Raw genomic sequence first — 55,157 nt, forward strand, 5'->3', positions numbered from 1 at the left:
GTCGCCATGCAGCACGTTCAGTTCACCGCCGCATTCGTAGTTCAGTGCAAAGGTGACAGCGATCTTCGCACCTCCGGGCCAGCGCGGATCGGGCAGTGTCCGACCGTAGCCGCTCAGATCGCGCGGATAGTCTTCGCCCCATGTACGGGTCATTGTGCTCCCTTTCCCGACAAACGCGCGCCGCAGACTGGTCTGGATTACAGGTGCCGCTATGATCCGCTGTCAAGCACCCGGACAGGTGCCAAGGGGGAGATACCAACATGAAGCCGGACACACTGGCAGGCATCCGCGTCATCGAGATGAGTCACATGATCATGGGCCCGTCCTGCGGCATGTTCCTGGCCATGCTGGGGGCCGACGTCATCAAGATCGAACCGCCCGAGGGCGACCGGACCCGCCATCTCACAGGCATGGGCAGCGGCTTCTTTCCGATCTTCAATCGCGGCAAGCGTTCGGTGGTGCTGGACCTGAACAGCGAGGCCGGGATCGAGGCCCTGCACGGCCTTCTGCAGGACGCCGATGTCTTCATCGAGAACTTTAAGGAAGGATCGCTGGACAAGCGCGGCCTCGACAGCGCGACCCTGCGCACCCGCTATCCACGGCTGATCGCCCTGCCCCACAAGGGTTTCCTGAACGGCCCCTATCGCAACCGCACCGCACTGGACGAGGTCGTGCAGATGATGACCGGCCTGGCCTATATGACCGGCCCGACCGGCAGGCCCCTGCGTGTCGGCTCCTCTGCCAACGACATCATGGCCGGGCTGTTCGGCGCGATGAGCGTCATGGCCGCCCTGATGGACCGGGAGAAGTCCGGAGACGGCCGCGAGGTCCGTGTGGGGCTGTTCGAGAACTGCCTGCTGCTGGTTGCCCAGCACATGGTCCAGTACGAGCTTGAAGGCACCATCGCCCCGCCGATGCCGGAACGGGACTTCTCATGGCCGGTCTATGACATCTTCGAGACCGCCGATGCCAAGCAGGTCTTTGTCGGTGCCGTCACACTGGGGCACTGGGACGCGCTGTGCGGGCTGCTGGGTCTGACCGAACTGGTCGGGCGCGACGATCTGAAGACCAAGATGCAGCAGATCGACGCCCGCGCCTGGACCCTGCCCCTGATCGCCGCCGCCATTCGCGAACGGGAGCTTTCGGACCTTGAGGCGGCGTTTCTGCCGCTGGGCATTCCCTATGCTCCGATCGCGAAACCCGCCGAAATGTACGACGATCCCCATGTGAACCGGCCCGGCGGGCTGCTGCCGTCGCGCTATGGCGACAGGCAGTTCCGGGCACCGGGGCTGCCCTTCGACATTGACGGATCGCCGGCGGAGTTCGATGCGGACGTCCCCGATATCGGCGAGCATACGAACGAGGTTCTGGGCACCATCGGCCTGGACCGTTCGACAATCGACCGGGCATCAGGCAAGAATGCCGGCTGAACACATCCTTGAGGGAGGAAACGATGAAGAAGCTTCTGATCACCGCCGCGGCACTTACCGCCTTTTCCGGAGCCGCCCAGGCCGCCGATGCCATGCGCTGCAGCCACCAGTTGCCGCCGCAGCACCACATTGCCCAGGTGATCGACCGCTGGGCCAGCGAAGTGGAGGCGCAGTCCGACGGCGACCTGCGCGTCGAGATTTTCGGGGCCAACGCGCTGGCCGGCGCGAAGGAAAACATTCCCTCGGTCGCCAAGGGCAGCTTCGAATGCGCCTTCTCGGTAAACTTCCAGTGGGGCAAGACCCTGCCGATCATGAACGTCACCCTGAAACCCTATGCGGTGACCAGCCTGGACGTGGTTCAGGGCTGGCCGAAGTCCGAGGCCGCCGCGTTCCTGGACGAAGCCCTTCTGGGCAAGGGCGTGCGCAATGTGGTCTGGCTGTTCACCACCCGGATGAGCGCCTACACCTCGAACGGCAAGGCATTGCTGAAACCCGCCGACTTCGAAGGCGTGAAGATCCGCGGTCTGAACCCCATCGTTGATGCGGGCCTGTCCGCGCTGGGCGCAGCCCCCTCGGCCATGTCGGGCTCGAAGGTCTATCAGGCGCTTTCAACCGGTGTGATCGACGCCGGTCTGACCGACATCGCCGCCACCTGGTCGCGCAAGTACTACGAGGTTCAGGATCATGTCGTGGCCTCGCCGCTGTTCAGCGTGTTCTTCCACGGCTACGTCAATCCTTCCTGGTACGACGGTCTGAGCGACAAGTCGAAGGCGGCCATCGCCACCGCCGGTGAGAAGGCCGCCCGCTGGGCTGTCGAGGAAACCGAGAAGGCGGCCGGCTCCGCGCCCTATCAGCTCGCGACCAAGAACGTGAAGGTCCACATCCACACGGCCGATGAAGTCGCGGTGATGAAGGCCGCCATGGGCCCGGCGTTCGACAAGGCGTTCGCCGAGGAAACCGGCGCGGACGGCGAGAAGCTGCTGGAGCTCGTCAACAAGATCGGCAAGTGAGCCACGGGCATTTCGGAGGCGGCACCGACACGCCGCCTCCACCCGACTCCCCTGTCGAAAGGCTCGTCGCGCCGGTCGCGAAGGCCGGTGCGGCTGTTGCCGCGCTCGGTGTCCTGCTGGTTCTGGCGATCACGGGATACAGCGTGTTCAACCGCTATGTCCTGGGTACGCCGGTCACCTGGACGGATGAACTGTCGGGATTCCTGGTCGTCGCCATCGTCATGTTCGGTGCCGCCGAGACCCTGCGTCGGGGCGAACATATCAGCGTCGACCTGATTTCGGCCCGTGCAGGTCCGTTGCTGTCACGTATCCTCGGCCTGTGGGGCATGGTCGCCGTGATCCTGCTGATGGCGGCATTGCTGATCAGCGCGATCATCGCGGTCCGCTTCTCCTGGGATTTCGACATGTATTCCGAAGGTTATCTGGCCGTGCAGATGTGGGTGCCCCAGACAGCCCTGATCGTCGGTTCGGTGACAGTCATTCTTGTGGCGCTGGCGCGACTGATCTCGCTGCTGCAACGGCGCTGACCCCCACACCATGACTCTCGTCCTCATCCTCGGCCTTCTGCTGATCCTGCTGCTGACCGGCGCGCCGATCTTTGCGGCGCTCGGGCTGGCCTCGCTGGTGGTGACGCTGCTGACCGAAGGGCATGTCAACGCCGTCGCCGACACGGTGTTCGCCAAGCTGAACAACAACCTGCTGTCCGCGATCCCGATGTTCGCCTTCATGGCCTTCATCATGATCCGCTCGAAGGTCGTCGATCACCTGTATGAAGCCGCCAACGCCATGGTCCGACACCTGCCGGGCGGTCTGGGCATTGCCACCGTACTGTCGTGCACGGTCTTCGCCGCGATCTCGGGCTCGTCGGTGGCGACGGCCCTGACCATCGGCAGCGCGGCCATCCCGCAGATGCGCCGCTTCGGCTATCCACCCCACAGTGCCTACGGCGTCATCGCGGCGGGCGGCACGCTGGGTATCCTGATCCCGCCTTCCGGTCCGCTGATCCTCTATGCCATCGTCACGGAAGTCTCCATCGGCGCGCTGTTTCTGGCGGGGATCGTCCCCGGCCTGCTGATGGCGCTGCTGTTCGCGGTCTATTGCGCGATCAGCGCCATGCGGCGCAGCGACATCGAGAACCCCGGCTGGGTCGGATTCAGGGAATGCGCCCGCGCCGTCGGCAAGGCCTTCTGGGCCCTGCTGATGCCGCCGGTCGTGCTGGGCGGAATCTATCTCGGCATCTTCACCGCCTCCGAAGCCGCAGCCATCGGCTGCTTCTACGCGCTGTTCGTCGGCGTCGTCGTCTACCGCAATTTCGGCTGGCGCGATCTCTGGGAAACCGCCGAGGAAACCGTCCGCACCACAGCGATGCTGTTCATGATCCTGGCGGCAGCGGCGATCTTCGGTCATGCGGTGACCATCATCCGGCTGCCGGCCGAACTGGTCGAGACGGTGATCGCCTACGAGCTGACCCCGATGATGTTCGTGCTCGCCGTGATGGCGGTGATCTTCGTGCTGGGCATGTTCCTGGAGACCATCTCGATCATCCTGATCACCACGCCGATCATCTATCCGGTCATGCTGCAACTGGGCATCGATCCGATCTGGTACGGTATCCTGCTGATGATCAATCTGGAGCTCGCCCTGATCACGCCGCCGGTGGGCATGAACCTGTTCGTGATCAAGGGCATCGCCAATGCGCCCATGAGCCAGGTCATCCGTGGCATTTTCCCCTATGTGCTGCTGTTGCTCGGCGGTCTGGCCGCGGTGCTGGCCATCCCTGAACTCGCAACGTGGCTGCCGACGGCCGCAGGCTTCGGCTAGCGTCCGGCCCGCCGACAATTGCCGGGCGCAAATCTGTGCTAGACTGCGCACCGGGGAGGACAAGCGCATGTTGACCAGAGAAGACAATGAACTGCTGACCCGCACCGGGCCGGATACGCCGATGGGGGCACTCTTCCGACGGTTCTGGCAGCCGGTGGCGCTGGCCGAGGAAGTCGCCACGCCCGATGAACCACCCAAACGGGTCCGCTACATGGGCGAGGATTTCCTGCTGTTCCGTCAGACCGACGGCAAGATCGGCCTGGTCGAGCCGCGCTGCGCACACCGCGGCGCGGACCTCTACTTCGGGCGCAACGAAGACTGCGGCCTGCGCTGCGTCTATCACGGCTGGAAGTTCGATGCCGACGGCGGTTGCGTGGACATTCCCAACATGCAGCCGGGACGCGCGCGCGACAACATCATGAAATCCGCCCGCATCCGCTCCCTGCCCGTGCGCGAATGGGGCGGTCAGATCTGGGCCTGGTTCGGAGAACCGGACGCGGCGCCCGAACTGCCGCTGGTGGAATGGGCACTCGTGCCGCCGCAGAACCGCTATGTCTCCAAGAAACTTCAGGAATGCAACTGGGCCCAGTCGCTGGAAGGCGCCGTCGACACGGCCCACTTCAGCTACGTCCATCGCGTGCTGTCCGAGGAAGGCACCGGCAAGCCGGTCTATCTCGACAAGCGCCAGCAGTGGATTCACGACGACGGCGCGCCGACCTTCGTCGTCGAGGAACATGAGGCCGGTCTGGTCATGGGCGGGGCGCGCAAGGCCGATCCGGGCGAGACCTACTGGCGGATCAGCCAGTTTCTGACGCCCAATCACTCGCTGGCGCCCGGCACATTCCCCGGCGAGCCCTACGCCGCGCAAAGCTGGATGCCGGTCGATGACGAGAACTGCTGGATCTTCACCGTCACCTGGTGTCCCGACCGCCCGATCAGCGACGACGAACTGGATCGCTACGAGAACGGGCGCAGCGTGCATGCCATGGTCGATGAGGACTACGTGCCCCTGCGCAACCGGGGGAACGAATATCTGCTGGATCGCGACCTGCAGAAAACCAAGCTGTTCATGGGCATCACCGGCCTGTCGGAGCAGGATGCCGCGATCCAGGACAGCCAGGGGCGGATCGCGCCCCGCGACCGGGAAATCCTGACGCCCTCGGATGAGGGTGTCATCCGCTTCCGCAAGCTGATGATCAAGCGGGCGCGGGACTTGCAGATCGGTATCGAACCGCCGGAAGTCCAGGTGCCGGAAGCCTATGCCACGCACAGCGGCGGGGCGGTTGCGCCCGAAGGCCAGTCGTTCGTCGAGGTTCTGAAAGAGAGATTCGGCGACGACCGCGGTCGCGCCCCCGACCTGTTGCCGGGCGCGGCCGCGGCGGAATAGTCTCTACTTCCCGCCGCCCGCCTGCGGACGCGGATCCTCGATGCCCAGTTCCTCGACGATGGCGACCCAGTCGTCCTCGAAATAGGCCTTGTCGGCGCAGTTCTGATTGTAGAAGTCGATGGACTTGTTCATCCGGGCACGCCGTTCAGCCAGGGTCGGCAGGAACTTCTGATTGTAGCGGTCGATCATCGCGCGATGACGATCCACGCGCGCATTGTAGGCATCGACGGCCTTCGGGTCGGTCCCGTCGATCTGTTTGCGGCGCTTGTCCATGTCGTCGGTCAGGGCCGAGATCTCCTTCTTGAAGTTCTCAAGCGTGATCTCGTACTCGGCCAGCTTCTTCTCCATATCGGCAATATCGCGATCCGTGGTCAGGCAAGTGCGGATATTGTCCGGTGTCAGCGTGTTCTCATCGTAGATCTTGATGACCTCGGGTTCGGGCGCTTCCGAAGCGACCGGTGACTTGTTGACCGTCGCGGTCTGGGCATGCAGCTGCGATCCGGCGAGCACGACAGCCACGGTGACGGCCAGTCCGGCCAGTTGATTTACCGATTTCATGACATCCTCACTCAATTGCTTCTGTCGTCTGATTATCCGTCAAATATGTCCTGTTTCCGGCAATTGTAATACCGGACAATGACCATGCTCCGATCGGGCCGGTCATTCCCGCTCAGCCGCCTGCCGCATCAGCGCGGCGACCGCCGCATCTTCCGCACGGCCTGCCTTCTCCAGATGCGCTGCGAGGCGCAGCGTCTCGGCTTCCGGCTTGTTCTGGCTGAGTTTGGCCTTTCCGATCATCCGATCGATCCGAATGCTGAACCCGACAATGCCTTTCAGCATGCCCGCACGATAGGAATCGGGGAGATCGCCGAACCGCCAGTCGCCCCCGGCCTCGTAGGCCATGCTGAGGTCCGCCATCTGCTGTTCAAGCTCATCTCGGCTTTCGACGACCTGCGCCACGCCGACACAGTGCACCGCCAGATAGTTCCAGGTCGGCACGGCAGGGCCTTCGCTGTACCAGGTGGGCGACACATAGGCATGCGGCCCGCTGAAGATCACGCGCACGGGGGTGTCGCCGAACGTCCGCCACTGCGGGTTGGCGCGCGCCATGTGCGCGTACAGCGTACCCGCCTCCCCTTCGTCAGGCACCAGATGAAACGGCAGGTGACTGGCGGTCGGCACGCCGTCGGCCTCGACGCTGATCACCTGGCCGAAGGGATGATCGGCAATCAGCCGATGGCAGGCCGAAACGTCGGCAATCTGGAAGTGTTTCGGTGTGTACATCAGGCTGCGTCCGTCTGTTGCGGTTCAGCCGGAAAGAACGCCCCAACTGGTCACCAGGTCAACCTTAATCACGATCAGAGGACGCTCTTCCAGCGCCATGTTGCGATACTGGGGATAACGGGCGCGCAACAGCTTGATGCCCACCGTCCTGTTCCGTCCCTCGTCCTCGATCAGGGCGTCGCCGCGAAACATGACCCAGCCGAGCTGCGACCAGTCCTCGACATACCTGTCGACCATCAGGCAGACGCGCCCGTTCTGATCGATGTTCCGCAACCGTTTCAGCCTGCGCGGATCGCCGGCTTTCGGCTTCTCGTCGACCGGGATGTAGATCGTGTCGCCGGCCAGCGCGAAACAGACGGGAACGACATGCGGGGACTGTGCGGAATCGACCGTTCCCAGGCGACCGACCGGCTGACCCATGGCAAAGCTGCGCTCTTCTCTCGATATCATGCTTCTACCCTCGCGGCTCTGACGCTATCGTGCCCGCCAATCAGGAAGCAACGGGGGAGAGCTTCATGGACTACGGTTTCGCCTGGTTCACAAGAGGGCCACTGGCCAGTGCAGACGGGTTGCGCACGCTCGCCGTGACCGGAGAGCGTCTGGGATACGCATACATGGTCGTTCCGGATCATGTGGTCATCCCGACAGAGATCGACAGCACCTATCCCTACAGCGCGGACGGCAGCTTTCCGGGATCGGGCCTGGGCGAATGCATGGATGTCCTGACCGCGATCGCCTACGCCAGCGCGGTCACCGAGAAGCTGCGCATGCTGACGTCGGTCATGGTGGTGCCCCACCGCCCTGCCCTGCTGACCGCCAAGATCATCGCCACCATCGACCAGCTCTCCGGCGGCCGCATCACCGTGGGCTGCGGCGCGGGCTGGATGGCGGAGGAGTTCAAGGCCCTGCAACTGCCGGACTACGCTGAACGCGGCGAGGTCACGAACGAGTACCTTGAGGTGTTCAAGGAAGTCTGGACCAACGAACTGGCCAGCTTCAACGGCAGGTACGTCCGCTTCGAGAACGTCTCCACCCGCCCGCTTCCTGTGCAGAAACCGCATCCGCCGCTCTGGATCGGCGGCGAGAGCGCCCCGGCCCTGAAACGCGTCGTCAGTCATGGCGACGGCTGGTATCCCATCGGCAACAACCCGCGGTTCCCGCTTGATACGGCGGAACGCATCGCCAGGCGACTGGAGCGCCTGAAAGGGTTCGCCGATGACGCGGACCGCGATATGGGGAGCATCGATCTGGCCTACTGGAGCCACTGGAACACCATCGGCGACGAAGTGAAGAACAGCGACGGCGCGCGCATGATCCTGACGGGCTCGGCCAGTGCCGTCGCCGACGATATCGCCATGCTGAAGGAAGCCGGGTTCAATCATCTGATGCTGAACATGACCGGCCGCGATCTTGAGGAAAGCACGGCGCGGATGGCGCAGTTCATGACAGACGTGAGACCCGAAGCCTCATGAGCAGCATCCCTGAAGGTTTCCGCCCGAGCGACATGCCCTCGCCCTTCGTCGTCGAGAACGGGCCGCTGTACTACAAGGTCGAGGACGGTTTTCTGCTGATGGGTTTCCGGGTCGAGACACGCCACACCAATGCAGCGGGCGGGCTGCACGGCGGCATGCTGATGACCCTGATCGACATGCAGCTGAATTCGGCCCTCAACTATCAGCTTGATACAGCCCAGTTCATCCCCACTGTTGCCGTGACAGTCGATTTCATTGCGCCGGCCGTCGTGGGTGACTGGGTTCAGGGCCGCACCGAAGTCCTGAAGCGGGGACGCAGCACCGTCTTCACCGATTGCCGCATCATCAAGCACGACCGGACACTGGTCGCGCGCGGCAGCGGAATCTTCAAGGTCGCAAACCGGCCGGACAACGAGAACGACACACTGGACCCGAGGAAACTGTTTGCATGAACGCGCCTTTACACCCCGATGTACCCGAAGGATTCAAGCCGTTCGGGGCGAGAGACGGGATGTTCGGAGTTGTCGGCCCGATCTACGGCAAGGTCGCTGACGGCGAGGCCTCACTGGGGTTTCGCGTCGAGGAAAAGCATCTGAACCCCGTCGGCACCTGCCACGGGGGCATGCTGGCGACCCTGGTCGACGTCCAGATCGGTTTCGGTGCCGCGGTGCTGATGGGCCGCCGCATCTTCCTGCCAACGATCAACCTGAACTGCGATTTCCTCGCGCCACCACAGCTGGGCCAGTGGGTACACGGGCGAACCGAACTGGTCCGCGCGACACCCCGCATGGCATTCTGCAATGCCTGGCTGTATTGCGAGGACGAGATCGTGCTCCGCGCCAACGGGATCATGAAGGTACCGTCGGAGGGCGACAGGCGGTTCGCCTTTCCCGACACGCTGCAAACCGCATCGCCCGCCAGCGCGGACCCGAATACTGGAGCATAACCGGAAATCATGGATGTGAGCGGAAACCGGGCATTGCTGATCATCAATCGCCGCAGCGGTGACGGACTGCGCCCGACGGAACTCGCCACCGCCGCGCTCGAGAAGGCCGGATTCGAGGTGGACGCCCACAGTCCGGAAGACCCGGCAAAAATTCCGGAACTGATCCAGGAACACGCCGGGCAATCCGCACGCATCGTGCTGGGCGGAGGCGACGGCACGTTCAGCCGCGCGGCATCGTCGCTGATCGCGTCGGACAGGCCCGTCGGCTTCCTGCCCATGGGCACAGCGAACGATCTGGCGCGGACGCTGGGCATTCCGGCGGATATCGTGGCAGCAGCGAAAATTGCGGCGGGCGACCGGCGGCGTCTGATCGACCTGGGCACGATCAACGATCGCCCGTTCTTCAATGTGGCCAGCATGGGTTTCAGCGCCCGCGTCGCACAGTACCATGAAGGCGAACGCAAAAGTCGCTTCAAGCTGCTCAGCTACCCGATCAGCTGGCTGGATGCACAGCGCGATATGGAGCCGTTCGAGGTGACCATGAGATATGGCAAGCGGAAACGGAAGTTCCGCTCTACCATGGTCGCCGTCGGCAACGGCGTGCACTATGGCGGTGGCCTGAGGATCGCCGACGATGCGGCGATCGACGATGGCTGGCTTGATGTCTTCTATGTAAAGCCCCTAGGTCCCTGGGGCATGCTGAAGCTGCTGCCCTTCCTGAAGTTCGGCGCCCTGAAACGGCGTCAGGATGTGCGCACCGTCCGGGCAAAGGCGCTGACGATCGAGATCGATCCCGTCCAGGACATCAATGTCGATGGCGAGATCGTGGAGAAAACCCCGGCACGCTTCGGTATGCTGCGACAGGCCTTGGAGGTCTTCGTTCCAGTTCCCAGATAAGAGGCAGTGAGACAACGGAGAATGACAGTGGAATTGCTGCGAGACGAAGAAGTTGTCGCGATCAACGACGTGATCACCAGCATGAAGGCGCTGGAACGGGTCCTGCGCGCCGGGGCGGAAGAGGCTGCGGAGTCCGAGGATGCCGAGAACAGCTTCGCTGACCGGTTGAAGGGCGAGGCCGACGATCTGGAAAGCAAGGCAAACCGTCTTTCGAAGATCGTGCGCGAACTGGGCGATGCACCCGGCGGTCCTTCCGACGAGCGCATCATATTCGAACAGGCGTCACTGAAACTGCGTGCATCGATCAGCCGGGACACCGAGGCGGCGCTGACGACCAGTATCGCGAACTCCAGGCAGAACCTGGCCACGACGGCCAGGGAAAGCCTGCCGGACATCAAGCATGAGACAGCCCGCGAGATCGTGGCGGAACTGGCCGACTGAACCGGCTCCATCCGCCACTGAGCTGTTTTCGTCAGATGTTCTGACGCGCGACGTTCAGGAAGGATCCGGCGCGACCCGCACCATGCGCTTGCCGCGGTTGTCGCCGGCCAGCAGGCCTGTCAAGGCCCGGGGCGCGTTCTCCAGACCCTCAACGACATCTTCCACGACCACGATCTTGCCTTCCTTGACCCAGCCCATCAGGTCGGATTCAGCCTTCGCATCCTGATCGGCGAAATCCATCACGATGAAGCCTTCCATACGCAGGCGCTTCACCACGATCAGACCGGGCAGGTTGCGCGGGCCCGTGGGCGCGTCGGCGTTGTACTGGCTGACGGCACCGCAGCAGACCACGCGGCCCTTCATGTTCATCTGGAACAGCACGGTTTCCAGAACCTCGCCGCCCACATTGTCGAAATAGATGTCGATGCCGTCCGGACAGGCCGCTTTCAATTCGCGGAACAGGTTGCCGCCGCGGTAGTCGACGCAGGCATCGAAACCCAGTTCATTGACCACCCAGTCGCACTTTTCCTGCCCGCCGGCGATCCCCACCGCACGGCAGCCCAGCGCCTTGGCGATCTGCCCGACGAAGATGCCGACCGAGCCCGCGGCCGCCGAGACCACGACCGTCTCGCCCGCCTTCGGGGCGCCGACACCGATCAGCCCGTGATAGGCGGTCTTGCCCGCGATCCCCAGCACCGACAGCATGTGCGTCAGCGGACGGTAATCGGGCAGCTTCTGAGCATGGCGGGCCTTGACCGTCACATAATCCGCCCAGCGGGCCTCGACCGCGACGATATCGCCTTCCGACAGCGACGGGTCCTTCGATTCGACCACCTCTCCAATGGAATAGGTGTGCATCACATCGCCCGCCTTGACGGCCTCTCGATAGGTCGCGCCCTGCATCCATGCCCGGTTTGCCGCATCGATGGACATCAGGATGGTGCGCACCCGGACCTGCCCCTCGTCGACACCGGGCATCTCGCCATCGACCAGTTCGAAGTGATCGTTGGTCAGTTCGCCCTTCGGCAGTTCGCGGATCACAACCTGTCGGTTCTGGCTCATTGGTTCAGTCTCCCTGTCGTCTCAGCCGTCGAGTTGCGCGGCGAGCTCGATGAAATCTCCGGCAACATAATCCCATTCGCCGGTCGGCGGGAACGGTCCGCCATCGTCGCTGTACTCGGTCGGGCGCTCCACATAGGCCGTCATCAGCCCGAAGCCCTGTGCGGCGGCCAGATCCTCGTTGTGGGCGGCCACCATGCAGCATTCGCCGGGATCGAGGTCCAGCGCCGCAGCCGAGCCGAGATAGCATTCCCGCATCGGCTTGTAGGCCTCGGTCACCTCCGCGCCCAGCACCATGTCCCAGGGCAGGCCCATGTTCTTGGCCATGTTCACCATCAGCGCGATGTTGCCGTTGGAGCAGGTCGCAAGGATGTGCCGGCTTTTCATGCGATTCAGGCCGCCGACGACGTCAGGCCAGGGGGCGAGCCGGTGCCAGACACGGTTGAGGTCCTGTTTCTCGGCTTCCGACAGATCCGTGATGTTCAAATCCGAAAGCACCTGATCCAGATTCTCCCGGTGCAGGATGTCCAGCTTCACGAAACCCCTGTTGCCTTCGCGGATGCGCTGCATGGCGGGCTGATACAGCTTGCGCCAGCGCACGGCAAAGTCGTTACCGTCCACGTCCCAGCCCCGTGCGGCTGCCATTCCGTCGATCTCGCGCGCGATCGAGCGGCGCCAGTCGACGACGGTGCCGAACACGTCGAACAGCAGCGCCTTTGGTCGTTTGCTCATGCTTTCCGTCCTCCTGATCCCGACCGGCAATGTGGCCCGTGATGGCGAAGCGGGCAAGCCAAGCCTTCTGCACCCGCGCGGAAAGTGCTACTGTCCGGTAGCTAACTTCATGCGACTGGGGAGGATGTCATGGAATTCGGTGTTTTTTACGAGCTGCAGCTGCCGAAACCCTGGAACGAAGGCGACGAGCACAAGCTTTTTCAGGAAGCCCTGGAGCAGGTCGAACTGGCCGACCGGCTGGGCATCGACTACGCGTGGGCAGTCGAGCACCACTTCCTTGAGGAATACTCCCACTGCGGTTCGCCGGAAGTGTTTCTGGCCGCTGCGGCAGGTCGGACGAAGAACATCAAGGTCGGCCACGGCATCCGTCAGGTGATCCCGAACTACAATCATCCGGCCCGCACCGCCGAGGGCATCGCCGCGCTGGATCTGGTCAGCAGCGGCCGCGCCCAGTTCGGTATCGGAGAGGGCGCGACCCGCCTGGAACTGCACGGGTTCGGCATTCCAGCCAAGGAGAAGCGGGCGATGGCGCTGGAGGCTGCCGAGCAGGTGGCCAACATGATGACCATGACCCCCTACCCCGGTTTCGAGAGCGAGCACTGGTCCTTCCCCTGCCGGAATGTGGTGCCGAAGCCGCTTCAGAAGCCGCATCCGCCCATGTGGATGGCCTGCACCAACCGCGACACGATCAAGGTCGCGGCGAAGAACGGCGTCGGGGCTCTGGCCTTTTCGTTCGTGGATATCGAGGAAGCGAAGACCTGGGCCGATATCTACTATGACATCATCAAGTCCGAGGAGTGCGTGCCCATCGGGCACAGCGTGAACGCCAACATCGCCATGGTCAGCGCCTTCTCGCTGGATCATGACCGTGCAACGGCGATCCGGCAGGGCCAGGAAGGCTTCGAGTTCTTCAGCTTCGCCATGCGCAAGCTGGTGGCAGAGGACACCGTGCCGGGCCGGACGAAGATCTGGGAGGAATTCCAGTCCCTGCGCAAGGTCGGCGACGATGAGATGATCGATGCAGCCATGAAGGGCCGCGATCTGATGCACGCGCCGGGTATCGGCACGCCCGACGACTTCCGCGACCACATCCGCAACTATGAAGACGCGGGCGTGGACCAGATCATCTTCCTGCAGCAGGCCGGGCGGAACACGCACGAACAGATCTGCAATTCGCTGAACCTGTTCGCCGACGAGGTCCTGCCCGAGTTCAAGGCGAAGGAAGCCGATCGGAAAGCGAAGAAGGATGCCGACCTGGCCCCCTACATCGAGGCGGCCCTGGCGCGCAAGAAGCGCATGCCCGAGCTGGCCGACGATGATATCCCGGTCGTGCGGGCTTCGGTCAAGAAGGCCGAGTTCAATCGCTCTGACGCCGCGTGATCCGCGGCTGGCTTCGTATGCTGCCCGCTTACAATAGGTAACCTTCTGAAACGCGGCGGGCAGGTGCGGTGATGTAGTATCGTGATGTCTGATTCTGGAGGCATCCGATGAACAGCCAACAGGCCGCGATCGCGTCGATCCGCTTCGGAATGGGTGCACGCCCCGGTGAACTGGCCCGGCGCCAGTCGGATCCGCGCGGCAGCCTGCTCGCCGAACTGGACAGTCCTGACAATCTGTCGGGCCTGTTCGACACGCAGCCGACCGCCGCATCCATGATGGGTCGCTTCATGCGCGAGCGTCAGCGCGGCGGCGACGGGGCGATCATCCGGCTGTTTCGCAAGGATTTCCGCAAGACCTACATCGAGGAGGCGGCCCTGCGGACGGAAGCCGCCGTCCTCAGCCGGACGCCCTTTCACGAGCGGCTGGTGCATTTCTGGTCCAATCACTTCACGGTTTCCGCCCGCCGTCCGATTCTGGCGGGACTCGCCGGTGCCTACGAACGCGAGGCGATCCGCAGCAATCTGGGCGGCCGGTTCGAGGATCTGCTGATCTCGGTCGTGAAGCATCCGGCCATGATCCTGTATCTGGACAACGCCCTGTCGATCGGCCCGAATTCGGAACTCGGCGAACGTCGCGAGCGGGGCATGAACGAGAACCTCGCGCGGGAAATCCTCGAACTGCATACGCTGGGCGTGAACGGCGGTTATGTACAGGATGATGTCATCGCGCTCGCCAGAATGCTGACGGGATGGAGCATCGCCCGACCGAACAATTCGCCGCGGCCCGGGACGTTCAGGTTCTACGCGCGTGCCCACGAACCGGGGACGCAAATGCTGCTCGGCCGGCGCTATCATGCAGACGGGTTCGCCCAGGCCGAGCAGGCCCTGCGCGATATCGCCGGCCATCCTTCGACCATCCGGCATGTCTCGACCAAACTGGTTCGGCATTTCACTGCTGACGATCCCGCCGAGGCCGACATCCGGTCCATTGTCGATGTCTGGACGCGCACTGCCGGGGATCTGCGCGCCGTTCATGCGGCATTGACCGGGCTGGACAGCGCCTGGCGACCGCTCACAAAACTGAAGACGCCGAACGATCTCCTGATCTCCAGCCTGCGCGCCATTGGCCACGGAAAAGCGCGTCCGTGGGTCGTCGGGGCACTGGACCTGCTCGGACAGGCACCATGGGCGGCACCTTCTCCCAAGGGGTGGAGCGACCGGGCGAGCGGCTGGCTCGGCGCGGCACAGGCCATGCGCCGGATCGAGTTCGCCAGCGCCTGGGCCGAACGCGCGCCCGTCCGTGTCGAGCCCCGCCACGTCGCGGCCAGCGCATTCGGCCCCCTGATGGACACCGACACGCGGATCACCATCGAACGTGCCGAAAGCCGCGAGCAAGGCCTCGCGGTCGCGCTGGCCTCACCCGCATTTCAGAGGAGATGACGATGGCCCGGCTATCAAGACGTTCACTCCTGGCCGCCGTTACCGCGTCCGGTGCCCTCACCCTCGCGCCGCGATCCGCTGCGCTGGCAGGAACGCAGGACCGCCGCTTCCTGCTCATCATCCTGCGCGGCGGGCTGGATGGCCTGTCCGCCCTGCCCCCTGTGGGCGACCCGGCGTTCGCCAGTCACCGGCCCGAAAGTCTGGCGGCCAGGCCGCTGAGCCTCGCCGGCCAGAGTGATTTTGCGCTGCATCACGCGCTGCCCGCGCTGCAACGCATCTGGAACGCAGGCCAGCTGATCGGCCTGCATGCCGTCGGCACGCCCTATCGGGATCGCTCCCATTTCGACGCCCAGAACGTGCTCGAGTCCGGCTATCGTACGCCACGGGGCAGCGCAAATGGATGGCTCAACCGCGCGCTTGTCGCGATGGGTGGGGAGACAGGCCTCGGGATGGCCGTCGGCCCAAGAGCGCCGCTGGTTCTGACCGGGCCGGCACCCGTGGGCTCATGGTCGCCCAACACCCTGCCCGGCACCGAGGACTCCACCCTGGAGCGCATCGCCGCGCTCTGGGCGAATGACCCGCTGCTGGCCACGCACATCGAACAGGCGCTCGACCAGCAGACCATGACGGCGAATCTCGGCAGGAGCGCCGGCGACGTCCGGAAGACCCGCCGTTCGATCGTGCCCCTGCTGAAAGGCGCTGGCGATCTGCTCGCCAACCCGGCGGGGCCGCGCCTGATGGCGCTGGACAATGCGGGCTGGGACACGCATGTGCGCATCGAAGGCAATCTGTCGCGCAAGCTGACCGACCTGAATGAGGGGCTGGAATCCCTGATCAGCCGGTTGCAGCCGGTCTGGCAGCAGACAGCCGTCCTGATGGTCACCGAATTCGGGCGGACGGTCGCGCTGAACGGCAATGCGGGCACCGACCATGGGACCGGCGGCGCAGCCTTTCTGTTCGGCGGCGCGGTCAACGGTGGCCGGATCATCAGCGACTGGCCCGGTCTGTCCCAACGCGACCTGCTGGACGGTCGCGATCTGAGGCCGACCGTGGATCTTCGGCATGTCTTCCGATCGACGCTCCACGATCACATGCAGCTTTCACGCTCAGCGCTGGACGACACCGTCTTTCCGGACGACCTCGGCCATCGGGGGCCGCTGAGAGACCTGTTCCGTAGTTAAAGCGACGATCCGCGGATGACCCGGATGTCCAGTTCCCGGATCTTCTTGCGCAAGGTGTTCCGGTTCAGCCCCAGCAGATCCGCAGCACGCAACTGGTTGCCGCGCGTTGCAGCCAATGACAATGACACCAGCGGTTTCTCGATTTCCTTCAGGACGCGGTCGTAGAGTCCGGCGGGCGGCAGTTCATCGCCATGCGCCTCGAAGTACCGCGAGAGGTGATATTCCACCGCCGCGCCCAGGCTCTCCCCCGCCGGATTGGCCTCCTCCGCCGGGACCGGACTGGGCTCGGCCAGTTCCCGCTCGATGATCTCGACCGAGATCGATTCCTCTGAGTAAAGCGCGGACAGACGCCGCACGAGGTTTTCCAGTTCACGCACGTTGCCCGCCCAGCGATAGGCGACCAGCCGCTCCATCGCCGAGGGCGCGATGGTCTTCGGCGGCAGGCCCTCCTCGATCGCCTTGGTCATGAAGTGGCGGATCAGGTCCGGAATATCCTCGCGGCGTTCCCGCAGCGGAGGCAGCCGGATGGGCACCACGTTCAGGCGATAGAACAGGTCCTCGCGGAACATGCCCTGGCTGATCTGCTGACGCAGATCCCGGTTGGTCGCCGCCACGATCCGGACGTCGGTGCGGATCGAGCGACGCCCGCCGACGGTCGTGTACTCGCCCTGTTGCAGCACGCGCAACAGGCGCGTCTGCGCCTCCAGCGGCATGTCACCGATCTCGTCCAGGAACAGGGTGCCGCCCTCGGCCTGCTCGAACCGTCCGACACTGCGCTGCGCTGCGCCCGTAAAGGCCCCCTTCTCATGCCCGAACAGTTCGCTTTCGATCAGTTCGCGCGGAATGGCGGCCATGTTGACCGGGACGAAAGGTCCGCTGCGCCGTTTTCCATAATCGTGCAGCGCGCGCGCGACCAGTTCCTTGCCCGTGCCGGACTCGCCGGTAATCATCACCGTCAGATCCGTCGTCATCAGACGCGCCATCACGCGATAGATTTCCTGCATCGAGGCCGAGCGGCCGATCAGCGGCAGGGCTTCGTCATCGCCGGTATCCGGTCGCGCATCATTCGCGACCGGCTGGTTCAGCGCACGATCGACGATGGACAGCAGTTCCTTCAGGTCGAAGGGCTTGGGCAGGTATTCATAGGCCCCCCGTTCGGTTGCCTTCACCGCAGTCAACAGGGTGTTCTGGGCGCTCATCACGATCACGGGCAGCTCGGGCCTGCGCTTCTTGATGCGGGGCAGCAGGTCCAGACCATCCTCGTCGGGCATGACCACATCGGTGATCACGACATCGCCGGCACCATCGGAAACCCACCGCCACAGAGTCGCGGCATTGCCGGTCGTACGGACATCGAAGCCCGCCCGCCCGAGCGCCTGTCCCAGCACCGTCCGGATACTGCGGTCATCGTCGGCAATCAGAACAGATCGTGCGGTCATGTCTCTAGTGTCCTTCAGCTGCGTGCGACAGGCAGATAGATACGGAACGTGGCACCCTTGTCCGAGGCGTCGGATTCAATGATGCCGCCATGATCGTTGATGATCTTCGCGACCAGCGCGAGGCCGAGGCCGGTACCGCTGGGTTTGGTGGTCACGAACGGGTCGAACAGATGCGCGCGCAGATCTTCGGGCACGCCCGGCCCGTTGTCTGCAATGGTGACTTCCAGGGGCAGCTGGATCCGCTCGGAGCTGCCGGGCACGGCGAGACGCACCCCGTGGCGATAGGCGGTCGTGATCGAGACCTCGCCCTTCTTCTCGGGCACGGCTTCCGCGGCGTTCTTCACCAGATTCAGGAAGACCTGGATAAGCTGGTCCTGATTGCCGTGCACCATGGGCAGCGAGGGATCGTAGTTCTCGATAAAGCGGACGTGCTTTCCGAAACCGTTCTCGGCGATCTTCTTCACACGCTCCAGCACGCGGTGAATGTTCACCCCGTCCCGGTCGGAGGGACGCGGGTCCGAGAACGCCTCCATCCGATCGACGAGTGCCACGATCCGCTGAACCTCGTCGACGATCAGGCTGGTCAGTTCGCGATCTGATTCCTCCAGGCCCGGTTCCAGCAGCTGTGCGGCGCCGCGAATGCCGGACAAGGGGTTCTTCACCTCGTGCGCCAGCACGGCGGCCATGCCGGTGACAGCGCGCGCGGCACCGCGGTGGGTCAGCGAACGGTCCATCTTCGATGCCATCGTGCGCTCTTCGATCTGCACGACGACCGCCCCCTGCTGCTCGACGATCGGAGAGAGCTGGATGTTCACGGTCTTGACCTCGGATTTGGGCGTACCCAGCAGCACGCCGTATTCGGAGATCGCACCGAGACCTTCGGCAGCCTGACCGAACAGTGTCAGCAGAGGACTGCCGAACGGCACGATGTCCTCGATCTTCTGGCGCAGCAGCATGGACTGCCCGATGCCGAAGAACTCCTCTGCAGCCGGATTGGCACGCAGGATATGTCCATCCTTGTCGGCGACCAGAATCGGGTCGGCGATGGCGTCGAAGACGGCTTGATACGTCGGGGTTGCATTCATGCCGCCACCGACGACCGGTCTGCGCCGAAATGATCGGCGAGCGACGCCAGTACCCGCTCCGGGTCCGTTTCCGTCATCACGGCTTTGCGAAACGCGACGGGATCCTCCAGGTGCTCGCCGTACCAGCCGAGATGCTTGCGGGCGATGCGGACCATATGCGCACGGTCACCCATGGAGATCAGATCGATGTAATGCGCCATCGCGATGCGACCGATGGCCGGCAGGTCCGGCAACGGGTACGCGGTGCCGCGCAGCCCGGCCTGGATCAGGCTCGGCACCCAGGGCCGGCCCTGCGCCCCGCGTCCGATCATGACACCGTCGGCCCCCGACTGCTCAAGGCAGCGGCGCGCGTCGTCGACCGTCAGGATATCGCCGTTCGCGATCACCGGGATGCTGACAGCTTCCTTGACCTGACGGATCTGCCGCCAGTCCGCCCTGCCCTTGTAGAACTGGCAGCGCGTCCGACCGTGCACGGTCACCATACGTATGCCGGAGCGCTCGGCGATCCTGGCCAGATCAGGGGCGTTGAAGGACCGCTCGTCCCAGCCCAGCCGCATCTTCAGGGTGACCGGCAGATCGACTGCCCCGACCACCGCATCAATGATGGCGCGCGCCTTTGTCAGATCGCGCATCAGGGCGGAACCCGCGTAACCGCCGGTCACCTGCTTTGCCGGACACCCCATGTTGATGTCGATGATCTGCGCGCCGCGATCCTGATTGAAGCGGGCGGCGTCCGCCATGATATCGGGATCGCACCCCGCGATCTGAACGGCACGGACACCGATTCCGTCCGGCTCCAGCATACGGGCGGCACGATCCTGACCCGAGAGCACATGACGACCGGCCACCATCTCGGAAAAGGCCAGTCCGACACCGAACCGCTTGACCGCACGGCGAAACGGCGGGTCGGTGATACCCGACATCGGGGCCAGCAGAACCCGGCCCTCGACGTTCAGGTTTCCGATAGAAATGCTCATATTTTGACCAGTCTTCGCGAATGACTAATTCACAGACAGTTATGGGTAAATGGCCGCACAAAAGCAAGGTCGCCTTCTGATTTGTGATGCCGCGGAATGGCTGTGCTATAGCTTCGGCCCATGAGAAATGCAGTTATCATCGTTGCCGCCGGTCGAGGGGCGCGGCTGGGGGCCACGCTGCCGAAGCAGTACCTGCCTCTGGGCGAGGGCACAGTGCTGCGGCGGACGACGAAAGCCTTCCTGAACCACCCCCGAATCGATCGCGTCCAGATCGTCATCTCACCCGGCGATGCATCGCTTTACGAATCCGCGGTCGGCGACCTGGGACTGCCGGAGCCCGTCGCGGGCGGCGCATCGCGTCAGGATTCGGTGTTGAACGGGCTTGAGGCCCTGGCTGGTCACGACGTGACACATGTGCTGATCCACGATGCGGCACGCCCTTTCGTTGACGAGGCGCTGATCGACGAACTGCTGGACATGCTGACCCGTGCGGACGCCGTACTTCCCGTCCTGCCCGTGATCGACAGCCTGAAGCAGGTCGCGGACGGACGTGTCACGGGCGAGGTCGATCGGGACACGGTTGCGCGCGCGCAGACACCGCAGGGATTTCATTTCGCAAGAATTCTTGAGGCGCATCGCGCCGCAGCCGGACTGGCGCTGACCGACGACAGCGCCGTCGCGGACCGCCATGGCATGGCCAGCGTCACGGTTTCCGGCCGCGAGGACAACTTCAAGATCACGACGGCGCGGGACCTGGCGCGCGCCCGGCAGATGGTGGCGGGCGCGGCCGATGATGCGGCGGCGATCCTGGAAGACTACCGTACCGGCAGCGGCTTCGATGTGCATCGGTTTGCGCCCGACCGCCCGCTGATCCTGTGCGGCATCGCTGTCCCGCATGCGCTGGGGCTGGCGGGACATTCGGATGCGGACGTGGGGCTGCACGCCATCACTGACGCCGTTCTGGGGGCACTGGCCGACGGCGACATCGGCGATCACTTTCCGCCCGATGACCCGCAGTGGAAAGGTGCCGAATCCGACCGGTTTCTGGCATTTGCCGCGCGGCGGGTGACGGACAGGGGCGGACGCATCTGCAATATTGACGCGACCCTGATTTGCGAGGCTCCCCGGATCAAACCGCATCGACAGGCCATGCGCGTCCGCGTGGCGGAGATCGTCGGCATTCCCGACAACCGGGTGAGCATCAAGGCAACCACGACCGAGAAGCTGGGATTCACCGGCCGGCGCGAAGGCATTGCCGCACAGGCCCTTGTCACCATAGCCCTGCCGGGAGCCGCAGCATGATCAACCGGGTGGCCACCTTCATCGCGACATTCTGCTGGACCGGCTTCATCCGCCCTGCACCGGGCACATGGGGCACGCTGGCCGGGGTTCCGACCGGCTGGGCGATACTGGAATACGCCGGACAACCCGCACTGGCCGCCGGTGCGGTACTGGCGTTCCTGATCGGCTGGTGGGCGGCGGCGCGGCACATGAACCGGACCGACAACCAGAACGACCCGTCGGAGGTGGTCATCGACGAAGTGGCGGGCCTGTGGGTCGCCTATCTGGCCATACCCGATACGGGCTGGCCGTGGCTGCTGGCCGGTTTCCTGCTGTTTCGCTTCTTCGATGTCTGGAAAGCGGGCCCCGTCGGCTGGGCCGACAGGCGGATCAAGGGCGCGCTTGGCACGATGGTCGATGACATCATCGCCGGCATCTTCGCCGCACTCTGTCTGCTCGCCTTTCAGCTGATATGGAATTCGCTCTGATGTTCGACCGCGCTCTCACACGTGAGGCCGAGCGCCTGCTGGCCCGGCTGAGGCGCGCCGGCATGATGGTGGCCACCGTCGAAAGCTGCACCGGCGGCCTGATTGCCGGGCTTCTGACGGAAGTTGCCGGATCGTCTGACGTCGTCGACCGGGGCTTCGTCACCTATTCGAACGAAGCCAAGAACGAACTGGTCGGCGTGCCCATGACCATGATCGAACGCCACGGTGCCGTATCGGCCGAGGTCGCCATCGCGATGGCGGAAGGCGGGCTGCAGAATGCCAGGGCAGATCGGGTCATCGCCGTGACGGGTGTGGCAGGACCGAGCGGCGGGAGCATCGCGAAGCCCGTCGGGCTGGTTCACCTGGCCTGCGCCACGCGCGGACGGGCGACCATCCAGCAACGGCATCAGTTCGCGGATCGCGGGCGGTCCCACATCCGCCGGGAAACGATCAGACAGGCTTTTCGGATGCTGGAAAACGGCTTGCGGGACAGTGTCGCAAGAGGCTGAACGAGCCGTAGCGTCTCACAGACCGGCTATTCGTCCCCGTCCTGTTCCGCCACCCGGAAGTCGGTCGAGGATTTTTCCCGATCGATTGTTTCTCCGGACATGTCGCAACTCAATCCCATGCGTATCAGTTCCCTGATCGCGGCGGCGCGGGACGGCAGACGATTTTTGAAACGCCAGTCGTCAATCGCCTCGATCTCGATATCGTCGAGCATCAACTGAAGTTTTTCAGTTCGTTTGGGTGCCTTCTCATCGGTCATATCAGTCCCTCGCCGCCTTCCGCCTCACCGACCGGCGTCCGGCCAGCGCCATGGACGATCTGTGTGCGCCTGTCTCTTGCCTGCCGATGGTCTGGCAAGACGAGAAAGCCGGGGACTCAATCCGGATCGACGATCCGGAATTCAGTCGAGGACTTGTCCATGACAGGCTCATCCAGCTGAGGCTTGGTCTCCAGGCCAAGCCGGATAAGCTCGCGAATGGCGGCTGCGCGCGACGGCATTCTGTTGGTAAAACGCCAGTCGTCGATGGCCGCCATCTCCAGATCATCCAGCATCAGCTGAAGTTTTTCCGTTCGTTTGGGAGCAGGAGAACTGCTCATGAGTGTTTCTCCTTCACGCTACACGCGACCCCTGCGGATCGCTGGCTCCTCGCCAGTGCACGGGACAGTAACTGTACAGCACCGTTTCTGATCGAGACCTTCGTTTTTTGCGGGACAGGGCATCGTTCGAAAACCACTTTCCCGGTTCCGGTTTGCGCGACCGCCGGAATACCTGCCGCCAGCCGCATTCAAAATCCAAAGCCAACCCGTTGAAAAACATCATTTTTCCCAATCACATTCGTCAACTTGGAGTAAGTTACTCCAATCCCTCTCTTTCATCAATAGACCTATGTTAACCCTCTTGATGCGCCCACTCTTCTTCCATCACCCATGTAAATACTATCGAATACCCAGCATCATGAAGTACATGAACCGCTTCTGATGATGTAACAGACCACAATCACATCTGTTGTGTCAGTTACCAATTCGGATGATACGAAAGTTCTTGTGAAAGTGTATTGGCTGGATAAATTGGGGTCATGGCAATCACGCCATGAACGAAGAAAAGGATCCATCCATGCCCGTACTTCTCTCGATCATAACGACCGACGACATCATCGACGATGCCGGCCGTTCCGAGGGCCAGGAACGGGATCCCGATGTCAAATCCGCGCTCAAGACGGATGCAAGGGCTTTCGCCGCACGCAAGGCGGCCCGACGCGGACATCAGATGGTTAAGGACCTGTCCGTAAGGAGCGAGCAGAATGAACATTCGTGAGACCATCATCGCAGTAACCACCATCCTGACGTTCGGCGTCGTGCTGAGCGCCTGCGACGACACCATCCGCGGGATCGGTCAGGATACGAAGCAGACCGTGGACGCGGTGAGTGACAGCGTTCAGGGCAAGCCCAAGGAAAACGCCGAAGACTGACAGAAGCCGGACAACAGCTTCACACGAAGGGGAAAAACAATGATCAGCGACCGTTCAGCAGGAAAACTCATCGCCGTAGTGACCATCATGGTCTGCGCCGCCATGGCATCGACGCTGGATGCAACGTCGACATCAAACCAGAACGTCAAGTTTGCGGAATCGGGCGAGAGGGCATCGTCAGAAATGCTCCATATGACCGGTTTGTCGGGAGTAAAGTAGGCGACCAGGCCGTCGCCCGATACCCGTAACGATCTGCTTGCAAAGCAATAACAAGAACAACAACAAGAGCAAAAAACCACAGGAGATCTTCATGGGTATCGAAGTTGGCGGCCTGTTCGGCCTCATCATCCTGATCCTCGACATCTACGCCATTGTCAAAACGCTGCAAAGTGGCGCCTCAACAGGTGCAAAGGTGATCTGGGTTCTGGTGATACTGTTACTTCCGCTTCTGGGACTGCTGCTTTGGCTTCTCTTCGGGCCAAAAGGCAACAAGGCACTGACCTGACGTCTCGGAACGCCTGTCAATGTACCAGGGCGACTGCCAATCGGCAGTCGCCCTTTTCTTTGCGGTCATGCGGCCAGCCCGTTACCCATCCGCCGTACGGGCACTCAGTTTTCCGATGGGGCGGTGCCATAGAGCGAGTCGGCACGTTTTTCGAATGCGGCAACCATCCGGCGCACGGCCTCGTGGAACAGCGGCTGCACTGCCTTCCGCAACAGGATCGAGCGGAATTCGAAGTCCACACTGAAATCCACTTCGCATCCGTCAGGGTGCGGCAGGAAGATCCAGTGGTTCTCCAGATATTTCATGGGACCCTCGACGTAGGTCACATCGATCCTCAGGTCTTCCGGATTGAGGTCAACACGCGAACGGAACCTCTCGCGGAACATCTTGAAGCCGATCAGCAGATCAGCGGTCACCTGCCGTTCAGAGTTCGACAGAATGCGCGCACCGACGCACCAGGGCAGGAATTCCGGATAGGATCCGATATCAGCCACCAGCCGGTAAACCTGCTCGGGCTGATGCGGCAGAACACGTTTTTCACTGTGCTTGGGCATGCTGGACTTACGCGGGCACCTTCACCTGTCGCGCACGTGCGGCACGCATCTTCTCGAAATCATCGCCGGCGTGATAGGACGACCGCGTCAGAGGCGACGCGGAGACCATCAGGAACCCCTTGCCGTAGGCATTTCGCTCATAGCTCTGGAAGGCTTCCGGGGTCACGAACTCGGCGACGGCGTGGTGTTTGCGCGACGGCTGCAGGTACTGGCCGATGGTCAGGAAGTCCACATCCGCCGAACGCAGGTCATCCATCACCTGCAAGACTTCCTCGCGCTGCTCGCCCAGGCCGACCATCATGCCGGACTTGGTGAACATGGACGGATCGATATCCTTCACCTGCGACAGAATCTTCAACGAGTGAAAATAGCGCGCGCCGGGCCGGACCTCGGCATAGAGCCGCGGCACGGTCTCCAGATTGTGATTGAAGACGTCCGGGCGGGCTTCGACGACTTTCTCAAGCGCGCCGGGCTTCTTCTGGAAGTCAGGGACCAGCACCTCGATCGTGGTGCCCGGACTGGCCTCGCGGATACAGGTGATCGTCCGCGCGATGTGCGCCGCCCCGCCATCATCCAGATCGTCGCGATCGACCGATGTGACCACAACATGCGCCAAACCGAGCTTCTTCACCGACTGGGCCACGCTTTCCGGCTCGAAGGTATCCAGCGCACCGGGCTTGCCGGTCTTCACGTTGCAGAAGCTGCAGGACCGCGTGCAGGTGTCGCCCATGATCATCATGGTGGCGTGGCCCTTCGACCAGCACTCGCCGATGTTCGGGCAGGCCGCTTCCTCGCAGACCGTCGCCAGATTGTGCTCCCGCATGATCTGGCGTGTCGCGTGGTATTCCGGCGATGTCGGTGCCTTCACCCGAATCCACGCAGGCTTCTTCTTCCAGACCGGCTGGTCGGGCCGATGTGCCTTTTCAGGGTGACGGTGCTCAGTCATAAAAACTAGCCAACTCCCTTTCCGCTCATTTTTTGTTTGGTGGCTTTCTGCGACGGTCGCAGCCGACCGTTCTGGCTGTCACGCAACAACGTCCGGAAATGGCTGTTTGCAGACTTGTTGACGACGGCGCGAATTCGATCGCCCTCACGCCGTTGGCGTTTCAGGGATTCAAGCAGTTCGTCTTGAGAACTCATAACAAACTCTCCTCATTCAGCCGCTCTCTCAGCCCATTCAGCAAGGAACGGATCAATCACCGAGGTCACTTCCAACGACGCATCAGCGGTCCCGGTACGGTAGGCGATCAGAACCCGGGACACGGGATCAAGTAGCAGATCGGGATAGGCACTCGCCAGTTCAATCAACCCCTGGACCGCCGCGACGCGATTGTACAGATTTTCAGCTTCGAGATCGCCGCAGAATTGTCGATAAAGATCCAGAGCCTTCTGCCGTCGGTCAACAGTGGCCTGCTCGCTGGAAATCTCGGTCTGCTTGTTCAACGCCCTTGTTCGGGACCATGCCAGCCAGAGGCCGAACCCGCCACCGGCAACAATGGCCAGGTTCCGCAGGATCGCGCTCAGATCAACCCACCACTCCATCAGAAGTGGATAGCGCGTCCGTAGGCGTCAAGGACGGATTCGTGCATCATTTCCGACAGGGTCGGATGCGGGAACACGGTGTGCATCAGGTCGGCCTCGGTGGTTTCCAGTGTCTTGGCAACCCCGTACCCCTGGATCAGTTCCGTGACCTCGGCGCCGATCATGTGCGCGCCCAGCAGCTCGCCGGTCTTCTTGTCGAAGACGGTCTTCACCATGCCCTCCGGATCGCCCAGCGCGATGGCCTTGCCGTTGCCCTGGAACGGGAACTTGCCGACATTGACCTCATAGCCCTGTTCTTTCGCCTTCGCCTCGGTCAGGCCCACGCTGGCGACCTGGGGATGACAGTAGGTACAGCCGGGGATGTTCAGCACGTTCAGCGGATGCACGTCCATGCCGGCGATCTTCTCGACGCAGATCACGCCTTCGTGGCTCGCCTTGTGCGCCAGCCAGGGCGGTCCCGTCAGGTCGCCGATGGCGTACACGCCCTTCTCTGCCGTCTGACAGTATTCATCGATCTCGACATGGGTGCGATCGACCTTCACCTTCGTGTTCTCGAGGCCGATATCCTCGACATTGCCGACGATGCCGACGGCGAGAATCACCCGCTCGACGGTGATCTTCTCGGTCTTGCCGGCCTTTGTCTTCACCGTCGCGGTGACCGAAGATTTCGACTTGTCGAGTTTCTCGACCGTCGCGCCGGTCATGATGGTCATGCCCTGCTTCTTGAAGGCTTTCTCCGCCATGGCGGAAATCTCGGCATCCTCGACCGGCAGCACGCGGTCCATCACCTCGACGACCGTCACCTCGCAGCCCAGCGTGCGGTAGAAGCTGGCGAACTCGATCCCGATCGCGCCGGAGCCGACGACCAGCAGGGACTTCGGCAACCCCTCGGGCACCATGGCTTCCTTGTAGGTCCAGATGCGGTCCCCATCCGGCTCCAGACCGGGCAGCGACCGCGCACGGGCACCTGTGGCCAGAATGATGTGCTTCGCCTTCAGGTCCTCGACGGGTTTACCATCCTTCGTGACCTTGACGGTTCCCTTGCCGCCCAGCGCGCCCTGCCCGTCGAACACGGTGACCTTGTTCTTCTTGAGCAGATGCTTCACGCCGCCGGAAAGCTGTCCGGCAACACCGCGCGAGCGTTTCACGACCGCCACCGCATCGATCTCGATCTTGCCGTCGATCTTGAAGCCGAAGTCCTCGGCGTGCTGCATCAGATGATAGACCTCGGCCGAGCGCAGCAGGGCCTTGGTCGGGATACAGCCCCAGTTCAGGCAGATACCGCCGAGGTGCTCGCGTTCAACCAGCGCAACCTTCATCTTCAGCTGCGCCGCGCGGATGGCGGCGACGTAGCCGCCCGGGCCGCCGCCGATCACGACCAGATCGAATTCCTGAGCCATTTCGATGTCCTCCGGTCAGAGCAGCATGGTCATCGGATCTTCAAGAAGACCCTTGAGCGTTTCCAGGAACCGGGCACCCTCCGCACCGCCGTAGACACGATGATCGCACGACAGGGTTGCCGTCATGACGGTCGCAACCGCCAGCGCGCCGTCCTTGACCACAGGCTTCTGTTTGCCGGAACCGACGGCCAGAATCGTCGACTGCGGCGGGTTGATGACGCCGACGAACTGATCGACGCCGAACATGCCCAGATTGGAGATCGTGAAGGTGCCGCCCTGATATTCTTCCGGCGTCAGCTTGCCTTCGCGGGCGCGCCCGGCCAAATCCTTGGTGATTGACGAGATTTCAGCCAACCCCTTGTGATTGGCGTCGCGCACGACCGGTGTGATCAGCCCGCCGTCGATGGCGACTGCAACCGACACATCGACCTTGCGGTGCATCAGGATCGCGGTCTCGGTGAACTGGGCGTTGATCTCGGGGTGTTTCGCCAGTGCCAGCGCCGAAGCCCGCACGATGAAATCATTCACCGATATCTTGTAAGCGTCCGAGCGGCCGTTCAGATCCTTGCGCATGGCCATCAGGCGGTCGAGTTCGATATCGATCGTCAGATAGAAGTGCGGGATCGTCTGTTTGGATTCGGTCAGACGGCGCGCGATGGTCTTGCGCATCGAGTTGAGCTTGATCTCTTCGTAGTCGTCGGTTGCCGGCGGATAGCTGGATGCCGCCATCGGCTGGGGTGCCGGTTTGCCATCCTGTTTCGGCGCATCCGAAGACTTCGCCTCGGACTTCGGTGCCGCACCTTTCTTGCCCGTGCCGGTCTCCAGCGCCGCCTCGATATCCGCCTTGACGATCCGACCCCTGGGACCGGAGCCATCAATCGCCGACAGATCGAGATCGTTCTGCGCCGCCATGCGCTTCGCAAGTGGACTGGCGAAGATCCGTCCGCTCTTGCTGCCGCCATCACCGGACGGCTTCTTCTTCGGCGCATCGCCGCCGGAAGGTTTCTCGGCCTTTTTCGGCTTGTCTTCGGCCTCTTTCGGCTCTTCTTCGGCCTCATCGGATTCGGGTTCAGCTTCCGCTTCGGTGGCGTCTTCCTTCCCGCCTCCCGCACTTTCGGCTTCGTAGCCGTCCAGCGCACTCTCGTCCTCGCCATCTTCCAGCAGCACGGCGATGGGGGCGTTCACCTTCACGCCTTCCGTGCCTGCATCGACCAGCAGCTTTCCGATCGTGCCCTCATCGACAGCCTCGACTTCCATCGTCGCCTTGTCGGTTTCGATCTCGCAGAGAATATCGCCCGACGCGACGGTATCGCCTTCCTTGACGTTCCAGCTGGCCAGTGTGCCTTCTTCCATCGTCGGGGAAAGCGCCGGCATGGTGATTGTGATCGGCATGTCGCTATCCCCCTCAGTCGGCGTAGCAGACCGCTTTCGCAGCCTCTACGATGGTTTCGACCTGTGGCAGGGCCAGTTTCTCAAGGTTGGCCGCATAGGGCATGGGCACATCGACGCCCGTCACCCGTTTCACCGGTGCGTCCAGCCAGTCGAAGGCCTCGTCCATCACCCGCGCCGAGATCTCGGCCCCGATGCCGCAGGCCGGGAAACCTTCCTCCAGCGTGACCAGCCGGTTGGTCTTCTTGACCGATCTGATGACCGTCGGGATGTCCATCGGCCGGATGGAGCGCAGATCGATGATCTCCGCGTCAATGCCTTCCTCAGCCAGCGCTTCCGCGGCCTTCTCCGCCTTCTCGACCATCAGCGCATAGCCGACAAGGGTCACATCCTTGCCCTTGCGCACGACCTTTGCCTTGCCGATCGGCAGGGTCCAGTCGGGATCGGTCGGCACGTCGCCGGAACGTCCGTACAGGATCTCGTTCTCCAGAAAGATCACCGGGTTCGGATCGCGGATCGCCGCCTTCAACAGCCCCTTTGCATCCGCAGCCGAGCAGGGCGCAACCACCTTCAGGCCCGGTATCGACGCATACCAGGGCGCATAGTCCTGACTGTGCTGGGCACCGACGCGCGCGGCGGCACCGTTCGGGCCGCGGAACACGATCGGGCAGCCCATCTGACCGCCGGACATATAGAGCGTCTTGGCCGCCGAGTTGATGATCTGATCGATCGCCTGCATGGCGAAGTTGAAGGTCATGAATTCGACGATGGGCCGCAGGCCACCGAAGGCCGCGCCCACGCCAATACCGGCAAACCCGTGCTCGGTGATGGGCGTATCAATCACCCGTTTGGCCCCGAACCGGTCGAGCAGACCCTGGGAGACCTTGTAGGCGCCCTGGTACTCGGCCACTTCCTCGCCCATCAGCAGGACCATCTCGTCCCGCTCCATCTCCTCGGCCATGGCGTCGCGCAGCGCCTCGCGGACCGTGACTTCCGCCGTTTCCATACCCTCGGGAATCTCGGGCTCGGCTTCCTCGTCATCCTGGTCGCCATCGTCATCTGCGTCGTCGGACGACGCGGCCTTCGGTTCAGCCGCCTTCTTCGGCTTCTCCTTCGCATCGTCCTTGTCATCGTCATCGTCGGATGAAGCGTCATCGCCCGCGTCGTCATCGTCATCCGCATCATCCGCGGCCGGTGCACCGCCGTCGGGTTCGTAACCGTCCAGCGCGCTTTCGTCCTCACCGTCTTCAAGCAGCACGGCGATGGCGGCGTTGACCTTCACACCTTCGGTGCCTTCATCGACAAGCAGCTTTCCGATGGTGCCCTCGTCGACGGCTTCGACTTCCATGGTGGCCTTGTCGGTCTCGATCTCGCACAGCACGTCGCCGGCCGAAACCGTGTCGCCCTCCTTGACGTTCCAGCTGGCCAGTGTGCCTTCCTCCATCGTCGGGGAGAGCGCGGGCATTGTGATTGTAATCGGCATTTCCCGTCCCCCCTCAGATTTCGATCAGTACGTCAGTGTAGAGCTCCGACGGATCGGGCTCCGGACTGTTCTGGGCAAACTCCGCAGCGTCCGACACGACAGCCTTCACATCCTTGTCGATGCTCTTCAGGGCGTCTTCCTCGATCCCGAACTCCTCGATCAGGCGCACCCGGACGCGTTCGATGGGATCCTTCTCGGCCCGCATCTTCTGCACTTCTTCCTTGCTGCGGTACTTGGCCGGGTCGGACATGGAATGACCACGATAGCGATAGGTCTTCATTTCCAGGATGATCGGGCCGTTGCCCTCGCGCACATGGGCAACCGCCTCCTCCGCCGCAGCCTTGACGGTCAGCACATCCATGCCGTCGACCTGCCTGCCGGGAATGCCGAAGCTCTCGCCGCGTTTCGCCAGCTCCGGCTGCGCGGACGAGCGGGCGACCGACGTCCCCATCGCGTACTGATTGTTCTCGATCACGTAGATCACCGGCAGCTTCCACAGCGCGGCCATGTTGAAGGCCTCGTAGACCTGCCCCTGATTGGCGGAACCATCGCCGAAATAGGTGACGCTCAGGGCATCAGTCCCCTTGTATTTCTCGGCCATGGCAAGCCCCGTGCCCAGCGGCACCTGGGCACCCACGATGCCGTGCCCGCCGAAGAAGTTCTTCTCGCGGCTGAACATGTGCATCGAGCCGCCCTTGCCGCGGGAATAGCCGCCTTCGCGGCCCGTCAGTTCCGCCATTACGCCGGAACTGTCCATGCCGCAGGCCAGCATGTGGCCGTGATCGCGGTAGGAGGTGATGACCTTGTCGTTGGGCGACAGGGCCGACTGAACGCCGACGACGACCGCCTCCTGCCCGATGTAGAGGTGACAGAACCCGCCGATGAGACCCATGCCGTACATCTGTCCCGCCTTCTCCTCGAAGCGCCGGATCAACAGCATCTCCCGATAGAAGCCCGTCAGCTCTTCGGCTGTCGTTTCCAGCGGTTTGGGGGCTTCCTTCTTCGCGCTCGACCGCGTGGTGCGAGAACGCGACCGGCTGCTCGCGGACTTTGCCATGATTCCTCCTCAGCGCCGTTTACCGGCGAACCTCGTGTGCCTTCACCGTTTCGCATCATTAGCGCACCGCAAGCGGACCACATCAAGGTGAATCATGGTGGTAACTTTATTTCGGTTAACGGCTCGCTTCCGGTCGATGGTGCAGGATCACGATCTCGTCCGGGCCCGTCCAGCCGAGCAGGGCGCGCACTTCCTCTTCCAGAATATCCCCGTCGACACCGGGCCCCGAAATCAGCGCAACGCGGCGTTCGAGCGCGTGCCTGCGCTGCTGCAGTTCCTGAAGCTGAACCTGCTGGTCATGGAGGCGGCTGTCGAGTGCGCGCAACGCCAGCAGCCCGCGCTCCCCGTAAGCCGCATGGAATCCGAAATAGCCGACCAGCGCCAGGCAGATCGCTGGCGACAGCAGGCGCATCAGAAGACGCGGATGTCGGGCAAGGGCATGCATTGCACCACCGAATCAGATGCGATTCGCCACGTCAAACGCAATCGGGCCGAAAGACCGCGCAGGCAGACCATTGTGACACCACCATCCCGGATCGTTGCCAATCCGCCGCGCCGGCCCTGCGGCCTGATTCGATATGGGACGCCGTGGCCGCGACGCAGCGTCCGCCAGACGATCGCAATTGCCTATTACAAGCCCGGTGTGTATTGAATGTCCGGACGCGTCAGCATGTTGAGGGGCAGTTTCTGACAGCATTTTTTCCGATACATGATTTGACAACCGGCCTGCAGTGGGCCGCAATGCACCCGGGCAACAAAAAAATCAGCCCGGATTTAGGGAGGTATATCTATGAACTTCACGAAAACCATGAGCGCTGTTGCGCTCGCGGCGGTAGCTACATTCGCGATCTCGGCGACGGATGCCGAAGCGAAGAAGGTCCGCTGGAAAATGCACTCGGCGTTCGGCACCAACCTTGCCGTGATCGGTCCGGTCGGGCCGCGGGTGTCCGGCTGGATCAACGAAGCGTCCGGCGGCGATTTCGACGTCAAGGTCTTCGAACCCGGCGCGCTTGCCGGCGGCTACGCCTACTATGACCCCGTCAGCCAGGGCGCGTTCGAAGCAGGGTACGGCACCCCCGGTGCCAACCAGGGCAAGAACTCCGCGTTCGCTTTCCTGTCGACCTGGCCGTTCGGCCCCGGCGCGCTGGAATTCAATTCGTGGCTGAAGTACGGCGGCGGTGTCGAGATCGGCGAGGAACTCTACGGTCGTGACAACATCAAGTACAACTACTGCGGCATGATTCCGCCCGAGACCTCGGGCTGGTTCCGCAAGGAAATCACCAGCCTGGACGAGTTGAAGGGCCTGAAGATGCGCTTCTTCGGCATGGGCGCGAAGGTCATGCAGAAGTTCGGTGTTTCCACGCAGCAGCTTGCCGCGGGCGACATCTATCCGGCGCTTGAACTGGGCACCATCGACGCGACCGAGTTCTCGATGCCCGCCATCGACCGTTCGCTCGGCTTCTATCAGATCGCCAAGTTCAACTACTTCCCGGGCTGGCATCAGCAGTCCACGACCAACGAGATTCTGGTCAATGCGGACAAGTGGAACGAGCTGGACGACCAGAAGAAGGCGATCTTCCGCATCTCGTGCGATGCCAACATCGCGCAGGAACTGGCCGAAGGTGAGTTCCTGCAGCCGGCCGCCATGGTCGCCAACGAAAAGGATGGCGTGAAGAACGTGAGCTGGTCCAATGAGGTGCTCGATCAGCTGCGTGGCGCATGGGAAGAGGTCCTGCAGGAAGAGATTGCAGCCAACCCGGATGTGAAGAAGCTGTACGACAGCTACAGCGCATTTCACGAGACCTACAAGGTCTGGGGCGAACGCGGCTACCTGAAGTAGGCGTTGCCGTCTGGAGAGCGGCTCATTCCGGCCGCTCTCCGACCTGACTCCATCTGACGACCGGCATCCCCATGATGCCGGTCGTCTTTAGTCAATTTTTCATCGAGTGATTTCGAGCCGACCGAAGACCACGCAAAGATGGTCGAAGGTCCGATACAAGAAGCAACAGGGGTGGAACGGCGTCATGCTCAATCTGGCAGACGGGATGGACAGGTTTTCCCGTTCAATCGGCAAGGCGGTCAGTTGGCTGATCCTGCCACTGATCTTCATCATCATGTTCGACGTGATCACGCGAAAGATCGAATATATCTCCCGCTGGTCCGCCGACATCACAATCGAATACGGCTATTCCGTCTCGTTCATCCTTCAGGACCTGCAGTGGCATATCCACGGTGTGCTGCTGATGCTGACCTTCGGCATGGGTTATCTCGCCAACGCGCACGTGCGGGTCGACATCTTCCGCGAGATGGGCAGCCGCCGCACCCAGAGCTGGATCGAGCTTTTCGGCCTGCTGTTTCTGGCGATCCCGTTTCTGGTTCTCGCGATTTCGAAATCCGTGGACATGGTGACCATCTCCTATTCCCAGGGTGAGGGGTCGGAATCGCTGGTCGGCATACCGTGGCGCTATGTGATCAAATGCGTCCTGCCGATCGGTTTCATCATTCTGATGCTCGCCGCCCTTGCCACCCTGATCAGGGCCATCGCGCATCTGTTCGGCTCTCCGGAATCAAGCGCCCGCGCCGAGGAAAGCCTGCAGTATTTCACCGACGTTGTCGTGCTGCCCAAGGCCTCCCTGGACATGGCCGATGATGTCATCGCGGTCGAAGGAGACCCCCGGTAATGGAATTCATCGAGTGGTTCATCGACGATCACCTGTACGAGTACATCGGCGCGTACATGTTCCTGGCGCTGGCCTGTGCGCTGTTCACGGGCCTGCCCGTCGCCTTCGCGCTGGGCGGCATATCGCTGATCTTCGGCCTGATCGGCATCGCCATCGATGTGCTCGACTGGGCGGTTTTCTTCCAGTCGATCAACCGCGTATGGGGTGGAGACGGTGCCTCCGGCGCGATCCAGAACCCCATACTGGTCGCCATTCCCTGCTTCGTGTTCATGGGCACGATGCTGGAACGCAGCCGCGTGGCCGCCGATCTGCTGCACATCCTGCAGGTGATGCTGAAACGGGTGCCGGGCGGGCTGGCCCTGTCGATCACGGTGATGGGTACCATCATGGCGGCCACGACCGGCATCATCGGTGCCTCCGTCGTGATGATGACCCTGCTGGCGCTGCCGACCATGCTGAAGCGGGGCTATCAGCACTCGCTGGCCACCGGCACCATCGCCGCCAGCGCCACGCTGGGCATCCTGATCCCGCCGTCGATCATGCTGGTCCTGATGGCCAACCTGCTGGCTGTGTCCGTCGGCAACCTGTTCATCGGCGCCGTTCTGCCGGGCCTGCTGCTGTCGGGCATCTATTTCATGTACATCATCGGACGCGCGTCGATTAACCCTTCCGTCGCGCCGCCGCTGCCCGACGACATGATCCGGATCGATCCGACGAACCGATCCAACCTGATCAAGTATTTCGCGATCGTCGCCGGCGTCGTCGTTGCCACCTACGTGCTTTCCAATCTCGGCATCGACTGGGTCAACTGGTACCTGATCGGCTTTCTGGTGATCTTCACGGTTTCCATGTGGATCGGCCGCGTCGAGGGCAACACCCTTTTCGGCGGCATCCTGAAGGGTTTCGTGCCGCCGATCTTCCTGATCATCATGGTTCTGGGATCAATCTTCGCCGGGTGGGCAACGCCGACCGAGGCAGCCGGCATCGGGGCGTTCGGGTCCATGGTTCTCGCCGCGTTCAACCGAACCCTGACGATGGAGGTCGTTCGCGAGGTCTGTCATCGCACCGGCCTGACGACGGCCATGATCTTCTTCATTTTCGTCGGCGCGACGGCCTTCTCGACCGTCTTCCGGAACGTCTACGGCGAAGACCTGATCATCGAGTTCATCGAGTTTCTGGAACTCGGGCCATGGCCCCTGCTCTTCCTGCTCCTGTTCGCTGTGTTCATCATGGGCTTCTTCTTCGATTTCCTTGAGATCACGCTGATCATCCTGCCGGTCTTCTCGCCGGTGATCCGCGCCTTCGCCCCCGAATTCGCCCCCCACCTTGGCCTGGAGGGTTTGCCGTTTGCGCAGGTTCAGGAACAGGTCATCTACTGGTTCGCGATACTGGTCGCGGTGAACCTTCAAACGTCCTTCCTGACACCTCCATTCGGGTTCGCATTGTTCTACATGAAGGGCGTCGCACCGCCCGAGGTGCGGATGCAGGACATCTACAAGGGCATCATACCGTTCGTGATACTGCAGCTGATCGGCCTGACGATGGTCGTGGTCTTCCCGCAGATCACCCTGTGGCTGCCCAGACTGATGCTCAGCTAGGGCGGAAACAGTCTGAATGGAACCATTCAGACTGTTTTCAAGAATGGCAACTACCTGTGCGAGTTGCGTTATTTCGATTTCATGGTGATTCCATGAAAACGAAAAACGCTCTAGAACCGGCGGTCCCGCCTGCCCGACATGCGGGACAATTGTGACATTGTCAGGCTTCCCCGGCGTCGCCCGGCATGCCATCGTGCATCCGGGAGAACGACGGGGAGGAAAAGGTGCCGTTCAGCGAGACGCCGTTACCGGAGTATGACGACCTGCCGAAGGTGCAGGGGCTGGACATGCCTCACGCCTGGGATGTCTATGGCCGCGATGACGACCTGGGGTCGATCAACCTGCTGACCGACGCGCGCGTGCGCGAGGCTGCATCGCTGGTGCGGACCGGGCAGCGCCTCAATCTGTCCCTGCCGCTGGACCAGCCCGACCCGCCGCTGTTCGGGCGCAAGCCGCTGGCCCACGACATCTATGCGCTGGACCGCAACACGCTGGACGACAGCGTGGATTCGCTGTTCATGCAGGCGTCCAGCCAGTGGGACGGGCTGCGCCATATCCGGGCGCGCGAACATGGCTATTTCACCGGCATCACCGAAGGCTTCGAGCCGGGTCGCGGTCGCCTGGGGATCGAACACTGGGTCGAGCACGGCATGACCGGCTGCGGCGTGCTGCTGGATGTCGCCGGATACATGGCACACGGCAACCGCGACTACGATCCGCTGTCGCCGCACCCGGTCTCCGCCGACGACCTGCGTGCGACCGCCGGACATCAGGGTACCGAGATCCGGACCGGCGACATGCTGTGCATCCGTTTCGGCTGGGTCGAGGCCTATCGCGCCCTCACGGCCGGGGGTCGCGCGGCATATGCGGCGGATGTCCGGCACGCCGGCCTGGACGGGTCGGAAGAGATGGCGCGATGCCTGTGGAACTGGCACGTCGCCTGTATCACCTGTGACAATCCCGCCGTCGAAGTGGTGCCGGGCGATCCGAAGATCGGGTCCCTGCACCGGCGGATGATTCCGCTGCTGGGCATGGCGTTCGGCGAGATGTTCGATTTCTCCGAACTGGCCCGCGCCTGCCGTGACCGCGGGGACTGGCATTTCATGATGACGGCAATACCGCTCAATCTGCCGGGGGCCATCGGCTCGCCGGCGAACGCGCTGGCCATTCTGTAGCAAGCAAGCAACGCCTGGGGAGGCACATTCGTGAACATCGATGTCGAGAACTTTCGCAACCGCCGCAATGACCAGCGCTGGAACCGCGTCTCCGTTGGGGACGTGATCGAGCGCATCACCTGGAGCCAGCCGGACAAGGAGTGCCTGATCGCCGCCCCGGATGCGGTGGTCAATCCGAAGCATGCGCGTGTCACCTACCGCCAGGCCAACGACCTGATCAACCGGGTGGCGAACGCGCTGCTGGCCATGGGGCTGCAACCGGCCACGCGGGTGGCGATGCTGTCGGAGAATTCCAACGAGGCGTGGCTGGCCAAGATCGGTATCGCCAAGGCCGGCATGGTCGCCGTGCCGGTGAACATCATGATGGCACCGGACGTCATCGCGAACTGCCTGGACCGGGTCGAGGCGCAGATCGTGATCGCGGACGCCGCGCAGTGGGAAAAGCTGGGCGGCGATCTGGCCCCCACCGGCCTGAAGCCGATCATGCTGGTCGGCGGCAAGGACGGCGGCGAGATCCCGTCGTTCGACGATTTCATCGCGGACCACGGGACGGAAGAACCCGATGTCACGATCCATGGCGACGACATCTGGGAGATCCTGTTCACCTCGGGCACCACGGCGGCCCCGAAGGCGGTGATGATCTCGCACACCTATGCCTATATGGCGGCCTTCAACCAGACGCTCTCCATGACCCGCGGTCTGGAGCACGAACAGGACCTGCGCGCCGCCATCTTCACGCCCATGACCTTCCATATCGGCGATCTGGTGATGCTGTTCGGCCCCCTGATGACCGCGGCAACACTGGTGATGGGCCGCAAGCCCGACGGGCCGATGATCGCCCAGTGCTGCACCGACGAGAAGATCACCTGCCTGTGGGGTGGCTCGCCGCAGTTCGTGGAAAGCGTCATCAAGGCCTGCCAGTCTTCGCCCGGCAAGTACGACCTGACATCCATCACCGCTATGTTCTACGGCTGGGCGGCCCTGGATCCGAAGTCGCTGGCGGCGTTCAAGGCGATCACGCGGCCCGACGTCATGGTCTGGGGCATCATCGGCCAGACCGAATGCGTACCGTGCCACTATTTCCCGATCAAGAAGCATCAGGACCTCTACGAACGCACGGCACCGGCGCTGAACTACATCGGCGTACCCGTGCCGATGCTGGGTGCGACGGTCATGGATGCCGAGGGCAACGACCTGCGCGGCCAGCCCGGTGTGCAGGGCGAGGCCGTCTATCGCTCGCCCGCCATGTTCTCCGGCTACTACCGCGACCCGGAGGCAACGAAAGAGGCGCTGAAGGGCGGCTGGATGCATTCCGGCGACAGTTTCGTCTATGACGAGAACGGCCTGCGCATCATGGTTGACCGCTACAAGGACATCGTGAAGTCCGGCGGCGAGAACGTGTCCTCCATCCGGGTGGAGTCGGTCCTGCAGCAGCATCCAGCCATCGCCCGCGCTGCCGTGGTCGGCATCCCCGACGACCGGTGGGGCGAGATGGTGACGGCCTGCGTGATACTTGAACCCGGCCAGGATTATGACGAGGCCGACGTGATCGCCTTCTGCCGGGAGAAGCTGGCCGGCTTCGAGACGCCGAAGAAGATCGTACCGATGGACGCCTTCCCGGAAACGGTCGGCGGCAAGATCCTGAAATACAAGCTGCGCGCCGGACTGAACGAGGATGCGAAGGCGGCGGCGGAATGACCGCGGGGGCGGGTCGGGCCGATCTGCTCGACCGAATGGCGGATCTGCTGAAACAGGATATCGGACCGGCCATCGAGGCGGCCTATCCGAAGACACAGGCGTTCCTGGGTGCGGTGGTGCTGCAGAAGGTGGCGGCTGAACTGCGGCTGGCGGATGAACACGCGCAGGCGGCGACGGCAGAACGAGCGGGCCTGATCGCCGCGCTGGAGCCCGGGATGGTCGATGCACCTGCGGCGGTGCAGGGTGCCTTCCGGACGTTCGTCGATGGTGGCGATGCGGAACTCTGCCGCCTGATCGAGACGCTGTATGCCGAGCGGGAAGCGCTGGGCGATAAGACATTTCGCACCCTGCGCGACCGCATCCGCGCGGACATGCGACGCGCCATCGACCGGCGGATGGAGATCGCGTCATGAGCGAACGCCTGCCCGCAGAGCACGTGCCCGAGGCGATCAGGGGCTACCTGACCACCCAGTGGCCGCAGATGGCCGACATGCAGATCGCCAACTGGCACCAGATGGCCGTCGGCTGGTCGCATGAGACCTGGCTGTTCGACGCGCACTGGACCGAGAATGGCACGCGGAAATCCGCCGGCTACTGCCTGCGCCGCGATCCGGGCAACGCTTTGCTGCGCGAACTGTCCGATCTGGGCGAGCAGTACCGGGTCCTGAAATGCCTGGACGGCACCGATCTGCTGACGCCGAAGCCCTATTTCTACGAGGATGCGCCCAATGTCCTGGGCGCGCCGTTCATCCTGATGGAAAAGGTCGCCGGTGAATGTCCGAACCCCTGGGGCCGCGAGGGCCGTCGGTATTACGCCGCAGCCGCCGAACGCGGCGTGTTGCCGGCCAGCTTCACGGACACGCTGGCCACCCTGCACAACATTGACTGGCGTGCGGCGGGACTGGACTTCCTGGGCGTGCCCGAGGCCGGCACCAACCAGTTTGCGCTGAGCGAGATCGCCAAGTGGAAAGGCATGATCGCCGACTCGGGCCATGGACCCGAACCGGTGCTGACCGACCTGATCTGCTGGCTGGAGGCGAATGCGCCCGTGACCGAACGGCTGACCCTGGTGCATGGCGCGTACCGCACCGGCAATCTGCTGATCCACGATGATCGCGTGTCGGCGGTGCTCGACTGGGAACTGCAGGTCATCGGCGATCCGATGTACGATGTGGCCTACATGCTGAGCGATCTGAACCGGGAAAACAGCGACCTGCTGTCCAACCTCGTCCCGCGGGAGATGTTCTTCGAACGCTACGAAGCCGCGACGGGACTCCGGATCGACGAGGAGATCTGCCGCTATTACCAGCTGCTCTACGGCATGCGGTCAGTGGCCTTCTGGATGAGCGCGTCCGGCCTGCACCGCGACGGGCGAAGCAACGACATCCGGCTGGCGCGCACCGAATGGTCCATTCCGGTGGTGCTGGAACGGGCGGCACGCGACCTGGGGTACTGAGCGCCGCAGGTCTCAGAACCGGAAGGCGAGACCTTCGAAATCGCCCTTCTCCCGCCACTTCTTCAGGTAGCTGAAGTAGGCCATCGCACCCGCCGGATGACCGACGTGCAGCTTCGACGCCTGGGTCGGTGCCTGTCCTTCGTTGTTGTAATAGCCCGGCGTGCAGTCGGGCGATGCGCCGACCATGCGTCCCGGTCCGCTCAAAAGCAGTTCGATCCAGGCTTCCTCGGCCTCCCTTGTGACCTCGACTTCGGCAAAGCTTCCGGACAGCGCGTGGGCGACGACCGCCGCGATCGTCCTGCCCGATTCGGTCAGATTGTGCGGCACGTTGGAAATCAGATTGGCCCCCTGCGTCGGCTGAACGATGAAGACATTCGGAAAGCCATGCACATGGATACCGTGTTTGGTCCGCATGCCCCCGGCCCAGTATTCCGACAGCCGCACACCGTCCCGGCCCACCGGATCGAAGCCTGCGCGGCGCGTCCACTCGGTGCCCACCTCGAAGCCCGAGGCGTAGATGATGCAGTCGACCGGATACTCGGTGCCCGCGACCATGACGCCGGACCGCGTGATCCGCTCCACACCCTTGCCGTCCGTATCGATCAGGTGCGTGCCCGGTTCGTTGAAGGCCTGCAGATAGGCGTCGTGGAAGCAGGGGCGCTTGCACAACTGCCGGTACCAGGCTTTCAGGTTCTCGGCGGTATCCGGGTCGTCGACCAGGGCTTCGGCGCGGGCGCGGATCTCCTCCATCTTCTCGAAGTCGGCGTCTTCCCAGGCTTCCAGCATCTTCTGCGGGGTCATGTCATCGCTGGCCAGTTCCATGATCCGGCTGCGGATGCGGCGCGCCAGATCCGTCCAGCCGTCCATCACCAGGTCCTCCGCGGCCATGCCGCCGGTCTGGTTCGCCGTGAAGTTTTCCAGCCAGCGCGCCTGCCAGCCGGGCGTCGCGATCTCCGCAAACCAGTCAGGGTCGATGGGCGCATTGTTGCGCACATCCACCGATGAGGGTGTGCGCTGGAAGACGTAGAGTTCCTTTGCGGCCCTGGCGAGATGCGGCACGCACTGCACCGACGTCGCGCCCGTGCCGATGATGGCGACCCGCTTGTCCGACAGCTTCTCCAGCGGCGCGCCTGCCGGATCGCCGCCGGTATAGTCATAGTCCCAGCGGCTGGTGTGAAAGGAATGTCCTTCGAAATCCTGGATGCCGGGAATGCCCGGCAGCTTGGGCACGTGCAGCGGGCCGGTCCCCATGCCCAGGAACTGCGCGGTGAAACGGTCGCCCCGATCCGTCTCGATCAGCCAGCGACGGGTGCGCTCATCCCAGGTGAGCCCCGTGACCTCGGTATGGAACAGGGCGTTGTCATACAGGCCGTACTGCCGGCCGATCCGCTGGCAGTGCGCCAGGATTTCCGGCGCGTGGCAGTATTTCTCGGACGGCATGTGCCCGGTCTCTTCCAGCAGCGGCATGTAGACCATCGAGGCCGTATCGCACTGCGCACCGGGATAGCGGTTCCAGTACCAGGTGCCGCCGAAGTCACCGCCCTTCTCGATCAGCCGGATGTCGGCGATCCCCGCCTCGGTCAGTCGCGCGCCGGTGACCAGACCCGCGAATCCGCCGCCAATGAAGGCAAAGGTGACGTGATCGGTCTTCGGCGCGCGTTCCCGCCGGGGTGTATAGGGGTCGTCCAGATAGTGCGCGAGCTGCCCCTTCAGCCGCAGGTACTGGTCATTGCCGTCCGGGCGCAGCCGCTTGTCGCGCTCTTCCCGATACTTGCGGCGCAGGGCGTCCTTGTCGATAGACGGCGTGGTCTCGGTGATCGTCATCTGAACCGCCTGAAGGGGAACGGAACGCCCACTCTAGGTGACGTTCAGGCCGAATGAAACTCGGCGATGCCACTGGACAGAACCGCGCGATCCCCGGCGTTCACGCAGTCGAACGTTCCGTCGGGCCGATGCCTGACCGTGATCGTCTCGCCGGGAATGACCATGCCGGAAAAGCGGCAGGCAAAACGCTTCAGGCGGTCCGGGTCGCCGCCGCACCGGGCCCGGATGACGCGGTCCATGGCCAGTGCCCAGGTCGCCGAGCCGTGCAGGATGATGTCGGGCAGGTTCGCCGCCAGCGCCACCCTGCGTTCGGTGTGGATCGGATTCCAGATCGGTCCGCCCTCGGAATAGATGTGCGGCAGGTGGCGCGCGATGGTCACGTCGTCGGCCTGCATGTCGCCACCGACCGGGACGGCCTTGCCCAGGTCCTGCCGGTCCGACGATCCCGCCTCGGCGCAATCCAGTTCCCAGCCGCGCAGCATGCCGCTGTTGTAGCTGGTGAAGACCGCGGCACCATCGGCATCGACAGTATCGTAGCGACAGGTCATCAGCACACCGGCGCGGGTCTGTCTCAGGGTTTCCAGCCAGCCGGTGGTGGTCAGGGTCTCGCCCATGCGCGGCGGCCGGTGATAGAGGCTGTCCTGCTCGGCATGGACGCCGACGCTGCGGTACTGCGCCAGCGTGATGCCCATCAGTTCCGACAGGCGATTGCCGTCGGCCAGCGGCCATTCGATGGCGGCGCACATGGCGGGCATCATCGCGACCCCGCCCGGTCGCGCATCGTCCAGATAGCAGTCATCGCCCAGTTCCAGCCCCGCCGCGAAGGCCAGCATCCGGCGCGGAGTCAGCTCGGTGACGATGGTGCCGAGCTTCTCGCCCGTGCGTGCACTGGAAATCCGCATGAATGCTCCGTCTCGATCAGCTCAGCAGGCCCGGCAGATACAGCACGATCTGCGGGAAGGCGATGATCGCCACGACGATGAAGAAGTCCGCGACCAGGAACCACAGGATCCCTCGGAAAATCGTTCCCGTGGAGGCGAGATCGCCCACCACCCCCTTGATGACGAAGACGTTCAGCCCGATGGGTGGTGTGATCATGCCGATTTCCAGGAACTTGGTCAGCAGGATGCCGAACCAGATCAGGCTGAACCCGGCACCATCGACGATCGGCAGCAGGATCGGCAAGGTCAGCAGCATCGCGCCGATGGGTTCCAGGAACATACCCAGCACCAGGTAGATCAGCGAAATGGCGAGCAGCAGCAGCAGCGGATCCGCGCCCATGGCCGTGACGGCATCCGACAGATGATCGCCTGCGCCGCTGAAGGCGAGGAACCGGGTGAGCATGCTGGCACCGATCGCGATGATGAACAGCGACGCCGAGGTCAGCAGCGTCTCCATCAGCGCGTCCCGGAAGCTGCCCCAGTTGAGCGATCCCTTCAGCAGGGCGATCAGGGCGGCCAGCGAGGCGCCGACGGCACCCGCTTCGGTCGGTGTGAAGGCCCCCGAGAAAAGACCGCCGAAGACACCGGCCATCAGCAGGATCACCGGCCAGGTTTCCTTGAGGGCGACGATCTTGTCGCGGAGCGACACTTCCTCATGCAGCGTCGGCGCAAGTTCGGGGTTGATCTTGGCCCGGATGATGATGACCGCGACATAGCCGAAGGTGGTCAGCAGACCGGCACCGACACCGCCGAGAAACAGCGAACTGATCGGCACCTCGGCGATGATGCCGTAGAGGATCATCAGGATCGACGGCGGGATCAGTGCGCCGATGGTGCCCGCTGCGGCAACCGTTCCCGTGGCGAGCGATGCGTCATAGCGGTGGCGCATCATCTCGGGCACGGCGATCCGGCCCATGGCGGCGGCGCAGGCAACCGACGATCCGGTCACGGCGGCGAACCCGGCTGCGCCGAACACGGTCGCGATGGCCAGCCCGCCGGGCAGACGCGACAGCCACATGCGCGCGGCATCGAACATGCCCTTGGTCAGGCCCGCGTGATAGCACAGGAAACCCATCATCAGGAACATGGGCACCGAACTGAGCTGCCAGGTCGCGGCGAAGCTGTAGGGGATCACGCCCAGCGATCCCCACGCCGCGCGCTCGCCCACAAGGGCCCAGATGCCGACGAAGGATACGCCGATGAGACACACCCCGATCGGCACGCGAAGCGCGATCAGGGTGAGCAGGATACCAATCCCGGCAAAGCCGATCTGTACGTCTGACATGATGCGTCCTCAGTCGACTTCGGGAATCAGTTTGGGCGGGATGATCTGCCCGCGGCCGGTGAGATAACGGGCGAACTTCGCCAGCAGGACCAGAACCATGAGCCCCGTACCCAGCGGCAGCATGAAATGCGGCGGCCAGATCAGCACCTTGGTGCCCTGTTCCATGATGAACGAGCCGATGTCCATGTTGTTCATGGCGTCATGAAAGGCCCGGTAGGTCATCAGACCGAACACACAGGCCGACAGCAGATAGGTCCATCCGGCGATGTGATGCTGCACACGGGACGGAAACTGCTCGGTCAGCACCTCGACGGAAATGTGCGAGTTGCGTCGTTCCGCCAGCGCCAGCGGCAGGAACGCCACCACGACCATGTAATAGTTCGACACCAGCGTGATGGTTGCCGGAACGGGCGAGGAAAAAACAAACTTGCCGACCACATCAATCGTGATGTGCGCCATCATCAGACCGACCGCGACAAGCCCCACGATGGTCGTGAGGCCGATGGCGCGATCAAGCCACCGATCAATCAAATCCATAACAAATATCCGCCAGGCAGGAAATCAGAAGCGTCAGAAATGAAGCCCGGTGCGGGCGGTGTCCGGAAGGACCGGACCCGACACCCGCACCGGAATTCACACGGATCAGTCCAGCGCGTAGGTCGACAGATCGACCTTCGACATGATCTCATCCCAGTAGAGCTGTGCCAGCGCTTCGGCATCGTCTTCCATGCCGACCGTCAGCTTCTTGTACTTCTCGATCAGCTCGGAAATCTTGGCCACCTTCGCGTCCACGTTCGACAGACCGTAGTCGTCGGTGAACTGCTTGGAGATGACAGCCAGATCGGACTTCACGAAGTCTTCCGACATCTTGATCATATCTGCCGTCGGCTTGATGATCTCGATGCCCTTCTCCGGCGACTGCTTCAGATTGCGGACGCCATCGGCATAGTACTTCCAGGTGACATCTGCCGACGAGCGGGCCGATGCCTTGAAGATCGCCTCACGCTGCGCAGGGGTCAGATCCTGCCACACATCGCGGTTGACGCTGTTGGTCGCGACACCGGCAAACACACCACCGGGGATGTTCGTGGTGATGTACTTGACCACATCGAACAGCTGCAGATTGCTCAGTTCGGTCGCCGAGATCATCGCGCAATCGACGACGCCCTGTGCGAGGGCTTCATAGATGTCGTTGCCCGGCACGGAGACCTTGGTGCCGCCGACATGTTCGGCCCAGCGACCGAAGTTCGCGGCGCCCGAACGGTACTTCTTGCCCTTCAGGTCATCCATGGTCCGGATCGGCGTCACACACTGCAGGATGTAGTCAAGGCTGACACCCGTGCCGAGATAAACCTGGTTCTGCTTCTTCTGTTCAGTCAGGCATTCCGGGCAATGCAGGAACACATACTCGGTCATCGCCGCGCCCATGGCCATGCCGGGGCTGGTGCTGTTCGCACCGACGGTCGCCAGCATGGACAGGTTGGCCGCCAGATTGATCTCGGCATATTCCGCCGGATAGTAAGGCGGCAGCACGAAGCCAACATCAGCGATGCCGTCACGCAGGCCCGGAGGCGTTTCCTTCAGATTCAGCAGCGACAGCGTGAAGACCTTCATCTTCAGATCGCTGGTTGCCTCGACATTCTTGGCGAAGTTCTCAAGCGCATAGGCGGCGGCACTGCCCGGGCCAAATCCGACAGCAACCTTCAGGGTCGTCTCGGCATGCGCCACCCCGGCACCTGCCAGCATGGAGACGCCCGCAACTGCGGCCATCATCTTCTTCGATAAAGTCATCTTGAATCCTCCCAGATCATTTTTTGCATTGGTCGTCAGTCTTTCAGAAACTCCATGAACTCCACCACGACACCATCCGGGTCGTAGGCGCAGAAGAATTTCTGCCGTGATCCCCCCATGTCGATCAGCACCGGCTCTGTGAACGGTTCCGCGCCAGCGTCCGTCAACTGTTGCCAGGCATCCTGAACATCCTTCACCCGAAAGCAGATGCGCGCAATGCCGACGTGCGCCAGATGGGGATACGCCGTCCCCTCCGCCTTCGGTTCGATCCACTGGATCAGGTCCAGCCGCGCCGAACGGGGATTGGTCCCCAGCATCAGCATGCGCGCCCGCGCACTTGAATTCGCAGGCAGTCCCAGCGCCGGTCCCAGAACGGGATCGCCCAGCACATCGCTGGATGCGCCATCGCCCGTCGCGTTGAAATCGATCACCTCCCGAAAGCCGAGCAGGCGATAGAATTCAAGCGACCGATCCAGATCGGTGCAATTCACGTTGATGTGGAACACCTGCGTCGTATCAAGCACGCCATTTCCTCCCCAGGGTTGACGCCCTGACATCCTACTCATGAGTAGCTTTTGTTGTAAAGGCGCAGGCGCGGTCGAACCCCGCGGATCTGCATCACGTCGCGAACAGGCGATCCACGGCCTTGGGGGTCAGCGTGCGATCCGCCGAAAGGAATCCTTCCTCGATCAGCACCTCGACGACCTCCTGCGACGGCAGGTCGTTGGTATCGATCCACATGCCGGACCAGGCCTCTCGCGGCGTCTCCGATGCCAGCACCTGTCCCAGCAGGAAGCGGAAGAAATAGTGCTCGCCGATAGTCATCGTCTTCGGCAGCCGCGTGCCCAGATCCGAGATGACCGAGATGTACATGCCGAACAGAAATCCCACGGCAGTTGCCGAGAAGATCAGGCTGAGCGCCCTTTCCCAGAACGGGCTTTGCGGGTCCATCAGACCGGGCAGTTCGGATTCATGGGCGACCATCTGGATGATGAAGCCGACGATCGCACAGCCGACAGCGCCGGCGAGGCCGGTCGCCAGCGCATGCGAGATATATCGCGAAAACGCGTAGCGCCGCGGGATGTGGTCCAGCGTGGCCGCGGCCAGGAAACAGATCACACCGGGCACGCCGGCCCAGGGCGCGACGCCCAGAAACCAGTCGAACCCCGCGTCCTCGTCCAGCAGGTCGTATTCGGCCATCACATAGAAACCGATCAGCGCAGCGGCCATGCCGATCAGGGAAGCGAGGGCATATTTCGGCAGATTGTCGCCGCGCTCCTGACCGTCGAACCCCAGCGGCCATTCATCGACCGCCGCGACCTTCAGCATATAGGTCGAGATCACCGGAATGGTCACGACCAGCACGGTCGCCAGCACGCTGCGGGCGGCGGCAACGGCGGGCGGTGCCGTGATATCGGGGCTCTGCCAGATCGTGAACCCCAGAAACAGGGCGAAGAACAGCACGACCAGCACCAGGATGTTGGCGACCAGCGCGTGGCCGATCTGAAAGCGGAATTCGCGGTAGATCTGGATGGGCACGCCGTCCTGGACGATATTCCGGATCGTTTTCGAGAACCGCCGCGACGCGGTGACCGTGGCGCTGACGTAAAGCTGCGTCGCGTTCCGGAACAGGGCGTCCACGATCCGGTCCGTGGCGTCGCCATGGAACCGCGTGTCCTCGTTCCTCAGATTCCCGGCGATGATCTTCTCGACGTAGTCCAGTTGCGATCGCGTCCCGGCATAGCCGGAATCGGGGTCGTCGATGAACCGGTCGTAGGCCCGGTTGGTGTTGGCCCGACGCTCGATGGTGCTCAACAGGAAGCAGGCGTACAGGAACTTGTACTCGGTGGAACCGGGCGGGAAATCGCCATCGTCGTCGCGCACGAAACTGCTGATCTTCGCGGCCATCGCGATCTCGTTCTGCGAGAACTGTTTCGGGAACACCCGGACCGAATTGATCATCATGCGGGCGCGGCGCGGGATGGACGCGCTTTCGTGGAACATGTTGCGCACCGTCGAAAGCGCCCTGCTGAGTTGAGGGATGCGGTCCACACCCCCGAAGATGATCAGCGCCGCCAGCAGTTGCGGGAATGTGCTGACCCAGACGTTGCTTTCCAGATCGCCGAGGGCGGCATCGCCCAGCATGGCGGAATCCAGCACCATCTGGACGATGAAATAGAGGCACCAGACATAGGCGAAGAACAGCAGAAACCACGTCCAGTACTGACGCGACGGCGCTGCGAAACGCGGATAGATGGGCTGCGCCGCCAGCGCGTTCTCCAGCGGTTCGGCTGCATCCGCCCTGGATCGCGCCGTCGAATAGGGCGCGCTGTCGAAATATTTCTTCGAGAACCAGAGCAGGTAGACAGCGGTGAGCACCCAGCCCACCAGCAGTTCGATCCGATCATCGCCCAGCATCGCGCGCCTTCCACAGCGGGGTCGCGTCGAAATCCGATTCCTCACACCGTGGGGAAGGCTATGCGAAACGGGTCGCGGCTGCAATCGCGCCACAGGGCGGGTGGAACCCTACATGCGGACCCTTTCGGATGTCGGATCATACATGGGCCTCAGTGAAGCCTCGGCCTCGAAACGCTGTCCGGCGATCTCGATCTCCCAGGTCGAGGCCAGCAAGTCTTTCGGCTTCTCGCCCTCTGCCGGAACATAGCCCAGACCGACGGACGCGCCGAGGTGGTGACCGTAGTTGCCCGAGGTCAGATAGCCGACCATCCTGCCGTCTCTCAGCACCGGTTCGTTGTGATAGAGCATGCCGTTCGGGTCGGTGAGGCGGAACTGCATCATGCGCCGCCGAAGCCCCTGCTGCTTCCGGTTCAGCACCGCCTCACGGCCGATGAAGTCGCCCTTGTCCACCTTCACCGCGAAGCCGAGGCCGGCCTCCAGCACATGGTCCTCGTCGGTGATGTCGTGGCCGAAATGGCGGAAGGCCTTCTCGATGCGGCAACTGTCCAGAACGTGCAGACCGCAGAGCCTAAGATCGTGCGGCTTGCCGGCTTCCTCGATGGCCTCGAAGACGTGGCACGCCATGTCAGAGGAGACGTAGATTTCCCAGCCAAGCTCACCGACATAGGTGACGCGATGGGCGCGGGCGAGGCCGTAACCGATCTCGATCTCGCGCATGCTGCCGAACGGGTGCGCCGCGTTCGAGAAGTCGGCGGGTGAGCAGCCCTGCAGCACCTTCCGCGCGTTCGGGCCCATGACACAGATCACCGCCTCGGCGGCGGTCACGTCGGTGATGGTGACGTGCTGACCCGCACTCACATGACGGCGCAGCCATGCGAGATCGCGCTGGACGGTCGCTGCCGGCACGACCAGCAGGAAGGCGGTTTCGGAAAGACGCGTCACCGTCAGATCGCATTCGATGCCGCCGCGCGCGTTCAGCATCTGCGTATAGGTCAGCTTGCCGGTTTCCGTGTCCATCTGGTTGGCACAGACGTGCTGCAGGAAGGCCAGCGCATCCGCTCCTTCGACACGGATCTTGCCGAAGGAGGACATGTCGAACAGGCCGACATTGTTGCGCACGGCCAGATGCTCCTCGCGCGCATTGTCGAACCAGTTCTGCGGCCCCCAGCTGTAGCGGTACGCCCGCTCCTGACCTTCGCGGGCGAACCAGTTGGGCCGCTCCCAGCCTACGGTCTCGCCGAAGACCGCGCCGCGCGCCTTCAGGTGTTCGTGCAGCGGCGAACGCCGGACCCCGCGGGCCGTTTCAGGCTGCCGGTAGGGATAATGGTCCGCGTAAAGCAGCCCAAGGCTTTCGGAGACACGCTCCCTGAGGAAAGCGCGGTTGGACATGAAGGGCTGGGCGCGCCGGATATCGACTTCCCAGAGATCGAAAGGCGGCTCACCGTCGTTGATCCACTGCGCCAGCGCGAAGCCCGCCCCGCCTGACGAGACGATGCCGATGGAATTGTACCCGGCGGCAACCCAGTAGCCGCCCAGCTCCGGCGCCTCGCCCAGGTAGTAGCGGTCGTCGGGCGTGAAGCTCTCCGGCCCGTTGAAGAAAGTATGGACACCCGCATCGGCCAGCAGCGGCATGCGGTTCACGCCCATCTGCAGGATCGGTTCGAAATGCTCGAAATCCTCCTGCAACTGGTCGAAACAGAAGTCTTCGGGGATGCCCTCCATCCCCCAGGGCTTGGCCTTCGGCTCGAACGCGCCGAGCATCATCTTGCCCGCATCTTCCTTGTAGTAGGCGCACTCGTCGGGCACGCGCAGGACGGGCAAGCGACCCAGCCCCTCGACCGGCTCGGTGATCAGGTAGAAGTGCTCGCAGGCGTGCAGCGGCACGGACACGCCCGACATCTTGCCCAGTTCCCTGGCCCACATGCCCGCGCAGTTGATCACGACGTCCGTGTCGATCCGGCCTGCGTTGCCGTCTTCGGTGGCCCAGGACACGCCGGTGACGCGGCCATCGGCCTGGTGCACGGCGGTGACTTTCACGCCTTCATGGATCTTCGCGCCGCTCATCCGTGCGCCCTTGGCCAGCGCCATCGCGATGTTGGCCGGGTCGCACTGGCCATCCAGCGGCAGGTGCACCGCGGCCACCACGTCATCAACGTTCAGGTGCGGGTACATGGCCTTCACTTCGATCGGCGACACCTCATGCACCTCGACATCGAAGGCGCGGGCGAGGGAGGCCTGCCGCAGGATCTCCTCGCGGCGCGCCTCGGTCAGAGCGACAGTCAGCGAGCCGTTCTGTCGCATGCCGGTGGCGATGCCGGTTTCTGCCTCAAGCTTCGTGTAGAGATCGGCGGAATACTTCGCCAGCCGGGTCATGTTCTGGCTGGACCGCAACTGCCCGATCAGGCCCGCCGCGTGCCAGGTGGTACCGCTGGTCAGCTGCTTGCGCTCCAGCAGCACCACGTCTTCCCAGCCCAGCCTGGCCAGATGGTAGGCGACAGAGCAGCCGCTGACGCCGCCGCCGATGATGACCGCGCGGGCCCTTGAAGACATATCTGCCATTGTCATCCTTCCCTGGTCAGCGGACCGGCAGCGCGATGGTGCGTTCCGACAGGCCGCGCCGGGCCCGGCGGACAAGGCCGGCAGGATAGTTCATCGGGCGGACGGCGCGCACAACGAAATTCGAGGGATCACATGGGACCGGGCCGACAGGCGCATGCGTCAGCCTCGGGGCGTCGACCGCATCTCACTCCGACGCATACCTGCCGCCGACGAGGATCAGTTCCTCCATGAAACCACAGCTGTAGGGGTGCGGCAGGCCGTGCAGATCGTCAAATCCGTTGTCGAGCTTGAACCGCATCATCCTCCCGATCGTCAGATCGCCGGACGCAAGGCGGTCTTCAAAGATTTTCCGGGTGGCATCTCGGGATATCCAGAAAGAGAATAATTCCTGATCGAATTGACCATCAAATTTATCAAAAACCCACGTTGAGTTGAGTAATTTCTCTGCAGAAAAGTAAATTTTACCGCCAAAAATTCTCACGGACCCGTGCTTGCTTTCATTGCCATAGCCCATGGCATTTGCTTCCTGTCTTGCATAGCGCCAGAATTCCTCGGTCGGGTTCCCCTTGATACGCCTGTACCAGTCGCCGTCCAGAATACCAAATGCTCTGCATGCTGGCTTCATTTCGAAGACAACCCAGTTGTCATAAATATGAGGGCCGTAGCGCACGGCCCCCAGAGCAACCGCAGTTCCGATGACAGCAAGCATGGTTGCAACGCCTGAGAGAAACCAGCGCCCTTTCGCGGTCATCGCAGGCTGGCCTCAGCGGGCAGATGGCTCCAGCGAAAATGCACCGGAACGATCTTGCCGTTCTCAATGCGGAGTTCACCCTCCAGCCGCTGGCCAAAATTCGAGATGTGGGCATATTCCTTCGCATCGCCGTACGTCTGGGCACCTTGGGCGATCATGGCCAATGGGTCATGTCCAGCGTAGTCATTCACATCCTTCCACACATGATCGACTGATCCGAAAACGAAAATTCGGTCACCTCGTCGGACGGCGGTAAATCCATTCGACGCGGTCGACAAGAACGTGCTGTTGCCTGTAGCAAAATGCTCGTCGGGATCGAAACGTGCTGGCTTGTCGCCCCGACCCTGATTGAAGTGATCGTTTGTGCCGTATGCATTTTCCCAATAATCGGAGCCCGTGGAAGGCAACATGATGATATCGCCGTCTGCCATCTTCTCAAGATGGCCAAGGTAATCCTGTTTCTGGTTCGCTTCTCCCAAATGCGAGGCGGCGGCACGACTTGTAGTGAAGGCGTCTTCAAACCGTTTCTGGTTTACCCGAACGCCGGTCTCCACGGGGTGTCGGCCCATAGTGTGTGCAGCCGGAATCTGGCGATCCATGCCCGTGCCGCCGAGAAAATGATCCACTGCATCGGGACCATGCTGCATGCTCATGCTGCGTGCCGCTTTGCTGAGCGTTGAAAGCGCGCCTTCGGCGACATTGCCGATGATATCGCCGGAAAAATCGGCGATATCATCCCAGGCATTCTCAAGCCTGTCGGCCACGCTCCGGGATTTGGAGGTGCCGGGCAGGGCAGGGCGGGGTTTCGCGATTTTCGGGGCCGCCAGCGGTGCGCTGGTCCGGGCCATCATCCGGTCGGTTTCGCCCTCCGGATTTGCGACGCCGTCATCCCTCAGATTATATTCCATCTGGAACCGATGCAGACCAGACCGGGTCGGCTGATCATAGATGCCGGACAGGCCAGCATGCTTCTCCAGATAGCCAAGCCGGTCGAGGCCGGTCTGCACTTTGCGAACATCCGTCGGACTGTTGTGATCTCCGGGCCCCACAGATCCCTGCAATCCCAATCCCGTGGGCTTCTTTCCTTCGCGCTTTTCCTTGCGTTCGGCATCAATCACGCGATGCGTCGGCCCGCCGGGGCGCATACGGCGATCCGGCCAGAGGCCGTTCCGGCGCTGCACCTTTTCCATGGCTTCATCCATGGCGTGGTCACGCCAGCCGCTGGCGCTGCCGGTCTTCGGCAGGTCGCCGGTCTCGTGCAAGGCGTTTCTCACCGCCATGACATCGTCCTGATTCTCCGATTCGCCGTCGCCAACGGGATTGCTGAAGTGTAGCAGCTTGCTCATTGATATACTCCTGGTTGAGAGTGGCGTAACCAATGATGAGGTGCTGACGCTTATACGTACCCCGGAAATTTGTTCAGAACATGAACATGGTGTGACGACCGGAAGACGGGCGGGCGCGCGTCAGTTCAGCAGCGGCCTGCTTGCCGGCTCGTCACCCAGCAGTTCGCCGACGGCGCCCTGGACCAGTTCCCACATGGTGGTCAGTTCCATGCGGCCTTCCTCGGCCATGCGCTGTGCATTGGCGAGTGCAAGACGGCGGGCCTCGGTGCCGTGACTGTCGACCAGATTCTGGGCGGCCCACGAAATCGAGTGGCTGACGACATAGGTGTTGCGAATCATTTTCCGGACTCCTGTTTGGTTTCCCGCACCGCCGCAAGCGCCGTGCCCGAAATAGTCTCAAGCAAATCAATCGGTTGAAGACACCGCTCGACCCATGCAGGCAGTATTTGCCCGGCAGAGCTATCCGCGTCATCATCCGTCCCGGGGAGAGACAGGATGATCGAGACCATCGAAATCGAGGCAGGCGGCCTGCGGTTCCGCGCGGATGTCGCCGGACCGGAAGACGGTACGGCGGCCATCTTCCTGCACGGGTTTCCCAATTCGCGGCACAGCTGGGGCCGACAGATCGAGGCGGCGGCGGAAGCGGGCTTCCGAGCCATTGCGCCGGACCAGCGCGGCTATGCGCCCGGCGCGCGCCCCGACGGCATCGACGCCTATCACGTCGATCATCTGGTGGCGGATGTGATCGCCCTTGCAGACGCCGCCGGGGCAACGCGGTTCCACCTGATCGGACATGACTGGGGCGGGCAGATCGCCTGGCTGACCGCCATCGCCCATCCCGGGCGTCTGCTGTCCCTGACCGTGCTGTCGCGCCCGCATCCCGCCGCCTTCGCCCGCGCCTTCCAGAACGATCCGGAACAGGCGAAGCGCAGCGGCCATCACAAGCGGTTCCAGGACCCGTCCATGGCCGACACGCTGCTGGGTGACGACATGACCGCGCTGCGCAACACGCTGACGTGGGAGGGCGGCGGCACCTTCGCCAGCGGCGGCGGCGGGCGCAAGCGGCGCATGTCGGATGCGCAGGTCGAGGCGCACCTGTCGGTATTGCGCGATCCGGGCGCGCTGGACGCCGCGCTGAACTGGTACCGGGCCGCCTTCGGTGGCGGCTCCACGCTGGCGCGCGCGGATGCACCGCGGATCGCCGTGCCGACCCTGTACCTCTGGGGCAACGAGGACGGCACGGTGGGACGTATGGCGGCGGAAGGCACGGGCGATTTCATCGATGCCCCCTACCGCTTCGTTGAGATCGACGGTGCCGGTCATTTTCTGGCCGAGGAACGTCCGGCGGATGTGAACGAGGCCCTGCTGGCACATCTGGAGAGCAATGATGGCTGATCCGATCGAGTTCCATTTCGACTTCATCTCGCCCTACGCCCTGCCGGGCCTGGTGGCGATGGAGCGGGTCGCCGAGAAGCACGGCAGAACCATCGAGATGCACCCGATGATGCTCGGGATCGCGGTGGTGAAAGCGATGGGCCTGCCGCCGCTGCTCGATACGCCGCTGAAGGGCGACTACCTGCTGATGGACGTGCCGCGCGCCTACCGCTTTCACGGCGTGCCGTTCAGACCAGCGGTTCCGAAGTTCATGACCTCGCCGTTGATCCCGGCCCGCCTGTTCTGCTGGATGCTGTCCATCGACCGGCCGCGCGCGCAGCAGGCGGCGCGGGCCATGCTGGCCGCTCACTGGTCGGAGGGCAGCGATGTCTCGAAGCTGGAGAACGCCGTGCCCCATGCGGTCGCTGCGGGCTTCGACGAGGCGGAGGCGCGGGCCGCACCCGACGACCCCGCGGTGAAGGACATGCTGAAGGAGGCCGCGACACGGTCCGTCGAGCGCGGCATCTTCGGCAGCCCGACCTTCTTTATCGACGGCGAACAGTTCTGGGGGTCCGACCGCACCCACATCATCGACAGATGGCTCG

60 protein-coding genes (2 of these 60 running past the window's edge) are annotated in these 55,157 nt (G+C 63.0%); 29 read left to right on the forward strand and 31 right to left on the reverse strand.

The annotated features are described in order from the left end of the window. Positions 1-153: the beginning of a polysaccharide deacetylase family protein gene (locus tag ACN0X7_RS06720; protein WP_417515412.1), read on the reverse strand. It extends 768 nt beyond the left edge of the window; only the first 153 of its 921 coding nucleotides appear in the window; the start codon lies at positions 151-153; its stop codon lies off the left edge, out of view. Positions 154-260: 107 nt separating this feature from the next. On the opposite strand from ACN0X7_RS06720, the gene ACN0X7_RS06725 reads away from it, so the two are divergent. The 5 genes from ACN0X7_RS06725 (at position 261) to ACN0X7_RS06745 (ending at position 5,648) form a co-directional block, all read left to right on the forward strand. Continuing rightward, positions 261-1,430: a CaiB/BaiF CoA transferase family protein gene (locus tag ACN0X7_RS06725; RefSeq protein ID WP_417515414.1), complete on the forward strand. Its 1,170-nt coding sequence runs from the start codon at positions 261-263 to the stop codon at positions 1,428-1,430. Between the two features lie 23 nt (positions 1,431-1,453). After that, entirely contained in the window at positions 1,454-2,440 is a 987-nt protein-coding gene (gene dctP, locus ACN0X7_RS06730) for a TRAP transporter substrate-binding protein DctP (protein WP_417515416.1), read from the forward strand. Beyond that, positions 2,437-2,967: a TRAP transporter small permease gene (locus ACN0X7_RS06735; RefSeq protein ID WP_417515418.1), complete on the forward strand. Its 531-nt coding sequence runs from the start codon at positions 2,437-2,439 to the stop codon at positions 2,965-2,967. The genes dctP and ACN0X7_RS06735 overlap by 4 nt, the downstream gene beginning before the upstream one ends. Before the next feature lie 10 nt (positions 2,968-2,977). Then, a complete protein-coding gene (locus tag ACN0X7_RS06740; protein ID WP_417515419.1) occupies positions 2,978-4,261 on the forward strand; it encodes a TRAP transporter large permease in 1,284 nt (427 codons plus the stop codon). Between the two features lie 67 nt (positions 4,262-4,328). Continuing rightward, positions 4,329-5,648, forward strand: a complete 1,320-nt coding sequence (locus ACN0X7_RS06745; protein WP_417515421.1) for a Rieske 2Fe-2S domain-containing protein — start codon at positions 4,329-4,331, stop codon at positions 5,646-5,648. Positions 5,649-5,651: 3 nt separating this feature from the next. Here ACN0X7_RS06745 and ACN0X7_RS06750 read toward each other — a convergent pair whose 3' ends face one another. The 3 genes from ACN0X7_RS06750 to ACN0X7_RS06760 form a co-directional block, all read right to left on the reverse strand. After that, positions 5,652-6,206 carry a hypothetical protein gene (locus ACN0X7_RS06750; RefSeq protein WP_417515423.1) on the reverse strand — a complete coding sequence of 185 codons (555 nt, stop codon included), beginning with the start codon at positions 6,204-6,206 and terminating at the stop codon, positions 5,652-5,654. A 102-nt stretch (positions 6,207-6,308) separates the two neighbouring features. Continuing rightward, entirely contained in the window at positions 6,309-6,932 is a 624-nt protein-coding gene (locus ACN0X7_RS06755) for an FMN-binding negative transcriptional regulator (RefSeq protein ID WP_417515425.1), read from the reverse strand. A gap of 24 nt (positions 6,933-6,956) precedes the next feature. Then, positions 6,957-7,382 (reverse strand): TIGR03668 family PPOX class F420-dependent oxidoreductase, encoded by a 426-nt coding sequence (locus ACN0X7_RS06760; RefSeq protein WP_417515427.1) that lies wholly within the window; start codon positions 7,380-7,382, stop codon positions 6,957-6,959. A gap of 65 nt (positions 7,383-7,447) precedes the next feature. Between ACN0X7_RS06760 and ACN0X7_RS06765 the strand changes: the two genes are divergently transcribed. From ACN0X7_RS06765 to ACN0X7_RS06785, 5 genes are read left to right on the forward strand one after another with little or no spacing between them, the layout of a single operon-like run. Beyond that, complete coding sequence (locus ACN0X7_RS06765) at positions 7,448-8,404, forward strand: TIGR03619 family F420-dependent LLM class oxidoreductase (protein ID WP_417515429.1); 957 nt, start codon at positions 7,448-7,450, stop codon at positions 8,402-8,404. Then, positions 8,401-8,856: a PaaI family thioesterase gene (locus tag ACN0X7_RS06770; protein ID WP_417515431.1), complete on the forward strand. Its 456-nt coding sequence runs from the start codon at positions 8,401-8,403 to the stop codon at positions 8,854-8,856. Before ACN0X7_RS06765 ends, ACN0X7_RS06770 begins: the two co-directional genes overlap by 4 nt. Beyond that, a complete protein-coding gene (locus tag ACN0X7_RS06775) occupies positions 8,853-9,350 on the forward strand; it encodes a PaaI family thioesterase (RefSeq protein ID WP_417515433.1) in 498 nt (165 codons plus the stop codon). The genes ACN0X7_RS06770 and ACN0X7_RS06775 overlap by 4 nt, the downstream gene beginning before the upstream one ends. Before the next feature lie 9 nt (positions 9,351-9,359). After that, complete coding sequence (locus ACN0X7_RS06780; RefSeq protein WP_417515435.1) at positions 9,360-10,247, forward strand: lipid kinase; 888 nt, start codon at positions 9,360-9,362, stop codon at positions 10,245-10,247. 27 nt (positions 10,248-10,274) lie between these two features. Beyond that, positions 10,275-10,688, forward strand: a complete 414-nt coding sequence (locus ACN0X7_RS06785) for a hypothetical protein (RefSeq protein ID WP_417515437.1) — start codon at positions 10,275-10,277, stop codon at positions 10,686-10,688. A gap of 54 nt (positions 10,689-10,742) precedes the next feature. Here ACN0X7_RS06785 and ACN0X7_RS06790 read toward each other — a convergent pair whose 3' ends face one another. Both ACN0X7_RS06790 and ACN0X7_RS06795 read right to left on the reverse strand, forming a co-directional pair. Next, positions 10,743-11,750: an NADP-dependent oxidoreductase gene (locus ACN0X7_RS06790; RefSeq protein ID WP_417515439.1), complete on the reverse strand. Its 1,008-nt coding sequence runs from the start codon at positions 11,748-11,750 to the stop codon at positions 10,743-10,745. Between the two features lie 21 nt (positions 11,751-11,771). Then, complete coding sequence (locus ACN0X7_RS06795; RefSeq protein ID WP_417515441.1) at positions 11,772-12,479, reverse strand: haloacid dehalogenase type II; 708 nt, start codon at positions 12,477-12,479, stop codon at positions 11,772-11,774. A 129-nt stretch (positions 12,480-12,608) separates the two neighbouring features. On the opposite strand from ACN0X7_RS06795, the gene ACN0X7_RS06800 reads away from it, so the two are divergent. From ACN0X7_RS06800 to ACN0X7_RS06810, 3 genes are all read left to right on the forward strand, one after another. Then, positions 12,609-13,859 (forward strand): LLM class flavin-dependent oxidoreductase, encoded by a 1,251-nt coding sequence (locus ACN0X7_RS06800; protein WP_417515443.1) that lies wholly within the window; start codon positions 12,609-12,611, stop codon positions 13,857-13,859. 107 nt (positions 13,860-13,966) lie between these two features. Next, positions 13,967-15,298, forward strand: coding sequence for a DUF1800 domain-containing protein (locus tag ACN0X7_RS06805; RefSeq protein WP_417515445.1), 1,332 nt, complete (start codon positions 13,967-13,969; stop codon positions 15,296-15,298). Positions 15,299-15,300: 2 nt separating this feature from the next. Then, complete coding sequence (locus tag ACN0X7_RS06810) at positions 15,301-16,479, forward strand: DUF1501 domain-containing protein (RefSeq protein ID WP_417515447.1); 1,179 nt, start codon at positions 15,301-15,303, stop codon at positions 16,477-16,479. Here ACN0X7_RS06810 and ntrC read toward each other — a convergent pair. The 3 genes from ntrC to dusB are packed head-to-tail and all read right to left on the reverse strand — an operon-like array spanning position 16,476 to position 19,980. After that, positions 16,476-17,918, reverse strand: a complete 1,443-nt coding sequence (gene ntrC / locus ACN0X7_RS06815) for a nitrogen regulation protein NR(I) (RefSeq protein ID WP_417515449.1) — start codon at positions 17,916-17,918, stop codon at positions 16,476-16,478. The genes ACN0X7_RS06810 and ntrC overlap by 4 nt on opposite strands. A gap of 14 nt (positions 17,919-17,932) precedes the next feature. After that, complete coding sequence (locus tag ACN0X7_RS06820) at positions 17,933-19,003, reverse strand: two-component system sensor histidine kinase NtrB (protein WP_417515451.1); 1,071 nt, start codon at positions 19,001-19,003, stop codon at positions 17,933-17,935. Next, positions 19,000-19,980 (reverse strand): tRNA dihydrouridine synthase DusB, encoded by a 981-nt coding sequence (gene dusB / locus ACN0X7_RS06825; RefSeq protein ID WP_417515453.1) that lies wholly within the window; start codon positions 19,978-19,980, stop codon positions 19,000-19,002. The genes ACN0X7_RS06820 and dusB overlap by 4 nt, the downstream gene beginning before the upstream one ends. 120 nt (positions 19,981-20,100) lie before the next feature. On the opposite strand from dusB, the gene ACN0X7_RS06830 reads away from it, so the two are divergent. Genes ACN0X7_RS06830 through ACN0X7_RS06840 form a run of 3 tightly spaced genes read left to right on the forward strand, consistent with a single transcriptional unit; the run spans position 20,101 to position 22,258 of the window. Then, positions 20,101-21,282: a bifunctional 2-C-methyl-D-erythritol 4-phosphate cytidylyltransferase/2-C-methyl-D-erythritol 2,4-cyclodiphosphate synthase gene (locus ACN0X7_RS06830; protein ID WP_417515455.1), complete on the forward strand. Its 1,182-nt coding sequence runs from the start codon at positions 20,101-20,103 to the stop codon at positions 21,280-21,282. Next, the gene (locus tag ACN0X7_RS06835) at positions 21,279-21,749 is read left to right on the forward strand and encodes a phosphatidylglycerophosphatase A (RefSeq protein ID WP_417515457.1); all 471 of its coding nucleotides are present in this window, start codon (positions 21,279-21,281) and stop codon (positions 21,747-21,749) included. Before ACN0X7_RS06830 ends, ACN0X7_RS06835 begins: the two co-directional genes overlap by 4 nt. Next, the gene (locus ACN0X7_RS06840) at positions 21,749-22,258 is read left to right on the forward strand and encodes a CinA family protein (protein WP_417515459.1); all 510 of its coding nucleotides are present in this window, start codon (positions 21,749-21,751) and stop codon (positions 22,256-22,258) included. Before ACN0X7_RS06835 ends, ACN0X7_RS06840 begins: the two co-directional genes overlap by 1 nt. A 26-nt stretch (positions 22,259-22,284) precedes the next feature. Here ACN0X7_RS06840 and ACN0X7_RS06845 read toward each other — a convergent pair whose 3' ends face one another. Together ACN0X7_RS06845 and ACN0X7_RS06850 are read right to left on the reverse strand one after the other, a co-directional pair. Then, positions 22,285-22,515 (reverse strand): hypothetical protein, encoded by a 231-nt coding sequence (locus tag ACN0X7_RS06845; RefSeq protein ID WP_417515461.1) that lies wholly within the window; start codon positions 22,513-22,515, stop codon positions 22,285-22,287. 116 nt (positions 22,516-22,631) lie between these two features. Continuing rightward, positions 22,632-22,853 (reverse strand): hypothetical protein, encoded by a 222-nt coding sequence (locus tag ACN0X7_RS06850; RefSeq protein ID WP_417515463.1) that lies wholly within the window; start codon positions 22,851-22,853, stop codon positions 22,632-22,634. Between the two features lie 493 nt (positions 22,854-23,346). Between ACN0X7_RS06850 and ACN0X7_RS06855 the strand changes: the two genes are divergently transcribed. The 4 genes from ACN0X7_RS06855 (at position 23,347) to ACN0X7_RS06870 (ending at position 24,230) form a co-directional block, all read left to right on the forward strand. After that, positions 23,347-23,571, forward strand: a complete 225-nt coding sequence (locus ACN0X7_RS06855) for a hypothetical protein (protein ID WP_417515465.1) — start codon at positions 23,347-23,349, stop codon at positions 23,569-23,571. Further along, positions 23,558-23,725 (forward strand): hypothetical protein, encoded by a 168-nt coding sequence (locus ACN0X7_RS06860; protein WP_417515467.1) that lies wholly within the window; start codon positions 23,558-23,560, stop codon positions 23,723-23,725. The genes ACN0X7_RS06855 and ACN0X7_RS06860 overlap by 14 nt, the downstream gene beginning before the upstream one ends. 39 nt (positions 23,726-23,764) lie before the next feature. Continuing rightward, entirely contained in the window at positions 23,765-23,944 is a 180-nt protein-coding gene (locus ACN0X7_RS06865; protein ID WP_417515469.1) for a hypothetical protein, read from the forward strand. A 91-nt stretch (positions 23,945-24,035) separates the two neighbouring features. Continuing rightward, positions 24,036-24,230: a PLDc N-terminal domain-containing protein gene (locus tag ACN0X7_RS06870; protein ID WP_417515471.1), complete on the forward strand. Its 195-nt coding sequence runs from the start codon at positions 24,036-24,038 to the stop codon at positions 24,228-24,230. Positions 24,231-24,334: 104 nt separating this feature from the next. Here the strand turns inward: ACN0X7_RS06870 and ACN0X7_RS06875 are convergent, their stop codons facing one another. The 9 genes from ACN0X7_RS06875 to ACN0X7_RS06915 all read right to left on the reverse strand — a co-directional run bounded on the left by ACN0X7_RS06875 (position 24,335) and on the right by ACN0X7_RS06915 (position 32,100). Then, on the reverse strand, positions 24,335-24,784 hold the full coding sequence (locus tag ACN0X7_RS06875; protein WP_417515473.1) for a type II toxin-antitoxin system RatA family toxin: 450 nt from the start codon (positions 24,782-24,784) through the stop codon (positions 24,335-24,337). A 7-nt stretch (positions 24,785-24,791) separates the two neighbouring features. After that, on the reverse strand, positions 24,792-25,730 hold the full coding sequence (lipA, locus tag ACN0X7_RS06880) for a lipoyl synthase (RefSeq protein WP_417515475.1): 939 nt from the start codon (positions 25,728-25,730) through the stop codon (positions 24,792-24,794). A 5-nt stretch (positions 25,731-25,735) separates the two neighbouring features. Then, positions 25,736-25,924, reverse strand: a complete 189-nt coding sequence (locus ACN0X7_RS06885; protein WP_417515477.1) for a hypothetical protein — start codon at positions 25,922-25,924, stop codon at positions 25,736-25,738. Positions 25,925-25,936: 12 nt separating this feature from the next. Next, the gene (locus ACN0X7_RS06890; protein WP_417515479.1) at positions 25,937-26,326 is read right to left on the reverse strand and encodes a hypothetical protein; all 390 of its coding nucleotides are present in this window, start codon (positions 26,324-26,326) and stop codon (positions 25,937-25,939) included. Continuing rightward, the gene (gene lpdA / locus ACN0X7_RS06895) at positions 26,326-27,726 is read right to left on the reverse strand and encodes a dihydrolipoyl dehydrogenase (protein ID WP_417515481.1); all 1,401 of its coding nucleotides are present in this window, start codon (positions 27,724-27,726) and stop codon (positions 26,326-26,328) included. The genes ACN0X7_RS06890 and lpdA overlap by 1 nt, the downstream gene beginning before the upstream one ends. Positions 27,727-27,741: 15 nt before the next feature. Beyond that, the gene (locus ACN0X7_RS06900; RefSeq protein ID WP_417515483.1) at positions 27,742-29,118 is read right to left on the reverse strand and encodes a pyruvate dehydrogenase complex dihydrolipoamide acetyltransferase; all 1,377 of its coding nucleotides are present in this window, start codon (positions 29,116-29,118) and stop codon (positions 27,742-27,744) included. A gap of 13 nt (positions 29,119-29,131) precedes the next feature. Then, positions 29,132-30,598, reverse strand: a complete 1,467-nt coding sequence (locus ACN0X7_RS06905; RefSeq protein WP_417515485.1) for a pyruvate dehydrogenase complex E1 component subunit beta — start codon at positions 30,596-30,598, stop codon at positions 29,132-29,134. 13 nt (positions 30,599-30,611) lie between these two features. After that, complete coding sequence (pdhA, locus tag ACN0X7_RS06910; protein ID WP_417515487.1) at positions 30,612-31,655, reverse strand: pyruvate dehydrogenase (acetyl-transferring) E1 component subunit alpha; 1,044 nt, start codon at positions 31,653-31,655, stop codon at positions 30,612-30,614. Between the two features lie 115 nt (positions 31,656-31,770). Then, a complete protein-coding gene (locus ACN0X7_RS06915; protein WP_417515489.1) occupies positions 31,771-32,100 on the reverse strand; it encodes an FtsB family cell division protein in 330 nt (109 codons plus the stop codon). Positions 32,101-32,445: 345 nt separating this feature from the next. Here ACN0X7_RS06915 and ACN0X7_RS06920 point away from each other — a divergent pair, with 345 nt between their 5' ends. The 7 genes from ACN0X7_RS06920 (at position 32,446) to ACN0X7_RS06950 (ending at position 40,263) form a co-directional block, all read left to right on the forward strand. Next, positions 32,446-33,495 carry a TRAP transporter substrate-binding protein gene (locus tag ACN0X7_RS06920; RefSeq protein WP_417515491.1) on the forward strand — a complete coding sequence of 350 codons (1,050 nt, stop codon included), beginning with the start codon at positions 32,446-32,448 and terminating at the stop codon, positions 33,493-33,495. Positions 33,496-33,679: 184 nt separating this feature from the next. After that, positions 33,680-34,336, forward strand: coding sequence for a TRAP transporter small permease subunit (locus ACN0X7_RS06925; RefSeq protein WP_417515493.1), 657 nt, complete (start codon positions 33,680-33,682; stop codon positions 34,334-34,336). After that, a complete protein-coding gene (locus tag ACN0X7_RS06930) occupies positions 34,336-35,934 on the forward strand; it encodes a TRAP transporter large permease (protein ID WP_417515495.1) in 1,599 nt (532 codons plus the stop codon). The genes ACN0X7_RS06925 and ACN0X7_RS06930 overlap by 1 nt, the downstream gene beginning before the upstream one ends. Positions 35,935-36,119: 185 nt before the next feature. After that, on the forward strand, positions 36,120-37,109 hold the full coding sequence (locus ACN0X7_RS06935; protein WP_417515497.1) for a cyclase family protein: 990 nt from the start codon (positions 36,120-36,122) through the stop codon (positions 37,107-37,109). Positions 37,110-37,139: 30 nt separating this feature from the next. Next, positions 37,140-38,807: an AMP-binding protein gene (locus tag ACN0X7_RS06940; RefSeq protein WP_417515499.1), complete on the forward strand. Its 1,668-nt coding sequence runs from the start codon at positions 37,140-37,142 to the stop codon at positions 38,805-38,807. Continuing rightward, the gene (locus ACN0X7_RS06945) at positions 38,804-39,220 is read left to right on the forward strand and encodes a hypothetical protein (protein WP_417515501.1); all 417 of its coding nucleotides are present in this window, start codon (positions 38,804-38,806) and stop codon (positions 39,218-39,220) included. Before ACN0X7_RS06940 ends, ACN0X7_RS06945 begins: the two co-directional genes overlap by 4 nt. After that, positions 39,217-40,263: a phosphotransferase family protein gene (locus ACN0X7_RS06950; protein WP_417515503.1), complete on the forward strand. Its 1,047-nt coding sequence runs from the start codon at positions 39,217-39,219 to the stop codon at positions 40,261-40,263. The genes ACN0X7_RS06945 and ACN0X7_RS06950 overlap by 4 nt, the downstream gene beginning before the upstream one ends. Before the next feature lie 12 nt (positions 40,264-40,275). On the opposite strand, the gene ACN0X7_RS06955 is transcribed toward ACN0X7_RS06950, so the two are convergent. The 11 genes from ACN0X7_RS06955 to ACN0X7_RS07005 form a co-directional block, all read right to left on the reverse strand. Next, positions 40,276-42,087: a flavin-containing monooxygenase gene (locus tag ACN0X7_RS06955; RefSeq protein WP_417515505.1), complete on the reverse strand. Its 1,812-nt coding sequence runs from the start codon at positions 42,085-42,087 to the stop codon at positions 40,276-40,278. 44 nt (positions 42,088-42,131) lie between these two features. Further along, complete coding sequence (locus ACN0X7_RS06960) at positions 42,132-42,989, reverse strand: MaoC/PaaZ C-terminal domain-containing protein (RefSeq protein WP_417515507.1); 858 nt, start codon at positions 42,987-42,989, stop codon at positions 42,132-42,134. 16 nt (positions 42,990-43,005) lie between these two features. Beyond that, on the reverse strand, positions 43,006-44,313 hold the full coding sequence (locus ACN0X7_RS06965; RefSeq protein ID WP_417515509.1) for a TRAP transporter large permease: 1,308 nt from the start codon (positions 44,311-44,313) through the stop codon (positions 43,006-43,008). 9 nt (positions 44,314-44,322) lie between these two features. Further along, positions 44,323-44,850: a TRAP transporter small permease gene (locus tag ACN0X7_RS06970; protein ID WP_417515511.1), complete on the reverse strand. Its 528-nt coding sequence runs from the start codon at positions 44,848-44,850 to the stop codon at positions 44,323-44,325. 105 nt (positions 44,851-44,955) lie between these two features. Further along, a complete protein-coding gene (locus ACN0X7_RS06975) occupies positions 44,956-46,104 on the reverse strand; it encodes a C4-dicarboxylate TRAP transporter substrate-binding protein (RefSeq protein ID WP_417515513.1) in 1,149 nt (382 codons plus the stop codon). A gap of 35 nt (positions 46,105-46,139) precedes the next feature. Beyond that, positions 46,140-46,628, reverse strand: coding sequence for a VOC family protein (locus ACN0X7_RS06980; protein WP_417515515.1), 489 nt, complete (start codon positions 46,626-46,628; stop codon positions 46,140-46,142). 94 nt (positions 46,629-46,722) lie between these two features. Beyond that, complete coding sequence (locus tag ACN0X7_RS06985) at positions 46,723-48,522, reverse strand: hypothetical protein (RefSeq protein WP_417515517.1); 1,800 nt, start codon at positions 48,520-48,522, stop codon at positions 46,723-46,725. Positions 48,523-48,630: 108 nt separating this feature from the next. Next, positions 48,631-51,081, reverse strand: a complete 2,451-nt coding sequence (locus ACN0X7_RS06990; RefSeq protein WP_417515518.1) for a GcvT family protein — start codon at positions 51,079-51,081, stop codon at positions 48,631-48,633. A 184-nt stretch (positions 51,082-51,265) separates the two neighbouring features. Beyond that, positions 51,266-51,832, reverse strand: coding sequence for a hypothetical protein (locus ACN0X7_RS06995; protein WP_417515520.1), 567 nt, complete (start codon positions 51,830-51,832; stop codon positions 51,266-51,268). Continuing rightward, positions 51,829-53,178 carry a peptidoglycan-binding domain-containing protein gene (locus ACN0X7_RS07000; protein WP_417515522.1) on the reverse strand — a complete coding sequence of 450 codons (1,350 nt, stop codon included), beginning with the start codon at positions 53,176-53,178 and terminating at the stop codon, positions 51,829-51,831. Before ACN0X7_RS07000 ends, ACN0X7_RS06995 begins: the two co-directional genes overlap by 4 nt. 120 nt (positions 53,179-53,298) lie before the next feature. After that, positions 53,299-53,517, reverse strand: a complete 219-nt coding sequence (locus ACN0X7_RS07005; RefSeq protein ID WP_417515524.1) for a hypothetical protein — start codon at positions 53,515-53,517, stop codon at positions 53,299-53,301. A 156-nt stretch (positions 53,518-53,673) separates the two neighbouring features. Here ACN0X7_RS07005 and ACN0X7_RS07010 point away from each other — a divergent pair, with 156 nt between their 5' ends. Beyond that, positions 53,674-54,573: an alpha/beta fold hydrolase gene (locus ACN0X7_RS07010; protein WP_417515526.1), complete on the forward strand. Its 900-nt coding sequence runs from the start codon at positions 53,674-53,676 to the stop codon at positions 54,571-54,573. Continuing rightward, a protein-coding gene (locus ACN0X7_RS07015; RefSeq protein ID WP_417515528.1) for a 2-hydroxychromene-2-carboxylate isomerase crosses the window boundary here: on the forward strand, positions 54,566-55,157 show its 5' portion. 17 nt of this gene lie beyond the right edge of the window; 592 of the gene's 609 nt are visible here — the first part of the coding sequence; it begins with the start codon at positions 54,566-54,568; its stop codon lies off the right edge, out of view. The genes ACN0X7_RS07010 and ACN0X7_RS07015 overlap by 8 nt, the downstream gene beginning before the upstream one ends.

This window comes from Minwuia sp., assembly GCF_048263705.1.
Classification (GTDB): Bacteria; Pseudomonadota; Alphaproteobacteria; order Minwuiales; family Minwuiaceae; genus Minwuia.

Coding starts and splice junctions, on each gene's coding strand:
- ACN0X7_RS06725 (WP_417515414.1), top strand. CDS start 261: ATGAAGCCGGACACACTGGCAGGCATCCGCGTCATCGAGATGAGTCAC.
- dctP (WP_417515416.1), top strand. CDS start 1,454: ATGAAGAAGCTTCTGATCACCGCCGCGGCACTTACCGCCTTTTCCGGA.
- ACN0X7_RS06740 (WP_417515419.1), top strand. CDS start 2,978: ATGACTCTCGTCCTCATCCTCGGCCTTCTGCTGATCCTGCTGCTGACC.
- ACN0X7_RS06745 (WP_417515421.1), top strand. CDS start 4,329: ATGTTGACCAGAGAAGACAATGAACTGCTGACCCGCACCGGGCCGGAT.
- ACN0X7_RS06750 (WP_417515423.1), bottom strand. CDS start 6,206: ATGAAATCGGTAAATCAACTGGCCGGACTGGCCGTCACCGTGGCTGTC.
- ACN0X7_RS06755 (WP_417515425.1), bottom strand. CDS start 6,932: ATGTACACACCGAAACACTTCCAGATTGCCGACGTTTCGGCCTGCCAT.
- ACN0X7_RS06760 (WP_417515427.1), bottom strand. CDS start 7,382: ATGATATCGAGAGAAGAGCGCAGCTTTGCCATGGGTCAGCCGGTCGGT.
- ACN0X7_RS06765 (WP_417515429.1), top strand. CDS start 7,448: ATGGACTACGGTTTCGCCTGGTTCACAAGAGGGCCACTGGCCAGTGCA.
- ACN0X7_RS06770 (WP_417515431.1), top strand. CDS start 8,401: ATGAGCAGCATCCCTGAAGGTTTCCGCCCGAGCGACATGCCCTCGCCC.
- ACN0X7_RS06775 (WP_417515433.1), top strand. CDS start 8,853: ATGAACGCGCCTTTACACCCCGATGTACCCGAAGGATTCAAGCCGTTC.
- ACN0X7_RS06780 (WP_417515435.1), top strand. CDS start 9,360: ATGGATGTGAGCGGAAACCGGGCATTGCTGATCATCAATCGCCGCAGC.
- ACN0X7_RS06790 (WP_417515439.1), bottom strand. CDS start 11,750: ATGAGCCAGAACCGACAGGTTGTGATCCGCGAACTGCCGAAGGGCGAA.
- ACN0X7_RS06795 (WP_417515441.1), bottom strand. CDS start 12,479: ATGAGCAAACGACCAAAGGCGCTGCTGTTCGACGTGTTCGGCACCGTC.
- ACN0X7_RS06800 (WP_417515443.1), top strand. CDS start 12,609: ATGGAATTCGGTGTTTTTTACGAGCTGCAGCTGCCGAAACCCTGGAAC.
- ACN0X7_RS06805 (WP_417515445.1), top strand. CDS start 13,967: ATGAACAGCCAACAGGCCGCGATCGCGTCGATCCGCTTCGGAATGGGT.
- ACN0X7_RS06810 (WP_417515447.1), top strand. CDS start 15,301: ATGGCCCGGCTATCAAGACGTTCACTCCTGGCCGCCGTTACCGCGTCC.
- ntrC (WP_417515449.1), bottom strand. CDS start 17,918: ATGACCGCACGATCTGTTCTGATTGCCGACGATGACCGCAGTATCCGG.
- ACN0X7_RS06820 (WP_417515451.1), bottom strand. CDS start 19,003: ATGAATGCAACCCCGACGTATCAAGCCGTCTTCGACGCCATCGCCGAC.
- dusB (WP_417515453.1), bottom strand. CDS start 19,980: ATGAGCATTTCTATCGGAAACCTGAACGTCGAGGGCCGGGTTCTGCTG.
- ACN0X7_RS06830 (WP_417515455.1), top strand. CDS start 20,101: ATGAGAAATGCAGTTATCATCGTTGCCGCCGGTCGAGGGGCGCGGCTG.
- ACN0X7_RS06835 (WP_417515457.1), top strand. CDS start 21,279: ATGATCAACCGGGTGGCCACCTTCATCGCGACATTCTGCTGGACCGGC.
- ACN0X7_RS06840 (WP_417515459.1), top strand. CDS start 21,749: ATGTTCGACCGCGCTCTCACACGTGAGGCCGAGCGCCTGCTGGCCCGG.
- ACN0X7_RS06845 (WP_417515461.1), bottom strand. CDS start 22,515: ATGACCGATGAGAAGGCACCCAAACGAACTGAAAAACTTCAGTTGATG.
- ACN0X7_RS06850 (WP_417515463.1), bottom strand. CDS start 22,853: ATGAGCAGTTCTCCTGCTCCCAAACGAACGGAAAAACTTCAGCTGATG.
- ACN0X7_RS06855 (WP_417515465.1), top strand. CDS start 23,347: ATGAACGAAGAAAAGGATCCATCCATGCCCGTACTTCTCTCGATCATA.
- ACN0X7_RS06860 (WP_417515467.1), top strand. CDS start 23,558: ATGAACATTCGTGAGACCATCATCGCAGTAACCACCATCCTGACGTTC.
- ACN0X7_RS06865 (WP_417515469.1), top strand. CDS start 23,765: ATGATCAGCGACCGTTCAGCAGGAAAACTCATCGCCGTAGTGACCATC.
- ACN0X7_RS06870 (WP_417515471.1), top strand. CDS start 24,036: ATGGGTATCGAAGTTGGCGGCCTGTTCGGCCTCATCATCCTGATCCTC.
- ACN0X7_RS06875 (WP_417515473.1), bottom strand. CDS start 24,784: ATGCCCAAGCACAGTGAAAAACGTGTTCTGCCGCATCAGCCCGAGCAG.
- lipA (WP_417515475.1), bottom strand. CDS start 25,730: ATGACTGAGCACCGTCACCCTGAAAAGGCACATCGGCCCGACCAGCCG.
- ACN0X7_RS06885 (WP_417515477.1), bottom strand. CDS start 25,924: ATGAGTTCTCAAGACGAACTGCTTGAATCCCTGAAACGCCAACGGCGT.
- ACN0X7_RS06890 (WP_417515479.1), bottom strand. CDS start 26,326: ATGGAGTGGTGGGTTGATCTGAGCGCGATCCTGCGGAACCTGGCCATT.
- lpdA (WP_417515481.1), bottom strand. CDS start 27,726: ATGGCTCAGGAATTCGATCTGGTCGTGATCGGCGGCGGCCCGGGCGGC.
- ACN0X7_RS06900 (WP_417515483.1), bottom strand. CDS start 29,118: ATGCCGATCACAATCACCATGCCGGCGCTTTCCCCGACGATGGAAGAA.
- ACN0X7_RS06905 (WP_417515485.1), bottom strand. CDS start 30,598: ATGCCGATTACAATCACAATGCCCGCGCTCTCCCCGACGATGGAGGAA.
- pdhA (WP_417515487.1), bottom strand. CDS start 31,655: ATGGCAAAGTCCGCGAGCAGCCGGTCGCGTTCTCGCACCACGCGGTCG.
- ACN0X7_RS06915 (WP_417515489.1), bottom strand. CDS start 32,100: ATGCATGCCCTTGCCCGACATCCGCGTCTTCTGATGCGCCTGCTGTCG.
- ACN0X7_RS06920 (WP_417515491.1), top strand. CDS start 32,446: ATGAACTTCACGAAAACCATGAGCGCTGTTGCGCTCGCGGCGGTAGCT.
- ACN0X7_RS06925 (WP_417515493.1), top strand. CDS start 33,680: ATGCTCAATCTGGCAGACGGGATGGACAGGTTTTCCCGTTCAATCGGC.
- ACN0X7_RS06930 (WP_417515495.1), top strand. CDS start 34,336: ATGGAATTCATCGAGTGGTTCATCGACGATCACCTGTACGAGTACATC.
- ACN0X7_RS06935 (WP_417515497.1), top strand. CDS start 36,120: ATGCCATCGTGCATCCGGGAGAACGACGGGGAGGAAAAGGTGCCGTTC.
- ACN0X7_RS06945 (WP_417515501.1), top strand. CDS start 38,804: ATGACCGCGGGGGCGGGTCGGGCCGATCTGCTCGACCGAATGGCGGAT.
- ACN0X7_RS06950 (WP_417515503.1), top strand. CDS start 39,217: ATGAGCGAACGCCTGCCCGCAGAGCACGTGCCCGAGGCGATCAGGGGC.
- ACN0X7_RS06955 (WP_417515505.1), bottom strand. CDS start 42,087: ATGACGATCACCGAGACCACGCCGTCTATCGACAAGGACGCCCTGCGC.
- ACN0X7_RS06960 (WP_417515507.1), bottom strand. CDS start 42,989: ATGCGGATTTCCAGTGCACGCACGGGCGAGAAGCTCGGCACCATCGTC.
- ACN0X7_RS06965 (WP_417515509.1), bottom strand. CDS start 44,313: ATGTCAGACGTACAGATCGGCTTTGCCGGGATTGGTATCCTGCTCACC.
- ACN0X7_RS06970 (WP_417515511.1), bottom strand. CDS start 44,850: ATGGATTTGATTGATCGGTGGCTTGATCGCGCCATCGGCCTCACGACC.
- ACN0X7_RS06975 (WP_417515513.1), bottom strand. CDS start 46,104: ATGACTTTATCGAAGAAGATGATGGCCGCAGTTGCGGGCGTCTCCATG.
- ACN0X7_RS06985 (WP_417515517.1), bottom strand. CDS start 48,522: ATGCTGGGCGATGATCGGATCGAACTGCTGGTGGGCTGGGTGCTCACC.
- ACN0X7_RS06990 (WP_417515518.1), bottom strand. CDS start 51,081: ATGGCAGATATGTCTTCAAGGGCCCGCGCGGTCATCATCGGCGGCGGC.
- ACN0X7_RS06995 (WP_417515520.1), bottom strand. CDS start 51,832: ATGACCGCGAAAGGGCGCTGGTTTCTCTCAGGCGTTGCAACCATGCTT.
- ACN0X7_RS07000 (WP_417515522.1), bottom strand. CDS start 53,178: ATGAGCAAGCTGCTACACTTCAGCAATCCCGTTGGCGACGGCGAATCG.
- ACN0X7_RS07005 (WP_417515524.1), bottom strand. CDS start 53,517: ATGATTCGCAACACCTATGTCGTCAGCCACTCGATTTCGTGGGCCGCC.
- ACN0X7_RS07010 (WP_417515526.1), top strand. CDS start 53,674: ATGATCGAGACCATCGAAATCGAGGCAGGCGGCCTGCGGTTCCGCGCG.